The organism is Fodinibacter luteus, assembly GCF_039541575.1.
Lineage (GTDB): Bacteria > Actinomycetota > Actinomycetes > Actinomycetales > Dermatophilaceae > Fodinibacter > Fodinibacter luteus.
On record NZ_BAABGM010000025.1, the window covers coordinates 1 to 57,200 of the forward strand.

The 57,200-nt window shown below is 73.2% G+C and carries 52 protein-coding genes and 1 pseudogene (1 of these 53 running past the window's edge); 12 read left to right on the top strand and 41 right to left on the bottom strand.

Annotated features, from left to right (window positions below; all coding sequences use genetic code 11):
- Nucleotides 1-482 precede the first annotated feature (482 nt).
- From ABD899_RS16965 to rarD, 3 genes are read left to right on the top strand one after another with little or no spacing between them, the layout of a single operon-like run.
- Nucleotides 483-2,348, top strand: a complete 1,866-nt coding sequence (locus ABD899_RS16965; protein ID WP_345208184.1) for a 2-oxoacid:acceptor oxidoreductase subunit alpha — start codon at nt 483-485, stop codon at nt 2,346-2,348.
- A 17-nt stretch (nt 2,349-2,365) separates the two neighbouring features.
- On the top strand, nt 2,366-3,442 hold the full coding sequence (locus tag ABD899_RS16970; protein WP_345208452.1) for a 2-oxoacid:ferredoxin oxidoreductase subunit beta: 1,077 nt from the start codon (nt 2,366-2,368) through the stop codon (nt 3,440-3,442).
- Nucleotides 3,439-4,431 (top strand): EamA family transporter RarD, encoded by a 993-nt coding sequence (rarD, locus tag ABD899_RS16975; protein ID WP_345208186.1) that lies wholly within the window; start codon nt 3,439-3,441, stop codon nt 4,429-4,431. The genes ABD899_RS16970 and rarD overlap by 4 nt, the downstream gene beginning before the upstream one ends.
- 118 nt (nt 4,432-4,549) lie before the next feature.
- Here rarD and ABD899_RS16980 read toward each other — a convergent pair whose 3' ends face one another.
- The 22 genes and pseudogenes from ABD899_RS16980 to ABD899_RS17085 form a co-directional block, all read right to left on the bottom strand.
- Nucleotides 4,550-5,344 carry a potassium channel family protein gene (locus tag ABD899_RS16980; RefSeq protein ID WP_345208188.1) on the bottom strand — a complete coding sequence of 265 codons (795 nt, stop codon included), beginning with the start codon at nt 5,342-5,344 and terminating at the stop codon, nt 4,550-4,552.
- 229 nt (nt 5,345-5,573) lie between these two features.
- Nucleotides 5,574-7,790: a catalase/peroxidase HPI gene (gene katG / locus ABD899_RS16985; RefSeq protein ID WP_425474989.1), complete on the bottom strand. Its 2,217-nt coding sequence runs from the start codon at nt 7,788-7,790 to the stop codon at nt 5,574-5,576.
- A 67-nt stretch (nt 7,791-7,857) separates the two neighbouring features.
- Nucleotides 7,858-8,289 carry a Fur family transcriptional regulator gene (locus tag ABD899_RS16990; RefSeq protein WP_345208190.1) on the bottom strand — a complete coding sequence of 144 codons (432 nt, stop codon included), beginning with the start codon at nt 8,287-8,289 and terminating at the stop codon, nt 7,858-7,860.
- A 38-nt stretch (nt 8,290-8,327) separates the two neighbouring features.
- On the bottom strand, nt 8,328-8,804 hold the full coding sequence (locus tag ABD899_RS16995; protein ID WP_345208192.1) for a nitroreductase/quinone reductase family protein: 477 nt from the start codon (nt 8,802-8,804) through the stop codon (nt 8,328-8,330).
- 74 nt (nt 8,805-8,878) lie between these two features.
- The gene (locus tag ABD899_RS17000; RefSeq protein WP_345208193.1) at nt 8,879-10,180 is read right to left on the bottom strand and encodes a D-arabinono-1,4-lactone oxidase; all 1,302 of its coding nucleotides are present in this window, start codon (nt 10,178-10,180) and stop codon (nt 8,879-8,881) included.
- The gene (locus ABD899_RS17005) at nt 10,177-11,322 is read right to left on the bottom strand and encodes an alanine racemase (RefSeq protein ID WP_345208195.1); all 1,146 of its coding nucleotides are present in this window, start codon (nt 11,320-11,322) and stop codon (nt 10,177-10,179) included. Before ABD899_RS17005 ends, ABD899_RS17000 begins: the two co-directional genes overlap by 4 nt.
- 143 nt (nt 11,323-11,465) lie before the next feature.
- Nucleotides 11,466-12,485: a polyprenyl synthetase family protein gene (locus ABD899_RS17010; protein WP_345208197.1), complete on the bottom strand. Its 1,020-nt coding sequence runs from the start codon at nt 12,483-12,485 to the stop codon at nt 11,466-11,468.
- A 5-nt stretch (nt 12,486-12,490) separates the two neighbouring features.
- Nucleotides 12,491-14,041 carry an NADH-quinone oxidoreductase subunit NuoN gene (nuoN, locus tag ABD899_RS17015; protein ID WP_345208199.1) on the bottom strand — a complete coding sequence of 517 codons (1,551 nt, stop codon included), beginning with the start codon at nt 14,039-14,041 and terminating at the stop codon, nt 12,491-12,493.
- Nucleotides 14,038-15,576, bottom strand: a complete 1,539-nt coding sequence (locus tag ABD899_RS17020; RefSeq protein ID WP_345208201.1) for an NADH-quinone oxidoreductase subunit M — start codon at nt 15,574-15,576, stop codon at nt 14,038-14,040. The genes nuoN and ABD899_RS17020 overlap by 4 nt, the downstream gene beginning before the upstream one ends.
- Nucleotides 15,573-17,504: an NADH-quinone oxidoreductase subunit L gene (nuoL, locus tag ABD899_RS17025; protein ID WP_345208203.1), complete on the bottom strand. Its 1,932-nt coding sequence runs from the start codon at nt 17,502-17,504 to the stop codon at nt 15,573-15,575. Before nuoL ends, ABD899_RS17020 begins: the two co-directional genes overlap by 4 nt.
- Nucleotides 17,505-17,513: 9 nt before the next feature.
- A complete protein-coding gene (gene nuoK / locus ABD899_RS17030; protein ID WP_345208205.1) occupies nt 17,514-17,813 on the bottom strand; it encodes an NADH-quinone oxidoreductase subunit NuoK in 300 nt (99 codons plus the stop codon).
- The gene (locus ABD899_RS17035) at nt 17,810-18,580 is read right to left on the bottom strand and encodes an NADH-quinone oxidoreductase subunit J (RefSeq protein ID WP_345208207.1); all 771 of its coding nucleotides are present in this window, start codon (nt 18,578-18,580) and stop codon (nt 17,810-17,812) included. Before ABD899_RS17035 ends, nuoK begins: the two co-directional genes overlap by 4 nt.
- Entirely contained in the window at nt 18,577-19,194 is a 618-nt protein-coding gene (nuoI, locus tag ABD899_RS17040) for an NADH-quinone oxidoreductase subunit NuoI (protein WP_345208209.1), read from the bottom strand. Before nuoI ends, ABD899_RS17035 begins: the two co-directional genes overlap by 4 nt.
- Nucleotides 19,187-20,557 (bottom strand): NADH-quinone oxidoreductase subunit NuoH, encoded by a 1,371-nt coding sequence (gene nuoH, locus ABD899_RS17045; RefSeq protein WP_425474992.1) that lies wholly within the window; start codon nt 20,555-20,557, stop codon nt 19,187-19,189. Before nuoH ends, nuoI begins: the two co-directional genes overlap by 8 nt.
- 5 nt (nt 20,558-20,562) lie before the next feature.
- Nucleotides 20,563-23,089, bottom strand: a pseudogene (locus ABD899_RS17050) (NADH-quinone oxidoreductase subunit G).
- Nucleotides 23,086-24,408: an NADH-quinone oxidoreductase subunit NuoF gene (nuoF, locus tag ABD899_RS17055; protein ID WP_345208213.1), complete on the bottom strand. Its 1,323-nt coding sequence runs from the start codon at nt 24,406-24,408 to the stop codon at nt 23,086-23,088. The pseudogene ABD899_RS17050 and the gene nuoF overlap by 4 nt, the downstream one beginning before the upstream one ends.
- A complete protein-coding gene (gene nuoE, locus ABD899_RS17060; protein ID WP_345208215.1) occupies nt 24,408-25,421 on the bottom strand; it encodes an NADH-quinone oxidoreductase subunit NuoE in 1,014 nt (337 codons plus the stop codon). Before nuoE ends, nuoF begins: the two co-directional genes overlap by 1 nt.
- Nucleotides 25,421-26,842, bottom strand: a complete 1,422-nt coding sequence (locus ABD899_RS17065) for an NADH-quinone oxidoreductase subunit D (protein ID WP_345208217.1) — start codon at nt 26,840-26,842, stop codon at nt 25,421-25,423. Before ABD899_RS17065 ends, nuoE begins: the two co-directional genes overlap by 1 nt.
- Nucleotides 26,842-27,669, bottom strand: coding sequence for an NADH-quinone oxidoreductase subunit C (locus tag ABD899_RS17070; protein ID WP_345208219.1), 828 nt, complete (start codon nt 27,667-27,669; stop codon nt 26,842-26,844). The genes ABD899_RS17065 and ABD899_RS17070 overlap by 1 nt, the downstream gene beginning before the upstream one ends.
- Nucleotides 27,666-28,265 (bottom strand): NuoB/complex I 20 kDa subunit family protein, encoded by a 600-nt coding sequence (locus ABD899_RS17075; RefSeq protein ID WP_345208220.1) that lies wholly within the window; start codon nt 28,263-28,265, stop codon nt 27,666-27,668. The genes ABD899_RS17070 and ABD899_RS17075 overlap by 4 nt, the downstream gene beginning before the upstream one ends.
- A gap of 43 nt (nt 28,266-28,308) precedes the next feature.
- The gene (locus tag ABD899_RS17080) at nt 28,309-28,671 is read right to left on the bottom strand and encodes an NADH-quinone oxidoreductase subunit A (RefSeq protein WP_345208222.1); all 363 of its coding nucleotides are present in this window, start codon (nt 28,669-28,671) and stop codon (nt 28,309-28,311) included.
- 206 nt (nt 28,672-28,877) lie between these two features.
- A complete protein-coding gene (locus ABD899_RS17085; protein WP_345208224.1) occupies nt 28,878-29,627 on the bottom strand; it encodes a demethylmenaquinone methyltransferase in 750 nt (249 codons plus the stop codon).
- A 59-nt stretch (nt 29,628-29,686) separates the two neighbouring features.
- On the opposite strand from ABD899_RS17085, the gene ABD899_RS17090 reads away from it, so the two are divergent.
- Nucleotides 29,687-31,024: an isochorismate synthase gene (locus ABD899_RS17090; RefSeq protein WP_345208226.1), complete on the top strand. Its 1,338-nt coding sequence runs from the start codon at nt 29,687-29,689 to the stop codon at nt 31,022-31,024.
- A 65-nt stretch (nt 31,025-31,089) separates the two neighbouring features.
- On the opposite strand, the gene ABD899_RS17095 is transcribed toward ABD899_RS17090, so the two are convergent.
- From ABD899_RS17095 to ABD899_RS17120, 6 genes are all read right to left on the bottom strand, one after another.
- Nucleotides 31,090-32,322, bottom strand: coding sequence for a geranylgeranyl reductase family protein (locus ABD899_RS17095; RefSeq protein WP_345208228.1), 1,233 nt, complete (start codon nt 32,320-32,322; stop codon nt 31,090-31,092).
- Between the two features lie 132 nt (nt 32,323-32,454).
- Nucleotides 32,455-34,233: a 2-succinyl-5-enolpyruvyl-6-hydroxy-3-cyclohexene-1-carboxylic-acid synthase gene (gene menD / locus ABD899_RS17100; RefSeq protein WP_345208230.1), complete on the bottom strand. Its 1,779-nt coding sequence runs from the start codon at nt 34,231-34,233 to the stop codon at nt 32,455-32,457.
- Nucleotides 34,230-35,522 carry an alpha/beta hydrolase family protein gene (locus tag ABD899_RS17105; RefSeq protein ID WP_345208232.1) on the bottom strand — a complete coding sequence of 431 codons (1,293 nt, stop codon included), beginning with the start codon at nt 35,520-35,522 and terminating at the stop codon, nt 34,230-34,232. Before ABD899_RS17105 ends, menD begins: the two co-directional genes overlap by 4 nt.
- Nucleotides 35,519-35,773, bottom strand: a complete 255-nt coding sequence (locus ABD899_RS17110; RefSeq protein WP_345208234.1) for a hypothetical protein — start codon at nt 35,771-35,773, stop codon at nt 35,519-35,521. Before ABD899_RS17110 ends, ABD899_RS17105 begins: the two co-directional genes overlap by 4 nt.
- Before the next feature lie 238 nt (nt 35,774-36,011).
- Nucleotides 36,012-36,860 carry a heliorhodopsin HeR gene (gene heR, locus ABD899_RS17115; protein ID WP_345208236.1) on the bottom strand — a complete coding sequence of 283 codons (849 nt, stop codon included), beginning with the start codon at nt 36,858-36,860 and terminating at the stop codon, nt 36,012-36,014.
- Between the two features lie 138 nt (nt 36,861-36,998).
- Nucleotides 36,999-37,997, bottom strand: coding sequence for an o-succinylbenzoate synthase (locus ABD899_RS17120; RefSeq protein WP_345208238.1), 999 nt, complete (start codon nt 37,995-37,997; stop codon nt 36,999-37,001).
- A 187-nt stretch (nt 37,998-38,184) separates the two neighbouring features.
- Here ABD899_RS17120 and ABD899_RS17125 point away from each other — a divergent pair, with 187 nt between their 5' ends.
- Together ABD899_RS17125 and ABD899_RS17130 are read left to right on the top strand one after the other, a co-directional pair.
- The gene (locus ABD899_RS17125; RefSeq protein WP_345208240.1) at nt 38,185-39,126 is read left to right on the top strand and encodes a 1,4-dihydroxy-2-naphthoyl-CoA synthase; all 942 of its coding nucleotides are present in this window, start codon (nt 38,185-38,187) and stop codon (nt 39,124-39,126) included.
- 233 nt (nt 39,127-39,359) lie between these two features.
- Nucleotides 39,360-40,085, top strand: coding sequence for a YwiC-like family protein (locus ABD899_RS17130; RefSeq protein ID WP_345208242.1), 726 nt, complete (start codon nt 39,360-39,362; stop codon nt 40,083-40,085).
- Between the two features lie 110 nt (nt 40,086-40,195).
- On the opposite strand, the gene ABD899_RS17135 is transcribed toward ABD899_RS17130, so the two are convergent.
- On the bottom strand, nt 40,196-40,651 hold the full coding sequence (locus ABD899_RS17135; protein ID WP_345208244.1) for a hypothetical protein: 456 nt from the start codon (nt 40,649-40,651) through the stop codon (nt 40,196-40,198).
- A gap of 153 nt (nt 40,652-40,804) precedes the next feature.
- On the opposite strand from ABD899_RS17135, the gene ABD899_RS17140 reads away from it, so the two are divergent.
- Genes ABD899_RS17140 through ABD899_RS17160 form a run of 5 tightly spaced genes read left to right on the top strand, consistent with a single transcriptional unit; the run spans nt 40,805 to nt 46,240 of the window.
- Entirely contained in the window at nt 40,805-42,472 is a 1,668-nt protein-coding gene (locus tag ABD899_RS17140; protein WP_345208246.1) for an FAD-dependent oxidoreductase, read from the top strand.
- The gene (locus ABD899_RS17145; RefSeq protein ID WP_345208248.1) at nt 42,472-43,869 is read left to right on the top strand and encodes a sensor histidine kinase; all 1,398 of its coding nucleotides are present in this window, start codon (nt 42,472-42,474) and stop codon (nt 43,867-43,869) included. The genes ABD899_RS17140 and ABD899_RS17145 overlap by 1 nt, the downstream gene beginning before the upstream one ends.
- Before the next feature lie 28 nt (nt 43,870-43,897).
- Nucleotides 43,898-45,082, top strand: coding sequence for an o-succinylbenzoate--CoA ligase (menE, locus tag ABD899_RS17150; RefSeq protein WP_345208249.1), 1,185 nt, complete (start codon nt 43,898-43,900; stop codon nt 45,080-45,082).
- A gap of 7 nt (nt 45,083-45,089) precedes the next feature.
- Nucleotides 45,090-45,347, top strand: a complete 258-nt coding sequence (locus tag ABD899_RS17155) for a PLD nuclease N-terminal domain-containing protein (protein WP_345208251.1) — start codon at nt 45,090-45,092, stop codon at nt 45,345-45,347.
- A gap of 8 nt (nt 45,348-45,355) precedes the next feature.
- Nucleotides 45,356-46,240, top strand: coding sequence for a 1,4-dihydroxy-2-naphthoate polyprenyltransferase (locus ABD899_RS17160; RefSeq protein WP_345208253.1), 885 nt, complete (start codon nt 45,356-45,358; stop codon nt 46,238-46,240).
- 21 nt (nt 46,241-46,261) lie between these two features.
- Here ABD899_RS17160 and ABD899_RS17165 read toward each other — a convergent pair whose 3' ends face one another.
- The 10 genes from ABD899_RS17165 to ABD899_RS17210 all read right to left on the bottom strand — a co-directional run bounded on the left by ABD899_RS17165 (nt 46,262) and on the right by ABD899_RS17210 (nt 55,156).
- Nucleotides 46,262-46,555 (bottom strand): DUF4229 domain-containing protein, encoded by a 294-nt coding sequence (locus ABD899_RS17165; protein ID WP_345208255.1) that lies wholly within the window; start codon nt 46,553-46,555, stop codon nt 46,262-46,264.
- 8 nt (nt 46,556-46,563) lie between these two features.
- Nucleotides 46,564-47,613: a c-type cytochrome biogenesis protein CcsB gene (gene ccsB / locus ABD899_RS17170; RefSeq protein WP_345208257.1), complete on the bottom strand. Its 1,050-nt coding sequence runs from the start codon at nt 47,611-47,613 to the stop codon at nt 46,564-46,566.
- Nucleotides 47,610-49,181, bottom strand: coding sequence for a cytochrome c biogenesis protein ResB (resB, locus tag ABD899_RS17175; protein ID WP_345208259.1), 1,572 nt, complete (start codon nt 49,179-49,181; stop codon nt 47,610-47,612). Before resB ends, ccsB begins: the two co-directional genes overlap by 4 nt.
- Nucleotides 49,178-49,954 carry a cytochrome c biogenesis CcdA family protein gene (locus ABD899_RS17180; protein WP_345208261.1) on the bottom strand — a complete coding sequence of 259 codons (777 nt, stop codon included), beginning with the start codon at nt 49,952-49,954 and terminating at the stop codon, nt 49,178-49,180. Before ABD899_RS17180 ends, resB begins: the two co-directional genes overlap by 4 nt.
- Nucleotides 49,951-50,553 carry a TlpA family protein disulfide reductase gene (locus ABD899_RS17185; protein ID WP_345208263.1) on the bottom strand — a complete coding sequence of 201 codons (603 nt, stop codon included), beginning with the start codon at nt 50,551-50,553 and terminating at the stop codon, nt 49,951-49,953. The genes ABD899_RS17180 and ABD899_RS17185 overlap by 4 nt, the downstream gene beginning before the upstream one ends.
- Nucleotides 50,550-51,230: a histidine phosphatase family protein gene (locus tag ABD899_RS17190; protein WP_345208265.1), complete on the bottom strand. Its 681-nt coding sequence runs from the start codon at nt 51,228-51,230 to the stop codon at nt 50,550-50,552. The genes ABD899_RS17185 and ABD899_RS17190 overlap by 4 nt, the downstream gene beginning before the upstream one ends.
- 273 nt (nt 51,231-51,503) lie before the next feature.
- Complete coding sequence (locus ABD899_RS17195; protein ID WP_345208267.1) at nt 51,504-51,638, bottom strand: methionine/alanine import family NSS transporter small subunit; 135 nt, start codon at nt 51,636-51,638, stop codon at nt 51,504-51,506.
- Nucleotides 51,638-53,206, bottom strand: a complete 1,569-nt coding sequence (locus ABD899_RS17200; protein ID WP_345208269.1) for a sodium-dependent transporter — start codon at nt 53,204-53,206, stop codon at nt 51,638-51,640. Before ABD899_RS17200 ends, ABD899_RS17195 begins: the two co-directional genes overlap by 1 nt.
- 101 nt (nt 53,207-53,307) lie before the next feature.
- Nucleotides 53,308-54,645, bottom strand: a complete 1,338-nt coding sequence (hemL, locus tag ABD899_RS17205) for a glutamate-1-semialdehyde 2,1-aminomutase (protein ID WP_345208271.1) — start codon at nt 54,643-54,645, stop codon at nt 53,308-53,310.
- A 25-nt stretch (nt 54,646-54,670) separates the two neighbouring features.
- Nucleotides 54,671-55,156: a MarR family winged helix-turn-helix transcriptional regulator gene (locus ABD899_RS17210; protein WP_345208273.1), complete on the bottom strand. Its 486-nt coding sequence runs from the start codon at nt 55,154-55,156 to the stop codon at nt 54,671-54,673.
- A 169-nt stretch (nt 55,157-55,325) separates the two neighbouring features.
- Here ABD899_RS17210 and ABD899_RS17215 point away from each other — a divergent pair, with 169 nt between their 5' ends.
- Nucleotides 55,326-55,871 (top strand): YceI family protein, encoded by a 546-nt coding sequence (locus ABD899_RS17215; RefSeq protein WP_345208274.1) that lies wholly within the window; start codon nt 55,326-55,328, stop codon nt 55,869-55,871.
- 243 nt (nt 55,872-56,114) lie between these two features.
- Here ABD899_RS17215 and hemB read toward each other — a convergent pair whose 3' ends face one another.
- Nucleotides 56,115-57,086, bottom strand: coding sequence for a porphobilinogen synthase (hemB, locus tag ABD899_RS17220; RefSeq protein WP_345208275.1), 972 nt, complete (start codon nt 57,084-57,086; stop codon nt 56,115-56,117).
- A protein-coding gene (locus ABD899_RS17225; protein ID WP_345208276.1) for a bifunctional uroporphyrinogen-III C-methyltransferase/uroporphyrinogen-III synthase crosses the window boundary here: on the bottom strand, nt 57,086-57,200 show its final stretch. Its footprint extends 1,505 nt past the window's final position; 115 of the gene's 1,620 nt are visible here — the last part of the coding sequence; the start codon falls outside the window, past its right edge; its stop codon occupies nt 57,086-57,088. Before ABD899_RS17225 ends, hemB begins: the two co-directional genes overlap by 1 nt.

The following is a 57,200-nucleotide window of genomic DNA, read 5'->3' on the forward strand; positions in this document are numbered from 1 at the left end:
ACCCCCGCCAGCCACCCCTGGAACGCCACCACCGGCCCCACCACACCACCAGACGCGGCGGCGTCCCCGCCGGACGGCACGGCATCCGTCACCGGCCGCGGCACACCACTCCCCGGGCTGCCGCCCGGACCCTCACACCCCAGTTCCCCCGCCATGAGAAAACCGTACAGGTGTCCACCGACACCACACCTGAACCCGCCACCCCAGCTGTAGACGACGACAACCAACCGCCCGCCCTGTGGACGAACCAGCGAGAAGTTCGCGCGCCAGCCGCCCGATCCGCACCCGGCGAACACCCCGGGGACGCCACCAGGACGCCCCGAGGACGGCGCGAGGACACCCGGTGGACACCCGCGACCCACCCCCTCCAGCGACGTACGATGGAGAACGCTGCGCCCGCGGCACCGCGACCGCACTCGGCGGCCCCACCTCGGCACAGCACGACAACCCTCCTCCGCCGACCGACCAGGGTGACCAGACCAGTGAGCAGCAAGTCCGTCCGCACGCTCGACCGCGTGGTGATCCGCTTCGCCGGCGACTCCGGTGACGGCATGCAGCTCACCGGCGACCGGTTCACGAGCGACACCGCGACGATGGGCAACGACCTGTCGACGCTGCCCAACTTCCCCGCCGAGATCCGCGCCCCCCAGGGCACCCTGCCCGGCGTCTCGAGCTTCCAGCTGCACTTCGCCGACCACGACGTCCTCACCCCCGGCGACGCCCCCGACGTCCTCGTCGCGATGAACCCCGCCGCCCTCAAGGCCAACCTCTCCGACCTCCCCCGGGGCGCGACGGTCATCGTCAACACCGACGAGTTCACGACGCGCAACCTGGCCAAGGTCGGCTACGCCCAAAGCCCCCTGGACGACGGCACCCTCGACTCCTTCCACGTCCACCCGCTGGCCCTGACGAGCATCACCGTCGAGGCCCTCGCCGCGTTCGACAGCCTGAGCCGCAAGGAGAAGGAGCGCGCGAAGAACATGTTCGCGCTCGGCCTCCTGTCGTGGATGTACACCCGCCCCACGACGGGCACCGAGGCCTTCCTCACGAAGAAGTTCGGGGCCCGACCCGAGATCCTCGCGGCCAACCTCGCCGCCCTGCGCGCCGGCTGGAACTACGGCGAGACCACCGAGGACTTCGCCTCCTCGTACGTCGTCGCGCCCGCGAAGATGCCCCCCGGCACCTACCGCAACGTCACCGGCAACACCGCCCTCGCGCTCGGCCTCGTCGCGGCCGCGCACCGAGCGGGGCTCCCGCTCGTGCTCGGCTCGTACCCCATCACCCCTGCATCCGACGTCCTCCACGCGCTGGCCGCCCTGAAGCGCCACGGCGTGACGACCCTTCAGGCCGAGGACGAGATCGCCGGCATCGGCATCGCCCTCGGCGCGAGCTTCGGCGGCGCGATCGGAGTCACGACGACGTCCGGCCCCGGCGTGGCCCTCAAGTCGGAGACGATCGGCCTGGCCGTCTCCCTCGAGCTGCCGCTCGTCATCGTCGACGTGCAGCGCGGCGGCCCGTCCACCGGCCTGCCGACCAAGACCGAACAGGCCGACCTCCTCCAGGCGATGTTCGGCCGCAACGGCGAGTCCCCGGTGCCGATCGTCGCCCCGCGCACCCCTGCCGACTGCTTCGACGCCGCGATGGATGCCGTGCGCATCGCCACGACGTACCGCACCCCCGTCTTCCTCCTGTCCGACGGCTACCTCGCGAACGGCTCCGAGCCGTGGAGCGTGCCGGGCGTCGAGGACCTCCCCGACCTCCACGTCGCGTTCGCGAACGCGCCCAACGGCACCGACCCCAAGGGCGAGCCGACGTTCCACCCGTTCCTGCGCGACGAGCAGACCCTCGCCCGGCCGTGGGCGGTGCCCGGCACCCCGGGCCTCGAGCACCGCATCGGCGGTATCGAGAAGGCCGACGTCACCGGCAACATCTCCTACGACCCCGACAACCACGACCGGATGACCCGGTTGCGCCAGGCCAAGGTCGACGGCATCACGGTGCCCGACCTCGAGGTCGACGACCCGACGGGTGACGCCCGCGTGCTCGTGCTCGGCTGGGGCTCGACCTACGGCCCGATCGCGGCCGCGACGCGCGTCGTGCGCAACGCCGGCCAGGCCGTCGCCCGCGCCCACCTGGGCCACCTCAACCCCTTCCCGAGGAACCTCGCGAAGGTCATCCACGACTACGACCGGGTCGTCGTGCCCGAGATGAACCTCGGACAGCTCGCGCTGCTGCTGCGGGCCGAGTTCCTCGTCGACGTCCGGTCGCACACCTCGGTGCGCGGCCTGCCGTTCTCCACGGTCGAGCTCGCCGACGTCATCTCCACCACCCTCGAGGAGCTCTCGTGACCAGCGTGGACATCGGGATGCCGGTCAGCGGCCTCCAGTCCGTCCCCCACCTCCCCGACGAGGCCGGGAAGCAGACCAAGCGCGACTTCACCTCCGACCAGGAGGTGCGCTGGTGCCCGGGCTGCGGCGACTACGTCATCCTCGCGGCGGTGCAGTCCTTCCTGCCCGAGCTGGGCCTGAGGCGCGAGAACATCGTCTTCGTCTCCGGCATCGGCTGCTCGTCGCGCTTCCCGTACTACCTCGACACCTACGGCATGCACTCGATCCACGGCCGCGCGCCGGCCATCGCCACCGGCCTCGCGACGAGCCGCGCCGACCTGTCGGTGTGGGTCGTCACCGGCGACGGCGACGCCCTCTCGATCGGCGGCAACCACCTCATCCACGCCCTGCGGCGCAACGTCAACATGACGATCCTGCTCTTCAACAACCAGATCTACGGGTTGACCAAGGGGCAGTACTCCCCCACGTCGCGGGTCGGGCAGGTCACGAAGTCGACCCCGGCCGGCTCGGTCGACACCCCGTTCAACCCGGTGTCCCTGGCGCTCGGCGCCGAGGCGACCTTCGTCGCGCGGGCGATGGAGTCCGACCGCGCCGAGCTGACCGGCATCCTCAGGGCCGCCGCCGAGCACCGCGGTACCGCGCTCGTCGAGATCTACCAGAACTGCCCGATCTTCAACGACGGCGCGTTCGAGGTGCTCAAGGACCGCACCCAGCAGGAGGCCCGCATCGTGCGCCTGCGCTCCGGCGAGGCGGTGACCGTCGGGGCCGAAGGCGACCGCCGGGTGCTCGTCCGCAAGGGCTCGGGCACCATGAAGTTCGTCGCCGAGGCCGAGGCCGCCACCGGTGAGTCGGGCGCCGTCGTCGTCCACGACCCCACCCTCGACGACCCGTCCCAGGCGTTCCAGCTCTCGCGGCTCGACACCCCCGAGATGACGCACGTCCCCATGGGGATCTTCCGCCAGGTCTCCCGCCCGACGTACGACGACCTCGTCCGCGACCAGGTCGAGGCGGCGGTGAGCACCGCGGGCGGGCCCGCCACCGACGCCGACCTCGCCGAGCTGCTGCGCGGACGCGACACCTGGACCGTCGGGTGAGCCCGCCCCCGTCGGGCTCGACCACGGCGGGCGGCGACGAGGCGGAGGTCAGGCGAGGTACGGCATACGGCTTCCTCGCCTACGGCATCTGGGGTGCCTTCCCGATCTACTTCGCCGCGCTCGCGCCGTCGGGGGCGTGGGAGATCCTCGCCCACCGCATCGTGTGGACGCTCGTCGTGTGCGCCCTCGCCCTCGCCGTATTGCGCGACGTCGCCTGGGTGCGGCCCTTCGCACGCAACCGCCGGCTCGTCCTCGGCATCACCGCGGCCGCACTCGTGCTCTCGCTCAACTGGGTCGTCTACGTCTACGCCGTGCTCACGGAGCGCACCTACGAGGCGGCGCTCGGGTACTTCCTCAACCCGCTCATCACCATCGCCCTCGGGGTGCTCGTGCTCCGCGAGCGGCTGCGGCCCCTGCAGTGGGCGGCGGTCGGCATCGGCCTCCTCGCGGTCGTCGTCATGGCCGTCGGTGGCGGCGCGTTCCCGTGGATCGCCGTCGTGCTCGCCCTGTCGTTCGGCACGTACGGCCTCGTGAAGAAGAAGGTCGGCAGGTCGCTCGACGCGCTGCACTCCCTCGTCGCGGAGACCGCGGTCATGACCCCGTTCGCGGTGGCGATCCTCACGGTCCTCCTCGTCACCGGGGGGACGACCTTCCTCGGGCACGGTGGCGCGCACACCGCGCTGCTCGTCGCCTCGGGGGTGGTGACCGCGGTGCCGTTGCTCTTCTTCGCGGCCGCGGCCCGGCGCATCCCCCTCGTGACGATCGGCCTCCTGCAGTTCATCACCCCGGTCCTCCAGCTCGTCGTGGGGGTCGTCGTCCTCGACGAGACCGTCTCCACGCCGCACTGGGTCGGCTTCGGCATCGTCTGGGTCGCCCTCGTCGTGCTCACCGTCGACTCGCTGCGCGCGGCACGCACGACACGGAGCGAGCGCCGCGCCCTCGAGCCGGACGAGCCGAACGTCCCGGAGGTGGCCGAACCCTGCCCATGAGCGCCGAACCTGCCCTTCGGCACTCAACGGGCACACCCCCACTCAACCCGACACGTGTTGTCCTGCAAGGCTGGGGCTCATCGGGTGACCCGAAACACCCCGGGTGCCGCGCGGCGGCTCAGCCGGAGTCCGGGTCCGAGGGTCGGCGGCGCAGGATGCCGTCGAGCTCGTCGATGGCGGCCTGTTGTTCCACGAGCAGCGCACGCAGGTGCTCGACCCGCTGGCGGGTGTCGTCGCCCGGCTCGACCCGACGCGGCGGCTTGGGGGCGAGGAAGAGGTTGGCGAGGTAGCCCGTGAAGGTGCCGAAGATGCCGACCCCGATGACGATGACGAGGGCGCCGAGGAAGCGGCCACCGGTGGTCACGGGGAACTGGTCGCCGTAGCCCACGGTCGAGATCGTCACCATGACGTACCAGATGGCGTCGGACGCCGTCGTGATGTTCGCGTCCGGTGCGCCCTGCTCGAGGGCGAGCATCCACAGGCTGCCGAACTCGAGCACGAGGATGCCCATGAGGAGCAGGGTGAGCAGGGCGCTGCCGGCCCGGTTGCGCATCAGCCGGTTGCCGATGACCCGGATGCCGTTCGCCCGCAGCAGCCGGAACACCCGCACGAGGCGGAAGATGCGCAGGATCTTCAGCTGCTGGACCGGCAGGCTCGCGAGCAGGTCGGCCCAGCCGTGCTGCCGCACGAGGTAGTCCGACCGGGACGGCGCCGAGAGGAGCCGGTAGAGGAAGTCGACGAAGAGGATGACGGTCAGCACGACGTTCATGACGAGCAGGACCGTGTCCAGGCTCGGGTCCCGCACGGCGTAGATGAGCACGAGGTTGAGGATCGACAGCACGGAGACGGCGCCCACGAAGATCTCGTAGCCGATGTCCTTGAGCTCGTTCGCGCCCGCCTTCGGTGGGGTCATTCTCGCCGCCCTCGCCTGTGCTCGCGGGCCGCCGCTCGTCGGCACCCGCCGGGACGATCGTCCCCGCGGTGGCGGCCCGTCGGCATCACCCGGGAGGGGTGGACGTCCCGTCGCAGCCGTGACGGCGGTCCCCCCGGCGGCCTGGCGGTCCCGGCGTCCGAGCGGTCCCGGCAGGGCGACCGGGCCCGGGCGCTCGACGGCGCCCGGGCCCAGCCTCTCCCCGCCGGGGTCAGGGGTGCAGGTCGAAGCGGTCGAGCTCCATGACCTTGGCCCACGCGGCGACGAAGTCGCGGACGAACTTCTCCCCGGCGTCCTCGCTCGCGTAGACCTCGGCGATCGCGCGCAGCTGCGAGTGCGAGCCGAAGACGAGGTCGACCGCCGTCGCCTGCCACCTCACCTCGCCCGTCGCGACGTCACGGCCGTCGTAGACGTTCTCGGTGGACTTCGAGACCGACCACTCGGTGCCCGGCGCGAGGAGAGTGCGGAAGAAGTCGTTCGTCAGCTGGCCCCTGCGCTCGGTGAGCACGCCGAGGTCGGAGTCGCCCGTGTTCGCCCCCATCGCCCGCATGCCGCCGACGAGCACGGTCATCTGCGGGGCCGACAGGTTGAGCAGGTTCGCCCGGTCGAGCAGGAGCGTCTCGGGGGAGAGCTTCTCGCCGGGGCGCAGGTAGTTGCGGAACCCGTCGGCCCGCGGCTCGAGCACCCGGAAGGACTCGGTGTCGGTCAGCTCCTGGGTGGCGTCGGTGCGCCCGGGGCGGAACGGCACGGTCACCTCGTGGCCCGCGTCGCGGGCCGCCTGCTCGACCGCGGCCGAGCCGGCGAGCACGATGAGGTCGGCGAGCGAGATCTTCGCCCCGCCCTGCGCGTCGAAGTCCGCCTTGACCCGCTCGAGCGCACCGAGCACGGTGTCGAGCTCGGCGGCGTCGTTGGACTCCCAGCCACGCTGCGGCTCGAGCCGGATCCGGGCGCCGTTCGCGCCGCCGCGCTTGTCGGTGCCGCGGAAGCTGGCCGCCGAGGCCCACGCCGTGCGCACGAGCTGCTGCACGCTCAGGCCGGCGCCGAGGACGGCCTCCTTGAGGGCGGCGACGTCGGCGTCCGAGACGAGCTCGTGGTCGACGGGCGGCACGGGGTCCTGCCAGAGCTGCGGCTCCGGCACCCACGGGCCGAGGTAGCGCTCGATCGGGCCCATGTCGCGGTGGAGGAGCTTGTACCAGGCCTTGGCGAAGGCGAGCCGGAACTCCTCGGGGTTCTCGTGGAAGCGGCGGGAGATCTTCTCGTACTCGGGGTCGAAGCGCAGGGCGAGGTCCGAGGTGAGCATCCGCGGCTCGCGCCGGCGAGTGGCGTCGTGCGCGCCGGGCACCATGTCCGAGCCGGCGCCGTTCCTCGGGCTCCACTGGTGGGCACCGGCCGGGGACTTCGTGAGCTCCCAGTCGTAGGCGAACAGGATGTGGAAGAACTCGTTGTCCCACCGGGTCGGGTGGTAGGTCCACGTGACCTCGAGGCCCGAGGTCATCGTGTCGTCGCCCTTGCCGGTGCCGTACGACGACTTCCAGCCCAGGCCCTGGTGCTCGACCGGGCAGCCCTCGGGCTCGGGCCCGACGAGGTCGGGGTCGCCCGCGCCGTGCGTCTTGCCGAAGGTGTGGCCGCCGGCGATGAGCGCGACGGTCTCCTCGTCGTTCATGGCCATCCGGGCGAAGGTCTCGCGGATGTCGCGCGCCGACTTCACCGGGTCGGGCTCGCCGTTGGGACCCTCGGGGTTGACGTAGATGAGCCCCATCTGCACGGCGCCGAACGGGCTCGCCAGCTCGCGGTCGCCGCTGTAGCGGGCGTCGCCGAGCCACGCGTCCTCGGAGCCCCAGAACACCTCCTCCGGCTCCCAGACGTCGCGCCGGCCGAAGGCGAACCCGAAGGTCTCGAAGCCCATGTCCTCGAGGGCGACGTTGCCGGCCAGGACGAGGAGGTCGGCCCACGAGACCTTCTGGCCGTACTTCTGCTTGACCGGCCACAGGAGACGGCGGGCCTTGTCGAGGTTGGCGTTGTCGGGCCAGCTGTTGAGGGGCGCGAAGCGCTGCTGCCCGTCACCGGCCCCGCCGCGCCCGTCCCAGATGCGGTAGGTGCCGGCGGCGTGCCAGCTCATCCGGATGAAGAGCGGGCCGTAGTGCCCGAAGTCGGCCGGCCACCAGTCCTGCGAGGTCGTCATGACCTCGACGATGTCGCGCTTGAGGGCCTCGACGTCGAGCTCGGCGACCTGCGCCGCGTAGTCGAAGTCGGCGTCGAGCGGGTTGGTGGCGGGCGAGTGCCGGTGCAGCACCGACAGGTCGATCTGGTTCGGCCACCAGTCCTGGTTCGTCCTGGGCCGGTGGGGGTTCGGGGTGGGGGCGTCGATCGCCGGGTTCTCGCTCTCGCTCCCCTGGTCCGTCACGCCGTTGGTGGTCACGTCGCTCACGTCGCTCTCTCCTGTTCGTTGTGCGTCGGTCGGTGGGTTCGTCGGGTCTCGGGTGGTGGGATGCCGGTCAGCTCGTCGGGTGGCCCCCGCACCGGGCGCACAGGCCCCAGTAGACGACCTCGGCCTCGTCGATGCGAAAGCCCACGTCGTCGGATGCCGTGAGGCAGGGGGTGTGCCCCACCGCGCAGTCGACGTCGGCGATCGCGCCGCACGAGCGGCAGACCGCGTGGTGGTGGTTGTCACCGACCCTGCTCTCGTACCGGGCAACGGACCCCGCCGGCTGGATCCGCCGGAGCAGTCCCGCGCTCGTGAGCGCCCGGAGCACGTCGTAGACGGCCTGGTGCGACACCTCGCCGAGGTCGCTGCGGACGAGGTCGATGACGACGTCGGTCGTCGCGTGCGGGTGCTCGCGGACGGCGGAGAGCACGGCCACCCGGGGCCGGGTCACCCGCAGCGACGCGTCGCGCAGCACCTGCTCGACGTCGGGGGTGTGAGGCACGCCTGCAGTCTGGCGGCAGATCTGGAACGAGTCAAGAGTTAACGCGGCACGGCATCCCGCGGCTCGAGGACGACGACGGCCGTCTCGGACGACCGCCTCGCGGCCAGCGCGTCGAGGCCCTCGTCGATCTCGCGCCACCGCGCCCAGAGGCGCTCGCGCTCGGCGCCGTGCGCCGCACGGCCGGTGACCTGCCGGACCTCGCCCCTGAGGACGACCTCGGCGTCGGGATGGGCCCGCAGGTTGAGCCACCACGCGGGCTCCCCCTCGGCCCACCCGTTCATGGCGAGGGTGACCAGGTCGGGGCCGTCCTCGTAGTACCCGAGGATGACGCTGCGTGGCTGCCCGGAGCGCCGGCCGGTCGTCGTGAGGCGCAGGGTGCCCCAGCGGCCGGGCCGAGGCCGCCACAGGCCGAGCCGCCCGCGGGTGCCGCGGTAGATCGCACGGTGCACGTACCAGGCCGTGACGACGAACCAGCGCGGCGGCATCCGGGGTGCTCGAGCTCGCTCGTCCGACATGGGCCGCCACCTCCGATCGGCCCGACCCTAGACCGTCGGGCCTGCCGGGGGAAGCCGCACAGGCCCCGGGCCGCTCAGTCGCCGAGGAGGTGGCGCACGTGCGCGTTCGTGAACACGCGGCCCGGGTCGAGGCGCTCGCGCACGGCCCGGAAGGGCTCGAACCGCGGGTAGAGGTCGCGCAGCCGCTGGGCCCCGAGGGTGTGCACCTTGCCCCAGTGCGGCCGCCCCGCGTGCTCGGCGACGATCGCCTCGAACGCGGCGAAGAGCGGGGCCGGGTCCATCCGGTGGTACTGGTGCACGGCGACGTAGCCGCTGTCCCGCTCGAACGCCGTCGAGAGCCACACGTCGTCGGCGCCGACGAAGCGCAGCTCGACCGGGAACGGCACGGGGGCCCGGGTGCGCTCGAACCACGACCGCAGCTCGCCGATGACGGCCCCGACCGACGCCCGTGGCACGGCGTACTCGCTCTCGACGAACCGCACCCGCCGCGACGAGCAGAACACCCGCCACGAGTCGTCGGCGAACTCACGTGCGCCGAGCAGGCGCGCGGCGACCTCGTTGACCACCGGCACGGATGCCGGCAGCGCGGCGGCCAGCCGGTTGGTCGCCTCGAACACCCCGTTCGCGAGCAGCTCGTCGTCGAGCCGGGCCCGCCACGGGGTGAGGGGCCCGGGCCCCTCGTGCGCCCCGACGACGTCGTTGCGCTTGACGCTGACGCGGTCGGTGTGCGGGAACCAGAGCACGTCGACGTGGTCGTGCCCGTCGACCTCGGCCTGCAGGCGCGGCAGGAGCCTCGAGAGGGCCTGCGCCGACTCCTTGGCGTGGAGGCGGAACGCGGGGACGCACTGCAGCTCGACCTCGACGACGACGCCGAGCGCGCCGAGCCCCACCCGGGCGGCCGCGAACACCTCCGGGTCCACCTCGACCGAGCAGGTCAGCGTCGAGCCGTCGGCGAGCACGAGGGTCAGCCCGCACACCGCGGACGCGATGCCCTGCCGCCGCATCCCCGTGCCGTGCGTCCCGGTGGCGATCGCGCCGCTGATCGTCTGGCGGTCGATGTCGCCGAGGTTGGGCAGCGCCAGGCCGAGCCGCTGGAGCGCCGGGTTGAGCACGTGGAGGGGGGTCCCGCCGAGGACCCGCACCCGGCCCCTTTCGCGGTCGACGGCGGTGACCCCGCTCAGCTCGTCGACGTGCAGCAGCAGCCCGTCCGTGGCGACGAGCGGGGTGAAGGAGTGGCCCGAGCCGGCGACCCGCACGGTGAGCCCGGCGGATGCCGCCCGCGTGACCGCCGCCGCGACGGCATCCACCGTTCCCGCGTGCACGACCTCGCGAGGAGACGCGGTCACGGTGCCGGCCCAGTTGCGCCAGAGCGTCATCCGAAGTTGCGCCCCTCCCCCCGGTACGAGGGCACCGAGGCGACGAGGGCCCCGCCGCGCACGAGCCGCACCGTGTCGAAGCGCTCGAGCAGCTCCCCCGCCTTGGCCCCACGCAGCCAGACCCGGTCGCCGAGCCGCAGCGCGTCTGCGTCGTCCCCGCGCAGCGGCGTCTGCACCTCGCCGGCCGCCTCGGTGCGCAGCAGCGCCAGGCCGCGGCGCACCGGCGACGGCACCCGTGACCAGCCCGGCTCCCCGCTCGCGACGTACCCGCCGCCGAAGGCGGTGACGACGCCGCGTGCGGGGCGGCGCACGACGGGCAGGGCGAACGCCATCGCCGGCCTCGGGGAGAACCCGTCGTAGCCGTCGAAGAGCGTCGGGGCGTACAGGCCCGAGCCCGCGGCCAGCTCGGTGACGACGGGGTCGTCGCGGAACAGGTGGAGGCTGCCGGTGCCGCCCGCGTTGACGAACCGCAGGTCGACCTCGCCGCGGACGGCCTCGACGACGTCGCGGCGTCGGTGCGCCAGCTCGCCCACTGACCGCCGCTTGAGGGCGCGGACGTGCGGGCCGGCATCCGGCAGGCCCGCGACCTGCGCGTCGTAGGTCATCACCCCCCGCACGTCGAGCCCCACACCGAGGGCGGCGCGCACGACGGCGAGCGCCTGCGCCGGCGTGCGGGTCGGCGACCGCCGGACCCCGAGGTGGAGCCGCCCGACGCGCACCGAGGCGTCGACGTCGAGGGCGACCCCGAGCCCCGCGACCTGCGCACCGAGCGTGTCGCGCAGCCAGCGCACGTGCTCGACCGAGTCGACCGTCAGCGTGACCTCGGCCCGCAGCCGGTCGTCGGCCGCGACCGCGCGGATCGCCTCGACGTCGACCGACGGGTACGCGACGAACACGTCACGCACCCCCGAGGAGGCCAGCCACACCGCCTCGGCCACGGCGTACGCCATGACACCGGCGAACCCGGGGCGCGCGAGCACGCGTTCGAGCAGGGCGCGGCAGCGCACCGACTTCGAGGCGACCCGGACGGGAAGGCCCGCGGCGCGGGCGAGCAGGTCGTCGGCGTTCGCGTCGAAGGCGTCGAGGTCGACGGCGACGAGGGGGGCCGGCAGCCCGGACGTCGCGCGCTCCCAGGGGTCCACGGACCGACCCTACCCACCGCAACGTCCGGCGCCCCGGGGGTCCTGACCCCCAACCTGCCGGACGCAGCGCAGCAGTCTGGCGCAACGTCCGGCACCTTGGGGGACCTGGCCCCCAAGGTGCCGGACGCAAGGAGCAGTGCGGATCAGCCGACGCGCGTGACGACACCGGTGGCGAGGGCGTGGAGGGCGTCGCGGGCGTCGCTGTCGGGCAGGGTGGCGAGCACGTCCTGCGCCTCGCGCGCCACGGCGTAGGTGTGCTCGCGGGCCCGGTCCATCGCGGGGTGGACACGCAGCAGGCGCAGGGCCTCGTCGAGCCGGGCGTCATCGGTGAGGTCCCCGGTGAGCAGGTCGCGCAGGCGTGCGTCGGCGGGGTCGGGCGACCCGAGGACGTAGAGCACGGGCAGGGTCCGCTTGCCCTCGCGCAGGTCGGTGCCCGGGGTCTTGCCGGTCTCGTCGGCCTCGGACTCGATGTCGATGAGGTCGTCGGCGAGCTGGAAGGCCACGCCGAGCCGCTCCCCGAAGTCACGCATCGTCTCGACCGTGGCGGCGTCGCAACCCGAGAACATCGCGCCGTAGCGGGCGGCCGTGGCGATGAGCACGCCGGTCTTGTCGGCGAGCACCCCGAGGTAGTAGTCGACCGGGTCGGTGCCCGCGGGGCACGGCCGGTCGTCGCGGATCTGGCCGGAGCACAGCCGCACGAAGGTCTGGGCCTGGATCTTGACGGCCTCGGGACCGAGGTCGGCCACGATGTCGGAGGCCGTGCCGAAGAGCAGGTCACCGACGAGGATCGCCGTGGAGTTGCCGTAGGCCGCGTTGGCGCTCGGGGCACCGCGGCGCACGTCGGCCTCGTCCATGACGTCGTCGTGGTAGAGCGAGGCGAGGTGGGTGAGCTCGACCCCCGCGGCCGCCGCGACGACCCGCTCGTCGATGCCGGCGCCGAGCTCGGCCGCGAGCAGCGTGAGCAGGGGCCGGAACCGCTTGCCGCCGGCCGCCGTGAGGTGCGAGCCCGCCTCGGCGATGAACGGGTCGTCGTGGTCGACGCGCGCCGTGATGAGCGCGTTGACGGCGGTGAGCCCGTCGGCGAGGCGGCTTCGCAGCCGCTCGGAGGCCCCGGGCAGCTCGAGCACCGAGGGGGTGCCGCGTTGCGTCGGTTCCGCCGTCACCGGGGTCACAGGAGGAACTCGGAGGCCGAGCTCGCGAGGTCGAGGGCGAACCCGGGGACGATGCCGAGGACGACGGTCGCGAGGACGCCGACCGTGATGCCGATCGTCGACGGCACCGACGGGGTGAGGGCGACGACCTCGTCCCCGGTGGCGTCGGTGAAGTACATGAGGACGATGAGGCGGACGTAGACGAACGCGGTGACGGCCGACGCGAGCACGGCGATGAGGACGAGGACGGCCCCGCCCGGCCCTGCCTCGACGGCGGGCGCGAACGCCGCGAACTTCGCCGTGAACCCCGACGTCAGTGGGATGCCCGCGAACGCGAGGAGGAGGAAGCTGAAGGCGCCCGCGACGACCGGGTGCCGCCGGCCGAGGCCGGCCCACTGCGACAGGTGCGAGGCCTCCGAGCCGCCCTGGCGCACCATGGCGATGATGCCGAACGCCGCGATCGTGGCGAAGCCGTAGGCGACGAGGTAGAACATGACGCCGCCGATCGCCGCCTGCGAGAAGGCGAGGACACCGACGAGGATGAAGCCCGCGTGGGCGATCGAGGAGTAGGCGAGGAGGCGCTTGACGTCGGTCTGGGTCACCGAGAGCACGGCACCGACGACCATCGTGAGGACGGCGATGACGTAGACGCCGTCCTGCCAGTCCCACCGGTTGGCGCCGACCGCGACGAAGGTGACCCGCAGGATGACGCCGAAGGCGGCGAGCTTCGTGCAGGCGGCCATGAACCCGGTGACCGGCGTCGGGGCGCCCTGGTAGGCGTCGGGGGTCCACGAGTGGAACGGCACGGCGCCGACCTTGAAGAGCAGCCCGACGAGCACGAGCACGACGCCGGGGACGAGCAGCCCCTCGAGGTCGCCGGATGCCGTCGAGATGGCCCGGGAGATCGCGCTCAGGTCGGACGAGCCGGCGTAGCCGAAGAGCAGGGCCGACCCGAAGAGGAAGAACGCGCTCGAGAAGGCGCCGAGGAGGAAGTACTTGAGCGCGGCCTCCTGCGAGAGCAGGCGGCGACGGCGGGCGAGCCCGGTCATGACGTACAGCGGCAGGGAGAGCACCTCGAGGCCGACGAACATCGTGATGAGGTCGTTCGCGGTGAGGAAGACCATCATCCCGAGCACCGCGAAGAGGGTGAGCGGGAAGACCTCGGAGGTCGCGTACCCGGCGCGGGTCGCGGCATCCTCCTGGCTCGAGCCCGGCGTCGAGGCCCCCATCGGGGTGAAGGCGTCGGCGCCGACGCCGCCGAAGCGCTCGGCCATGATGAGCACGCTGATGACCGACAGGAGCAGCAGCGCGCCCATGAGGAAGACCGAGACACCGTCGATGACGACCGACCCGCCGAGGGTCACCGTGTGCGACTGGCTCGACCAGGCGACGAGCGCTGCGAAGGCCCCGGCGAGGGTGAGCGTCGTGAGCCACACCTGGATGCCGTGGCGGTGCCGGCGCGGTGCGAAGGCCTCGACGACGACCCCGACGAGGGCACCCGCCGCGACGACGAGGATCGGCGCGATCGCGGCGTAGTCGACGTCGACGGCCTGGAACTCGGGGTTCACTTCTCACTCCCGGAGGCGTTGGCGGGCGCCGGGTCCGAGACGCCGACGATCTGCAGCGTGCGGTCCACGGCGGGGTTGAGGAGGTCGAGCACCGGCTTCGGGAAGAAGCCGAGGAGCAGGAAGGAGGCGATGATCGGTACGACGACGACCCGCTCGCGCACCGACAGGTCGGGCGGGGCCTCGCCCTCCGCGAAGGCCGGCTTCGGCCCGGTCATGACGCGCTGGTACATGAGCAGGATGTAGAGCGCCGCGAGCACGATGCCGAGCGCCGCGATGACGGCGGCCCACTGGTAGCGCATGAACGTGCCCTGCAGGACGAGGAACTCCGACACGAACGACGACAGGCCGGGCAGCGCCAGGCTGGACAGGCCGACGACGAGGAAGGTGCCGGCGAGCACGGGGGTGACCCGCTGCCAGCCGCCGTAGTCGGGGATCCGCTTGCTCCCGCGCCGGGCGACGAGGAAGCCGGCGAGGAGGAACAGGCCGGCCGTGGAGAAGCCATGGTTGACCATGTAGAGCGTCGACCCCGCGCCCCCGACGCTCGTCAGGGCGAAGATGCCGAGCACGATGAAGCCGAAGTGGCTGATCGAGGTGAACGCGATGAGCCGCATCATGTCGGTCTGGCCGATCGCAAGGAGCGCGCCGTAGACGACCGAGATGACCGCGAGCGTGATGACGACGGGGGTCGCCCACTGCGTGGCCTCGGGGAAGAGCTGGAGGCAGAAGCGGATCATCCCATAGGTGCCGACCTTGTCGAGCACGCCGACGAGGAGCACCGCGGTCGCGGGCCGCGCCTCGGTGGCGGCGTCGGGGAGCCACGTGTGCACCGGCCACATCGGGGCCTTGACGGCGAACGCGACGAAGAAGCCGACGAACATCCAGCGCAGTGCGGCCGTCGAGCCCTCGAGGTTGCCGGTGAGGTTCTCGACGAGGAAGCCGTCGGGCCCGCCGGGCCCGGCGACGTACACCGCGATGACGGCCACGAGCATGACGAGGCCGCCGGCGAGGGAGAACAGGAGGAACTTCATCGCGGCGTACTGGCGCCGCGGGCCGCCGAACATCCCGATGAGGAAGTACACCGGGATGAGCATCGCCTCGAAGAAGACGTAGAAGAGGAAGACGTCGGTGGCCGCGAAGACCCCGACCATGAACGCCTCGAGCACGAGCATGAGCGCGAAGTAGCGCTTCTCGCGCGACGAGCCCTCGTCGGTGACGTCGTTCCACGCCGCGAGGAGGCAGACCGGGGTGAGGATCGCCGCCATGACGATGAGCGACAGGGCGATGCCGTCGACGCCGACGGCGTACGAGACCCCGAACTGCGGGATCCACGGGTGGACCTCGGCGAGCTGGAACTGCTCGGTGGAGCCGGCGTCGAAGCGCACCCAGGCGAGCACCGCGAGGAGCAGCGTCACGAGCGAGAACCCGAGCGCCACCGGCTTCGCGTGGCGGGCCGACTCCCCCGGGAGCGCGGCGACGACGAGCGCGCCGACGAGCGGCACGACCATCATCAGGGTGAGCAGGGGCAGGGAGTTCACTGGATCACCCACAGAGCGCCGAGGACGGTGACGACACCGGTGAGCATCGTCAGGGCATACGACCGGGCGTAGCCGGTCTGGAGGCGACGCAGCCTCGAGGACAGCCCGCCGACGAAGGCGGCCAGACCGCCCGCGGCACCGTCGACACCGCGCGCGTCGGCGAAGACGAGCCCACGGGTCAGGTGGATGCCGGGGCGCATGAACAGGCCCTCGTTGATGGCGTCCTGGTACAGGTCCTGGCGGGCCGCGCGGGTGAGCACCGAGCCCCGCGGCGCGACCTCCGGCACGACGTCCTTCGCGTAGCGCGTCCACGCGAGGTAGGCGCCGGCGGCGACGAGGACGAGGGTGAGGCCCATGATGACGGGGACCGGCAGCACCGGGTGCTCCTCGCCGTGCTCGCCGACGACGGGCGCGAGCCATTCGTTGAGAAGGTTCGTCGGCCCGAGGACGAGGCCGAGGAACGCCGACCCGACGGCGAGCACGATCATCGGCACCGTCATCGTGCGGGGCGACTCGTGCGGGTGGGCGTCGTCGGCCCAGCGTCGCTCGCCGTGGAAGGTCATGAAGAACAGGCGGGACATGTAGAACGCCGTGATGCCGGCACCGACGAGCGCGGCACCGCCGAGCACCCACGGCTGCCAGCCCTCGCCGACGAACGCGGCCTCGATGACCTTGTCCTTGGACCAGAAGCCGGAGAACGGCGGCACACCGAGGATCGCGAGCCAGCCCAGCCCGAAGGTGACCCAGGTGATCTTCATGACCGTCGACAGCCCGCCGTAGCGGCGCATGTTGACCTCGTCGTTCATCCCGTGCATGACCGACCCGGCGCCGAGGAACATCCCGGCCTTGAAGAAGCCGTGGGTCAGCAGGTGGAAGATCGCGAAGGCGTACCCGACGGGGCCGAGGCCGGCCGCGAGCATCATGTAGCCGATCTGGCTCATCGTCGACGCGGCGAGGGCCTTCTTGATGTCGTCCTTGGCGCAGCCGACGACCGCCCCGAAGATGAGGGTGATCGCCCCGACGAGGGCGACGGCGAGGCGGGCGTCGGGGGTCGCGTCGTAGATGACGTTCGAGCGCACGACGAGGTAGACGCCGGCGGTGACCATCGTCGCCGCGTGGATGAGCGCGGACACCGGCGTCGGGCCGGCCATCGCGTCACCGAGCCACGACTGGAGCGGGAACTGCGCCGACTTGCCTGCGGCGCCGACGAGGAGGAGCAGGCCGATCGCGGTGAGCGCGCCCTGGTTGGCGGCGGCGACACCCTCGTTGACCGTCGCGTAGTCGACGCCGCCGAAGGTGACGAACATGACCATGATCGCGATCGACAGGCCGAGGTCGCCGACCCGGTTGACGAAGAACGCCTTGTTCGCGGCGGTCGCGTAGGCCGGGTTCCAGTTCCAGAAGCCGATGAGGAGGTACGAGGCGAGGCCGACGCCCTCCCAGCCGACGAAGAGCAGCAGGTAGGAGTCGGCGAGCACGAGCAGGAGCATCGACGCGATGAACAGGTTGAGGTACGCGAAGAAGCGCCGCTTGTCGGGGTCGTGCTCCATGTACCCGATCGAGTACACGTGGATGAGCGACCCGACGAAGGTGATGAGCATGACGAAGCTCATCGACAGCGGGTCGACGAGCAGCCCGATGTCGAGCTGGAAGGCGCCGGCGGGCACCCAGTTCCACAGGGTGAGGTGCTGGGCCCGCTCCTCCGCGGCGAGGCCGACGAGCTGGAGGAGCACGACGACGCCGACGACGAAGGACCCCCACGACAGCGCGGTCGCGAGCAGCGGCCCGACCCGGTCGGTGCGTCGCCCCCCGAGCAGGAGCACGGCGGCACCGAGCAGGGGCAGGGCGATGAGCAGCCACGCGAACGCGGATGCTCCGCTCGCGTCGACCGCGGCCAGCCCGCTGCCCTCGGTGATGAGTGAGGTCACTGGTGCTCCTTACAGCTTCAGCAGGTTCGCGTCGTCGACCGAGGCCGACCGGCGGGAACGGAAGATCGCCATGATGATGGCGAGCCCGACGACGACCTCCGCCGCCGCCACCACCATGACGAAGAGGGCGATGGCCTGGCCGTCGAGCACGCCGTGCATCCGGGCGAACGTGACGAAGACGAGGTTCGCGGCGTTGAGCATGAGCTCGACGCCCATGAAGACGATGATCGCGTTGCGGCGGGTCAGCACCGTGGCCCCGCCGATGACGAACAGGATCGTCGCCAGGTAGATGTAGTTGACCAGGCTCATCGCTCGCTCTCCTCCTGCATCTCGCGCTCGATGCGGGCGCCGGCCTCGCGGTGCACCTCGGGTGAGCGGTCCTGGTCGCGCGCGACGAGCACCCGCGAGATCGACAGGTCCGACGGCGTGCCGTCGGGCAGCAGCGCCGGGGTGTCGACGGCGTTGTGCCGCGCGTAGACACCCGGGGCGGGCAGGCCGGCCAGGTGCTCACCGCCCTGGAACCGCCGCTTGCTCCACTCGCGCTGGTTGGGGCCCCTGCCGAGCCGCTCGCGGTGGGCGAGCACCATCGCGCCGACCGCGGCGGTGATGAGCAGCGCGCTCGTCATCTCGAAGACCCACACGTACCGGCCGAAGATGAGCTGAGCGACACCGGAGACGTTCCCGACCTCGGCGTTGACGGTGGCCACGCCGACGGGGTCGTCGAACGAGACCCGGCCGATCGCCGAGACGAGGATGCCGCCGAGCCCGAGGCTGAGCAGCACGGTGACCCACCGCTGGCCGGGCAGGGTCTCGACGAGGCTGTCGGAGGAGTCGACGCCGATGAGCATGAGGACGAAGAGGAAGAGCATCATGACCGCGCCGGTGTAGACGAAGATCTGGATGATGCCGAGGAAGTCGGCCCCCTGGGCGATGTAGAAGACGCCGAGGATGATCATCGTCATCGCCATGCCGAGGGCCGCGTGGACGGCCTTCTTGGCGAAGACCAGGCCGAGGGCCCCGACGACCGCGAGCGGCCCGAGCACCCAGAACAGGACCTGCTCACCGGTGCCGGTCACGAGGTCACCTCCGCGTCGTCGCTGTGGCGGGAGTGCTCCGCGACGTACTCGCGCTGCGAGTCGGTGGGCGCGGTGACCTTCCCGAGGTAGTAGTCGCGCTCCTCCATGCCGTCGGCCATGGGGAAGGGCGGGGTGAGCATCCCCTGCTGGAGCGGCGCGAGCAGCTGCTCCTTGGTGAAGATGAGGTCGGCGCGGTTGTCGTCGGCGAGCTCGTACTCGTTCGTCATCGTGAGCGCCCGGGTCGGGCACGCCTCGATGCACAGGCCGCAGAAGATGCACCGCAGGTAGTTGATCTGGTAGACGCGGCCGTACCGCTCGCCGGGGCTGAACCGGCCGGCACCGCCCTCGGTGTCGTCGTTGTCGGCGCCCTCGACGAGGATCGCGTCGGCGGGGCAGGCCCAGGCGCACAGCTCGCAGCCGACGCACTTCTCGAGGCCGTCGGGGTGCCGGTTCAGCTGGTGGCGCCCGTGGAAGCGGGGCTGGGTCGGTCGCTTCTCCTCGGGGTACTCCTCGGTGATGACCTTGCGGAACATCGTCGAGAAGGTGACCCCGAAGCCCCCGACGGGGGCGAACAGGTCGGAGAAGAAGCCGGACTTCCTCTGCTCGTCAGCCACGGACGGCCTCCTTGGTCTCGCTGCCCGGCGTGAGGGCGGGTACGTCGAGCGAGGGCTCGCGCAGCCGCTGCCCGGGCAGGGGCGGCACCGGGTAGCCGCCCGCGTACGGGTCGACCTCGTCGGGCACCGTCGGGTGCGCCGCGGCCTCCTGGGCCTCGGCCCGGCGGTCCCACAGCCAGCCGCCGACGAGGGCGAGCACCGCGATGACCCCGACGAGGAAGAGCGAGGTCACCGGGAAGCGCCGGCCGGCGACGTCGACGCTGCCACCGAGCCAGCCGTTCTGGCCGGCGCGGAAGAAGGCGACGAGGACGACCCAGGCGAGGGTGGCGGGGATGAGGAACTTCCACCCGAAGCGCATGAACTGGTCGTACCGGACGCGCGGCAGCGAGCCGCGCAGCCAGACGAAGACGAACATGAACATCCACAGCTTGGCGGTGAACCACAGCAGGCCCCACCAGCCCTCGTTGAACATGCCGTCGTTGATCGCCGCGACACCGGGAGGGGCGGCCGGGCCGCCGAGGAACATCGTCGTCGCGAGCGCCGCGACGGTGAACATGTTGATGTACTCGCCGAGGAAGAACATCGCGAAGCGCATCGAGCCGTACTCGGTGTGGAAGCCGCCGGTGAGCTCGCCCTCGCCCTCGGCGAGGTCGAAGGGCAGTCGGTTCGTCTCGCCGACCATCGTGATGAGGTAGACGAAGAAGCTGAAGAAGGCCGGGATGATGAACCACAGGTCCTGTTGCGCACCGACGATCTGCGAGGTCGACATCGAGCCGGCGTAGAGGAACACCGCGACGAGCGAGAGCCCCATCGCGATCTCGTAGGAGATCATCTGGGCCGTCGCGCGCAGCCCTCCCATGAGGGGGTAGGTCGACCCGGAGGACCAGCCCGCGAGCACGACGCCGTAGATGCCGACGCCGGCGACGGCGAGGACGAGCAGGACCGCGACCGAGGTGTCGGTGAGCTGGAAGGGCGTGCGGTGGCCGAACATCCACACGTCGCCCGCGAGCGGGATGATCGAGAAGGACACGAAGCACATCGTCGCCGTGATGAGCGGCGCGAGGGTGAAGACGAAGGCGTCGGCGGCCTTGGGCCGCACGTCCTCCTTGAGCATCGACTTCATGCCGTCGGCGAGGGTCTGGAGCAGCCCGAACGGACCGTTGCGGTTCGGCCCGGGGCGCTGCTGCATCCGACCGATGACCCGGCGCTCGAACCAGATGACGAGCAGGGTCGACAGGAGGAGGTAGACGAAGATGAGCAACGCCTTGACGAGGCTGAGCCACAGCGGGGTGTCGCTGAAGTCGGCCCTCGGGTTGTCGGTCGTCTCGGCGACGAGCGAGACGACCTCCGGCAGTGCGAGCATCGTGCTCATGCCTGCCCCTCCTTCGTGACGGAGACGAGGGCCCCGGGGGCACCCTCCAGCGCGGCCCGCAGGTCGCAGCCCGCGGAGTTGGTCGGGAGCCAGACGACGTGGTCGGCCATCTCGGACACGAGGACCGGCGCGGTGACCGTGGTCTCGCCGGCGCGCACCGTGAGGGCGTCGCCGTCGGTGACGCCGAGCGCGTCCGCTGTGCTCGCCGAGACCCGCGCGACGGGCCGCGGCGCGGTGCCCGCGAGGAACGGCTCGCCGTCCTGGAGCGACCCGCGGTCGAGCAGGTGTCGCCACGTCGCGAGGACGAGGGTGCCCGCCTCGACGCTCGGGACCTCGCCGGCCTCGACGGTCGGTGCGGACGGTCGGGCGCCGCTCCACCGGCCGAACGAGTCCATCTCGGCGCGCACCTCGCGCAGCGTGCGGGTGCCGAGGAACTCGCCCATCTCGTTCGCGAGCATGTCGAGCGCGCGGTAGTCGCTGACGTACCCGGTGTCGAGGGCGGCCTCGAACGGCCGTTCGCGGCCCTCCCAGTCGAGGAAGGTGCCACCCTTCTCGGCGTGCGCCGCGACCGGGAGCACGACGTCGGCGACGGCGGTGACGGCGGAGGGGCGGATCTCGAGCGAGACGACGAAGGGTCGGGCCAGCGCCTCGGCGGCCCCGGCGAGGCCGAGGTCGGCAGGGTCGACGCCGCCGACGACGAGGGCGCCGAGCTCGCCGGCGGCCGCGGCCGCGACGATGGCGGCGGTGTCGCGACCGGCACCCGCCGGCAGCGCCGGCACGCCCCAGGCCGAGGCGACCTCGGACCGGGCGGTGGCGTCGGATGCCGGGCGGCCGCCGGGCAGCAGGGTGGGCAGGGCGCCGGCCTCGAGCGCGCCGCGCTCACCGGCCCGGCGCGGCACCCACGCGAGGCGGGGCGCCGGTGGCCTCGGCGAGGGCGGCGGCCGCGCTGAGCGCGCCCGGCACCATCGCGAGGCGCTCGCCGACGAGGACGACGGCGCCCTCGCGAAGCGCCGCACCCGCCGCCGAGACGACGTCGCTGCCCGAGCCCTCGGCGAGGGCTCGCAGGACCTCCGGCTCGGTGCCCGGTGCGGTCGGGATGAGGGTGCCACCGGTCTTCGCCAGGCCGCGGGTCGCGACCGGCGCCACGGCGTACACGGTCGTGTGGTGCTTGCGGAACGCCTTGCGCAGGCGGAGGAAGAGGATCGGGCTCTCGTCCTCGGGCTCGAGGCCGACGAGCAGGACGGTCGTGGCCTGCTCGAGGTCGGCGTAGGTGACCGCGCCGCCCTGCGTCCCGTCGGGCCCCGGCCCGGTGCCGACGACGGCAGAGGCGAGGAAGTCGGCCTCCTCGGCGGAGTGAGGTCGGGCCCGGAAGTCGACGTCGTTCGTGCCCAGGACGGTGCGTGCGAACTTGCCGTAGGCGTAGGCGTCCTCGGCACTGACCCGCCCGCCGACGAGCACGGCGGCCGACGACGCGGCTCGCAGCCCCGCGGCCGCGGTCTCGAGGGCCTCGCGCCACGACGCGACGCGCAGCTCGCCGTCGTCACCGCGCACGAGCGGCAGCTCGAGCCGGTCGCCGACCGAGGTGTACGCGAAGGCCCAGCGGCCCTTGTCGCAGTTCCACTCCTCGTTGACGGTCGGGTCGTTCTGCGCCAGGCGACGCAGCACCGTGCCACGGCGGTGGTCGGTGCGCTGGGCGCACCCGCTCGCGCAGTGCTCGCACACGCTCGGCGTCGAGACGAGGTCGAACGGCCGCGCCCGGAAGCGGTAGGCCGCGCCGGTGAGCGCCCCGACCGGGCAGATCTGGACGGTGTTGCCCGAGAAGTAGGACTCGAACGGCTTCTCCTCGTAGATGCCGACCTGCTGGAGGGCCCCGCGCTCGACGAGGGCGATGAACGGGTCACCGGCGACCTGGTCGGAGAACCGGGTGCACCGCGCGCACAGGACGCAGCGCTCGCGGTCGAGGAGCACCTGGGAGGAGATGTTGATCGGCTTCGGATAGGTGCGCTTGACGTCCTCGAAGCGGGAGGTGGAGCGGCCGTTGCTCATCGCCTGGTTCTGGAGGGGGCACTCGCCGCCCTTGTCGCAGACCGGGCAGTCGAGCGGGTGGTTGATGAGGAGGAACTCCATGATCCCGTGCTGCGCCTTGTCGGCGCCCGGGGAGGTGTACTGCGTCTTGACGACCATCCCGGGAGCGACGGTCATCGTGCACGAGGCCTGCGGCTTCATCCGCCCGGGCGGGCCCTGCATCTGGGTGGGCTCTCCCGGCTCCCCGTCCGGACCGGGACGGCCCGGCATCCAGACCTCGACGAGGCACTGGCGGCAGGCGCCGACCGGGTCGAGGAGGGGGTGGTCGCAGAACCGTGGGATCTCGATGCCCGCCGTCTCGGCGGCCCGGATGATGAGGGTCCCCTTGGGGACCGACACCTCGCGGTCGTCGATGGTGAGCGTCACCAGGTCGGTCGCGGCGGGCGCCGCAGGCGCGGCGGGCGCGGCCGACGCGGTCTTGTCGGGCGTGGTCGTCATGCGGTCACGCTGTCCTTCTCGTCCGTGGCGAACAACGTCGAGGCGTGCCGGTCGAAGGGGCAGCCGCGGGGCGTGAGGTGGGCGATGTACTCGTCGCGGAAGTACTGGATGGAGCTCATGATCGGGCTCGTCGCTCCGTCGGCCAGGGCGCAGAAGCTGCGGCCGAGGATGTTGTCGCACAGGTCGAGGAGCTTGTCGATGTCCTCCTCGGTGCCCTCGCCGCGCTCGAGGCGGCCGGTGATCTGCTTGAGCCACCACGTGCCCTCGCGGCACGGGGTGCACTTGCCGCACGACTCGTGCTTGTAGAACTCGGTCCACCGGTCGACGGCGCGCACGACGCAGACCGTCTCGTCGAAGATCTGGAGTGCGCGGGTTCCGAGCATCGAGCCGGCCGCGCCGACCGACTCGAAGTCGAGCGGCACGTCGAGGTGCTCGGCGGTGAACAGCGGGGTCGAGCTGCCGCCGGGGGTCCAGAACTTCAGGGCCTTGTCGGGGTCGCGCATCCCGCCGGCCATGTCGAGCAGCTCGCGCAGCGTGATGCCGAGCGGCGCCTCGAACTGGCCGGGGTTCTTCACGTGGCCGGAGAGGCTGAACAGCCCGAAGCCCGTCGACTTCTCGGTGCCCATGCCGGTGAACCAGTCGACGCCCTCGAGGATGATGCCGGGGACCGACGCGATCGACTCGACGTTGTTGACCGAGCTCGGGCGGGCGTACAGACCGGCGACGCCCGGGAACGGCGGCTTGCTGCGGGGCTGGCCGCGGCGGCCCTCGAGGCTGTCGAGGAGCGCGGTCTCCTCACCGCAGATGTAGGCGCCGGCGCCGGCGTGCACGGTGATGTCGAGGGTGACGCCGGTGCCGTGGACGTTCTTCCCGAGGTGACCCGCGGCGTAGGCCTCCTCGACCGCCCGGAGCAGCCGGCGGTAGACGTGGACGACCTCGCCGCGCAGGTAGATGAACGCGTGCTCGCAGCCGATGGCGAACGAGCTGATCGCGACGCCCTCGATGAGCACGTGCGGGTTGGCCATCATGAGCGGGACGTCCTTGCACGTGCCCGGCTCCGACTCGTCGGCGTTGACGACGAGGTAGCGGGGGCCGCCGTCCGGGGGCGCCATGAACGACCACTTCATGCCGGTCGGGAAGCCGGCGCCGCCGCGACCGCGCAGCGAGGAGTCCTTGACGGCCTGGATGATCGCCGCCGGCTCCATGCCGAGCGCCTTGTCGAGGGCGCGGTAGCCGCCGTGGCGGGTGTAGGTGTCGAGGGTCCACGACGCCGGGTCGTCCCAGAAGGCGCTGAGGATGGGGGTGAGCGTCGTCGCCATCAGGAACCCTTCTCCGTCGTCGAGGAACCGGTCGTGCGTGCCGGGGCCTCGTCCTCGCCGGGCGCGTCGTCGCCGGCGTCCCGGGTGGCGGCGGGCTCGGCCTTCATGGCGCTCGCCTCGTCGCTCGAGGGGGTGACCTCGGTGCGGCCCGGGGTGCCCGTTGCCGCGGAGTCGGTGCCGGTGCCGGTGGCTGTGGCGGCGGGGCCGGTGCCGGTGGTGGTGGTGGTGGTGGTGGTGGTGCTGGTGGCGGCAGTCCCGGAGGCGGTGGTGGCCGGCGCCGGGGCGGTCGAGGACGCGCCCTCGGGGGCGGTCCAGCCCTGCTCGTGCGCGAGGCGCAGCCCGACGAGGGATGCCGGGCCGGCGCCCACGCCCTCGTCGGCGAGGCCGTCGTGGAAGCCGGCGAGCACCCGGCTGACCTCCTTGAAGGTGCACACCCGGCTCGGCCCGCGGGTCGGGGCGACGGGTCTGCCGGCCCGCAGGTCGTCGACGAGGTCGACGGTCGACGCCGGGGTCTGGTTGTCGAAGAACTCCCAGTTCGTCATGACGACCGGCGCGTAGTCGCACGCGGCGTTGCACTCGACCCGCTCGAGGGTGATCTTGCCGTCGTCGGTCGTCTCGTCGTGCCCGACGCCGAGGTGCGCCGAGACGGCATCCCAGATCTCGTCGCCGCCCATGACGGCGCACAGGGTGTTCGTGCAGACGCCGACGGTGTACTCGCCGTTGGGGTGGCGCTTGAACTGGGTGTAGAACGTCGCGACGCCCGAGACCTCCGCGGTCGTGAGGTCGAGCAGCTCGGCGCACAGGTCGATGCCGCGGCCGGTGACGTAGCCGTCGACCGACTGCACGAGGTGGAGCAGCGGCAGCAGGGCGGACCGCGGGTGCGGGTAGCGGGCGATGACCTCGGCGGCGTCGGCGCGGAAGCGCGCCTCGACGTCGGCGGGGTAGGGCTCCTTGGACGCCTCACTGACGGTGAGGTGGCCGGATGCGGTCTGGAGGCCGAATTCGTGGGCCATCAGCGGTCGACACCTCCCATGACGGGGTCGATGGAGGCCACCGCGACGATGACGTCGGCGACCTGGCCGCCCTCGCACATCGCGGCCACGGCCTGGAGGTTGTTGAAGCTCGGGTCGCGGAAGTGCGCCCGGTAGGGACGGGTGCCGCCGTCGGAGACGGTGTGGCAGCCGAGCTCACCCTTGGCCGACTCGACCGCGACGTAGGCCTGGCCGGGCGGCACTCGGAAGCCCTCGGTGACGAGCTTGAAGTGGTGGATGAGCGACTCCATCGAGGTGCCCATGATCTCGCGGATGTGGTCGAGGCTGTTGCCCTGGCCGTCGCCGCCGATCGCGAGCTGGGCCGGCCAGGCGATCTTCCGGTCCTGGACCATGACGGGCTGGCCCTCGGTGCGCTGGAGCCGGTCGAGGGTCTGCTCGACGATCTTGAGCGACTCGTACATCTCGTCGATGCGGATGCGCAGCCGGTCGTAGGCGTCGCAGCCGGTGCGGGTGATGACCTCGAAGTCGTAGCTCTCGTAGCCGCAGTAGGGCGCCGACTTGCGCAGGTCGTGCGGGAGGCCGGTCGAGCGCAGCACCGGCCCCGTGATGCCGAGCGCCATGCAGCCGGTGAGGTCGAGGTAGCCGATGCCGACGGTGCGCCCCTTGAGGAGCGGGTTCTCGTTGAGCAGCAGCTCGAGCTCGTGCAGGCCCTGCCGCAGCTCGGCGACGACCTCGCGGACCATGTCGACGGCGCCGTGCGGGATGTCCTGTGCGACGCCGCCCGGACGGATGTAGGCGTTGTTCATCCGCAGTCCGGTGACGGCTTCGAAGACCCGCAGGATGCGCTCGCGCTCGCGGAACCCGACGGTCATGACGGTCGTCGCGCCCATCTCCATGCCGCCGGTGCCCAGGCAGACGAGGTGGGAGCTGATCCGGGTGAGCTCCATCATGAGGACGCGGATGACGCTGGCGCGCTCGGGGACCTGGTCGGTGATGCCGAGCAGCTTCTCGATGGACAGGCAGTACGCGGCCTCCTGGAACATCGGCGTGAGGTAGTCCATCCGGGTGCAGAACGTGACGCCCTGCACCCAGGTGCGGAACTCCATGTTCTTCTCGATGCCGGTGTGGAGGTAGCCGATGCCGGCGCGCGCCTCGGTGACCGTCTCGCCGTCGAGCTCGAGGATGAGCCGGAGCACGCCGTGCGTCGAGGGGTGCTGCGGGCCCATGTTGACGACGATGCGCTCCTCGTGGAGGGCAGTCGCCTCGTCGACGAGGTCGTTCCAGTCGCCGCCGGAGACGGTGAAGACCGGGACCCCCTCGACGTCCTCGTGGACCGACGCGCCGTAGGCGTCGGCGCCGGGCAGGCCGGGGTCGAGCCCGGGGCTGGCGTCGTCGGACACGTCGCGGTTCTCGAAGATCGTCGTGTCGTCGTGGGTCGTCATCAGGTGTACGCCCTCCGCTGGTCCGGCGGCGGGACGGTGCCGCCCTTGTACTCGACGGGGATGCCGCCGAGGGGGTAGTCCTTGCGCTGGGGGTGGCCCGGCCAGTCGTCGGGCATGAGGACGCGGGTCAGGGCGGGGTGGCCGTCGAAGACGATGCCGAACATGTCCCAGGTCTCGCGCTCGTGCCAGTCGTTGCCCGGGTAGACCGAGACGACCGAGGGGATGTGCGGGTCGGCGTCGGGGGCGGTCACCTCGAGGCGCACCCGGCGGCTGCCGTGCGTGATCGAGAGCAGCGGGTAGACGGCGTGCAGCTCGCGGCCCTCCTCGGCCGGGTAGTGCACGCCGGAGACTCCCATGCACATCTCGAAGCGCAGCTCGGGCACGTCGCGCATCGCGCGCGCGACCTCGACGAGGTGCTCACGGGCCACGAAGAAGGTCAGCTCGCCGCGGTCGACGACGACCTTCTCGATCGCCTCGTGGTAGCCCGGCCCGTCGGTCTCGGTGAGCGCGGTGCCGAGCCGGTCGGCGACGTCGTCGAACCACGAGCCGTAGGGGCGGGGGGTGGCACCGGGGAGCAGGGTCGGGGTGACGAGGCCGCCGTAGCCGGAGGTGTCCTGGCCGGCGGTCGCGCCGAACATGCCGCGGCGCTCACCGATGCTGACGGGCTCGCGCTCCTCGTCGGAGATCTCCTGCCACGACGCGATGTTCGCGGTGTGTGCGGCCTCGAGGCTGTCCGGGTCGTCGTCGGTGCGGGTCTGCTCCGAGTCGACCACCTGGTCGGGGACCGGCTGGAGGGGGCTGTCGTCGGCGGTCTTCTCGTCGCTCATGCGAGGAGGTTCTTCCCGGTCGGCGCCGCGAGGTGGGCGAGGTGGTCGTGGGTGGGGGCCATGAGCGAGGTCGGGGTCGCGGCGAGCGCGGCCTCCTCGGCGGCCCGGGCGGCGGCGACGCGGTTGACGCCGAGCTTGCTGCCCTGGATCTGGCCGTGCAGCTCGATGATCGCGTTGAGGAGCATCTCGGGCCGCGGCGGGCAGCCGGGCAGGTAGATGTCGACCGGGACGATGTGGTCGACGCCCTGGACGATCGCGTAGTTGTTGAACATCCCGCCCGAGCTCGCGCACACGCCCATCGAGATGACCCACTTGGGGTTGGGCATCTGGTCGTAGACCTGGCGCAAGACCGGCGCCATCTTCTGCGACACCCGGCCGGCGACGATCATGAGGTCGGCCTGGCGGGGCGTGGCGGAGAACCGCTCCATGCCGAACCGGGCGAGGTCGTAGTCGGGGGTGCCGACGGCCATCATCTCGATGGCGCAGCAGGCCAGCCCGAACGTCGCGGGCCAGATCGAGGCCTTGCGCATGTAGCCCACGACGTTCTCGAGCGTCGTGAGCACGAACCCTGCGGGCAGCTTCTCCTCGAGTCCCATCAGGCCTCCTTGGCGGTCGGGTCGGGTGCGGCGAGGTCGGTCATCAGTCCCACTCCAGCCCGCCGCGCTTCCACACGTAGGCGTAGGCGACGAAGACGGTGGCGATGAACAGGACCATCTCGACGAGGGCGAACAGGCCGAGCTGGTCGAAGGCGACGGCGAACGGGTAGAGGAACACCGACTCGATGTCGAAGATGATGAAGAGCATCGCCGTGAGGAAGTACTTGACCGGGACGCGCCCGCCCCCCTGCGCGCGGGGCGTCGGCTGGATGCCGCACTCGTAGGCCTCGAGCTTGGCGCGGTTGTACCGCTTCGGGCCGACGACCAGGCTCGTCCCGACCGACAGCGCGGCGAAGCCGAAGCCCAGCCCGAGCAGGATGAGAAGCGGGACGTAGGGGTTGCTCATCGCAGGACAACTCCCCTTTCGGTGCTCATGTGCGTCGGGCGGGCACGGCCGGGTCGACAGACGGCGTCCCGGTCATCCTAGGGGGATCGACCCACGCCCCACCCGACGAGGCCCGGGAGGCGGTCCGGGCGCGCCGCACGCAGCGTCCCGGCCCGCCCGCGAGGGTCGCGGGGGTGCTTGTGAATGTCTTCACGAACGGCGGCAGTCTAGGCCGGGTCGCCACGTCCGTGAAGCACGGGGTCCTGACCTTCGGCACCGTCCGCGAGCGGGCGGGTGGCCCGGTGCAGGGCGACGACGCCGCCGGACAGGTTGCGCCACTGCACGCGGTCCCAGCCCGCCTGCGCGATCCGCTGCGCCATGGGGCGCTGGGCCGGCCACGCCTGGATCGACTCGGCGAGGTAGACGTAGGACTCCGGGTTGCTGCTGACCCGTCGGGCGACCGCCGGCAGCGAGCGCATGAGGTAGTTGGTGTAGACGGCCCGGAAGGCCCTGCTCGTCGGCTGGCTGAACTCGCAGAGCACGAACCGGCCGCCCGGCTTCGTGACGCGCAGGAACTCGCGCAGCGCGGCATCCGGGTCGGCGACGTTGCGCAGCCCGAAGCTCATCGTCACGACGTCGAACGACGCGTCCGCGAACGGCAGCCGCATCGCGTCGGCGGCGGTGAACCCGAGGTCGGAGCGCCGGCGGTGGCCGACGCGCAGCATCCCGAGCGAGAAGTCGGCCGGCACGACGTCGACCCCGGAGTCGGCGAAGGGCTCGCTGCTCGTGCCGGTGCCGGCGGCGATGTCGAGCACGACCTGCCCGGGCACCGCCTCGCACGCCTGGACGACGGCCCGCCTCCAGAGCCGGTCCTGCCCGAGCGAGAGCACGTCGTTCGTCACGTCGTACCTGCTCGCGACGTCGTCGAACATCGCGGCGACGTCGCGGGGGTCCTTGTCGAGGGAGGCGCGGCTCATGGCCGCCATCCTCCCACCCACCGTCGGGCGGTCCGCCGCGGGTCGTATCCTCCTGCGTGATGACCTCGCTGCCCGCGGGTGACCGGCCGACCGACGCGATCGCCTCCGCCGCCCCCCTCGTCTCGCGCACCGTGCCGCTCGACCCCGAGCTCGGCGCGGCCCTGCTCTCGCTCGTCCCCCACCGCCCGGCCCGTGACCTGTGCTCGTGGGTGCGGCGCGGTGAGGGCCTCGTCGGGTGGGGGCGTGCGGCGAGCCGCACGGCGACCGGCCCCGACCGGATGGACGAGCTCGATGCCTGGTGGGCCGAGCGCTCGCGCACCGCGGTCGTGCGCGACGAGGTCTACCGGCCCGGCACCGGGCCGATCGCGTTCGGCTCGGTGTCCTACGCGGCGGGCTCACGGGCCGGGGCGACCCTCGTCGTGCCGGAGGTCGTCGTCGGGGTGCGCGGCGGTGTGGCGTGGCTGACGACGGTCGGCGTCGAGTCGTCCCCGGCGGTCGCCGCCGTGCCCGTGACCCCCGAGCTCGGGGTGCAGCAACCACCCTCCGGGCCGCACGACGTCGCCTTCGCCGACGGGGCGCTGTCCCCCGCGCGGTGGGCCGGGGCGGTCGCCGAGGCGGTCTCGCGGATCACCTCCGGCCGGCTCGACAAGGTCGTGCTCGCCCGCGACCTCGACGTCACGACCTCCGCCGAGATCGACGTGCGCTGGCTGCTCCACCGCCTCGCGGAGGCGTACGACACGACGTGGGTCTTCGCGGTCGACGGGCTCGTCGGCGCGACGCCCGAGCTGCTCGTGCGCCGCGAGAAGGGGCTCGTCACCTCGCGGGTGCTCGCCGGCACGATCCGGCGCACCGGCGACGACGAGCACGACCTCGCGCTCGCGGCATCCCTCGCCCGCTCGAGCAAGGACCTCGAGGAGCACGAGTACGCCGTGCGCTCGGTCGCGGAGGCGCTCGCCCCGCACTGCTCGTCGATGAACGTCCCCGAGGTGCCCTTCGTGCTGCACCTGTCCAACGTCATGCACCTCGCCACCGACGTCGCCGGCGTGCTCGTCGACGACGCGTCGGCCCTGGCGCTCGCCGCCTCGCTCCACCCGTCGGCGGCGGTGTGCGGCACGCCCCGCCCCGTCGCGGATGCCGTCATCGCCGAGCTCGAGCACATGGATCGCGGCCGCTACGCCGGCCCGGTGGGCTGGATCGACGCCGCGGGCGACGGCGAGTTCGGCATCGCCCTGCGCTGCGGGGCGGTCTCGGCCGAGGACCCGTCGAGGATCCGGCTCTTCGCCGGGTGCGGCATCGTCGCGGGCTCGGTGCCGGACGACGAGGTCGCCGAGTCGTCGGCGAAGTTCGTGCCGATGCGCGACGCCCTCACCGCGCCGGGCCCGCGGTCCTCGCGGTGAGTGGGGACGTGGTGGCCCGGGCCGCGCCTCCGCGCCCACGACCGGTGGTGGGGTGACGGGGCCGGTCAGGTGAAGGGCGGGCGGGCGTCGAGGGAGATGGACCGGCGCCCCGCCCAGCGCCACACCCGGGCCGACCGGTCGCGGTCCTCGTCGGTGACGAGGTTGCCCATCCAGCGCAGCGCGAGGGTCATGAGCCAGTCGCTGCGCATGCCGACCGGGCCGAGCGCGGCGAGGGTGCGCGGCACCGTGAAGATGCCGGCCAGGCGGCGGGCGATCGAGAACGCCTCGCCGTAGTGCTGCTGGAGCAGGGCGGGCCAGGCGGTGGCGAGGTCGTCGTCGAGGTGCTCGACGAGCAGGCGCCCGGTCTCGAGCCCGTAGTCGATGCCCTCGCCGTTCAGCGGGTTGACGCACGCCGCGGCGTCGCCGACGAGGGCCCAGTTCGCCCCGGCGACGTTGCTCACGGCACCCCCCATCGGCAGCAGGGCGCTCGTCGGCATCCGCTGCTCGCCCGTGAGGCCGAAGTCGGCCCGGCGCAGGTCGGTGTAGTGCTTCATCAGCGGCTTGATCGCGACGTCGGCGGGGCGCTTCGTCGTGGCCAGGGTGCCGACGCCCACGTTGACCCGCCCCCCGCCGAGCGGGAAGATCCAGCCGTACCCGGGCAGCGCCTCCCCTGACGGCGAACGCAGCTCGAGGTGGCTGCTGATCCACGGGTCGTCGGACCGCTCGGAGTCGACGTAGCAGCGGCCCGCGACGGCGTACACGGTGTCCTGGTGCCACTCGCGGCCGAGCACCTTGCCGAGCCCGGAGCGCACCCCGTCGGCGACGACGAGCCGCTCGCACTCGACGTCGAAGGTCTCCTCGCCGCGGCGGAAGGTCACGGCGCGCACGCGTCCGCCCTCGAGCCGGGCGTCGACGGCCTTGGCCCCCTCGAGCCCCGTCGCCCCGGAATCGAGCGCCTCGGTGCGGATGCGGTCGTCGAGGGCCGTGCGGGGGACGGCGCTGCCGTGGTCGGGAAGGGAGCCGCCGGGCCACGGCAGGTGGAGCGTCTGCCCGAACCCGTGGGCGCGCAGGCCCCGGTTGACGGCGTGCCCGCGCACCCAGCCGCCGAGGCCGAGCAGGTCGAGCTCGGCCACCGCGCGCGGCGTCAGACCGTCGCCGCAGGTCTTGTCGCGCGGGAAGACCGCGGCGTCGGCGAGCACGACGTCGCGCCCGGCGCGTGCCGCCCACGCGGCGGCCGAGGCCCCGGCGGGGCCGGCTCCGACGACGAGGACCTCGGTGCGCTGGGGGGTCTGGGACACGTGCGCATTCTCGCAAGGCGCCGGGGACGGACCGAAATCGGGTCGCCCGTCCCTCGACACGTTCAGCGACTCATTGCGGATCACCCACCTCCCGAGGCCGGATCCGGCCCCTCGACGGTGGGTGATGTGCAATCAGTCGAGCAGCGTGCGCGCGGCGAGGGCGCGCAGCTCGGCGTGCGCCCGCCGGTGGGAGGCGCGGTCGACGCGCACCTCGACGACCCGGATGCCGGCAGGGCGCGCGGCGAGCGCCGCGGCGAACTCGTCGCGGTCGTCGGCCCGGTCGTGCCGGATGCCGTGCGCGCGGCAGAGCGCGGCGAGGTCGGTCCCCGTCGGCGTACCGAAGACGCGCTCGAAGTCGGCCGCCCGTTCGGGTGCGCCGGGCTCGAGGGTCGTGAAGATCCCACCCCCGTCGTCGTTGACGACGACGACCGTGAGGTCGGGCGTCGGCTCGTCGGGACCGACGAGCAGCCCGTTGGCGTCGTGGAGGAAGGTCAGGTCGCCGACGAGGGCGTACGCCGGCCGGCCGGGGGCGGCGAGCGCCGCCCCGACCGCGGTCGAGACCATGCCGTCGATGCCGGCGAGGCCTCGGTTGGCGAGGGCGTCGCCGGCCACGGGACCCGGGGCAGCGAGGTCCAGGTCACGCACGGGGTTCGACGACCCGAGCACGAGAAGCGCGTCGGGGGGCAGGGATGCCGCGACCGCGCCCCCGACCGCGAGTCCACTCGGCCACGGGAACGGCTCAGCCGCAACGGCATCCGCGAGGGCCTGCCCAGCCCGGCGCCAGCCCTGGGCCCACGCCCCGAGGTGTGAGGCGCTGCCCCGTGGGTCGGCGGCGGTCGAGGAGGGGACCGCGGGGCCGTGGTCTGCCACGCCGCCGGAGGCCGAGGCGAGAACGGACGGTGGGTGCACGGCGGCGGCGACGTGCGAGGGGTCCGGCCACGGCCCACCCTCGGACACGACCTCGACGCGCACGCCGGGGCGACGCAGGAGGGCCGCGACCGCACGGGACAGGGTGACCCGCCCGACGACGAGCACCCGGTCGGGCAGGTGCCGCTCGACCCAGTCGGTGGCGGTGAGCACGAGGGGGCCGTGGGGCAGGGCGGCCGAACGGACCGACCGGGGCCCGAACGGCTCCGCGACGACGGGGTGGCCGCGCTCGGCGGCCCAGGCCACCGCGCGCTCCGCCACGCGGGGGTCGCGCGTGCGGCCGACGACGACGAGCGTGCGCTCGAGCGCGGGCAGGTCGGGCCCGGCGGGCTGGGCCGCCCGGGCGGTGACGCTCACCCAGGGCGCGTCGTCGGGGCGGCCGTCGAGGCTGTCGGGCCACCGGGACGCGACGGCGTCGGGCACGAGCGGCTCGCGCAGCGACACGTTGAGGTGGACCGGGCCCGGCAGCGCACCGGGCGACCCCGCCGTCCCCACCGTCCCTAACGCTGCCGCGACGGCCCGGCAGACCGTGCTGCGCCAGAACGGTGGCAGCCCGGGCCGGATGACGGGCGCCGGGAGGTCGGCCGACCAGCGCACGGCCGAACCGAACAGCCCGGGTTGGGCCGTCGTCTGGTTGGCCCCGGTGCCGCGCAGCTCGTGGGGCCGGTCGGCGCTCACGACGAGGAGGGGGACACCTGCGTGGTGGGCCTCGAGCACGGCCGGGTGGAGGTTCGCGACCGCCGTTCCCGAGGTCGTGACGACCGCGACGGGTGACCCGGAAGCCAGGGCCAGCCCGAGGGCGAGGAAGCCGGCGCTGCGCTCGTCGACCCGTACGTGGAGGCGGATCCGCCGTGACCGCTCCGCGTCGAGCACGGCGTACGCCAACGGGGCCGATCGCGACCCCGGGCACAGCACGACGTCGCGGACGCCGTTGCGGACCAGCTCGTCGACGAGCACCACGGCGAGCGCACTGGAGGGGGTCACGAGGCCGGATTCTGCCACTGCCGGTCGATGCGGAACTCCGACACCGACCGCACCGGCCGGCCGAGGATGCCCCCGGCCGACGCCTGCCAGGCGTCGAGCCCGGGCACCGTCCCGCGTGGTGCGTCCTCGGCGACCGCGATCGTCTCGACGTGGGCGTCGAGCCGGTGGTCGGCCACGTCGAGCACCGCGCCCGTGGCCGGAGTGCGCACCGTGACCCAGGACGCGTGGGACGGGTTGGGCGTGAGGTCGAGGCGCGGCACCGGGTCGGCGCCGTGCTCGACCGCGAGCACCCGGACCTGCCGAGGCACCGGGAAGAGCCCCACCGGTGCGCCGGTCGTGAGCACGTGGGTCACCCGGTGGTGCCGCGCGAACGCCACGTCGCCGGCCAGGGCCGCCGCGAGGATGCCGCCCTGGCTGTGGCCGACGAGGAGGACGGGGTCGGTCGTCGACGACCGACCTGAGCTCGACCGTGCCGCCGACAGCGCGGCGGTGACGCCGGCTGCGGCCACCGTCGGGTACCCGGTCATGGCCCGGAGGTCGGTCGTGAGGTCGAACGGGTTGGACCCCGCTCGGGGTGACCACTCCTGCGTGCCCGGCACGACGACGACCCACGCCGACCCGCCGTCCCCCCGCGAGACCTCCACGACGCGCACCCGGCCCCCGTCGAGCCCGCGGCCCGCCGCGACGAGGGCGGCCGCCCCGTCGAACCCGACCGCCTTGTCGAACCCGAGCGACCCCTCGTGCCCGACCGCCTTCTCGAGCCCTACCGCCCCCCCAGACCCGAGCGACCCCTCGAGACCGACCGCCCCCTCGGCCCCGGCCGCACCGTCGACCCTCGCAGCACCGTCGACGTCGGGGCCACCGCCGACAGCCCCGAGCTCGAGCGTCGGCTCGACAGCCGTCACCCGGGCGACGCCCCCGACCTCGGTGAGCCAGCCGCCGTGCGCGGCGAGGTGCACCCCCCGGCCGACGCCGGCGAGCACCGCCGACACGGCCGCCTCCACCTCCTCGTACGCGGCGGCAGCGACACGCAGCCTCAGGGCGAGGGCGTCGAGCGCCAGCGCGTGCCCCCACGTCCCCGCCGGCCCGACGACGGCGAGGGCGCCCGCCTCGGCTCGACCCCAGGCGAGGACGACGGCCCACCGCGTCCCTTCCCGCAAGGGCGGCACGCCCGCCCGCCCCAGCGCGACGGCCAGCCGGCTGGACTCGGCGCGCAGCTCGTCGGCCAGCTCCGCCACCCGCGCCGCCGCGGCGTGCAACGACGCGGACCGCACGCCCACCCCCGTCATGGGTCCAGAACGCCCCCCTGCTCGGCCAGGGCCACCACCTCCTCGGCGAGAACGGCCGCCTCGTCCAGCTCGCGGGCGAGGGTCGCCAGGGCGGTGACCCTGTGCGCCACCTGCTGCTGGTACGCCTCGGCCGCGGTGCCCTCCCACCAGACGAGCGCGTACCGACCGAGGGCCGCCCGGCGAGCCTCGACCCGTCGCGCCGCCCCCCGCAGCGCGGCGGCGAGGTCACGCAGCTCGCCCGTGCCCGGCATCCGAGTCCCCCTTCCCGGGCCGACCCCCGGCCCGCCTCCCACCCCACCCCCTCCGGGCCCGTGGGCACAGTCCGTGGCCGGACCTGTGGACCGGGCGCCCGCGACGCCCCGGCTGTGGACGAGCACACCCGCGCCGGCGGCCGTACCGCGCCACGACCTCGTCGTCATCGGCAGCGGTGTGCCGGCCGCAGCCGCCGCGCAGTCGGCGTTGGGGCGTCCCGGTGGGGACGGCGGCCGGTCAGGTGGGGATGAGCGTGTTGGCGAAGACCTGCCAGGCGAGCACCGACTTGGCGACGAGGCTGAGGATGACGTACTGCCACTCCCCGAACAGGTAGTCCCGCCACCGCCCCACCTGGCGGTACTGGAGCCACTGGTTGAGCGCGAAGGTGTTGAAGAGCACGAACAGGCTGATGAGGATGCCCCAGACGAACCCGGGAGGCCCCTGCCCGTCGAGCACGACGATGGCCCCCCACAGGTAGGCCGCGATCGCGACCCACGGGCCGATCCCGGCGACGCAACCGAACCAGAACGGCGTCCACCAGGCCCGCTCTCCGCGTGAGGGCGCCTGGTCCCGGCCGTGCATGAGGCCGTTGTTCGAGACCTCCATGAGCCAGCCGAAGAGGATCATCGCGATGTTCGCGAAGGCGAGCCCGATGAGCGCCGCGAGGTCGGTGATGCCGGTGACGAGCGCGATGAGGACGATCATGAGCGTCGACGACAGCGAGTACTCCACCCACCGGAACCGGTTCCGGCCGCGCTCGAGCTCGCGCACGTAGCGCGGGAACCCCCACGGCGAGGCGATGACGAGGTGGAAGAGCGCGGACAGGAACAGGAAGCTCGCCGTCGCCCAGGCGAGGGGGACGTCGAGGATGCCGGAGAGCGTCCCGTTCTCGAGTGGTGTGCCGGGCGGTCCACCGAGGGCGAAGACCGAGACGGGGAGGGTGAAGTCCGTGCTCAGGGCGACCATGGCGGCGCCCGAGGCGAGATGCAGCAGCCCCATGACGAGGTTGAACACCCGCAGCGAGCGGGCCCGTTCGGCCGGCACTGCGACGGAGGGTGTGGAGATCTGCAGCGGGAGGACGGTCATGCCTCATCTTCGGCCTCGCGGCCCCTCGCGGATGCGGCGGCGTGGGTCCGATCACCTCCGGTCAGGTCACGGGGAGCGGCTGCGGCCGCGATCCGTGGGGCACGAGACCCGCCCGGATCCGGTGCGAAGGACCCTGCTTCAGTCCCGACCCCCGGTCATGAGCGCGTGGCACGCGACGACACGGTCGCGCCACCACGCGACCCGGTCGGGTGGCGCGGTGTGGCGCGCGAGCAGCTCCGGGGCGGCCGCCACCCGGCCGACGGGGAGGGCACCGTGGAGCGGGACGAGTGGTGGGTCCACGACGTCGCCCTCGAGGAGGGCGGCCGTGCCGAGCCCGCATGCGTGCTCGAGGGCGGGCAGGGCCGCGGCGAGCGCCACCCCGGCCGCGATGCCGACGCTCGTGTCGAGGGCCGACGACACGACGGCGGGAAGGCCGCAGGCGTCGACGACCTCGAGGGCCCGTCGCACCCCGCCGAGGGGTGCCACCTTGACGACGACGACGTCGGCCGCGCCGAGGTCGCGCACCCGCAGCGGGTCATCGGCCTTGCGGATCGACTCGTCGGCGGCGATCGGGACGTCGATTCCGTTGCGGGCCAGTGCCAGGCGGAGGTCGCGCAGCTCCTCCACGGTGGCGCACGGCTGCTCCGCGTACTCCAGGTCGTAGCGGGCGAGCCGGGCGAGGGCGGACTGGGCGTCGACGACGGACCAGGCGCCGTTGGCGTCGATGCGGATCCGCCCCGAGGGCCCGAGCACCTCGCGGACCGCCGCGACCCGCGCGGCGTCGCTATCGGGCCCCTGCCCTCGCTCGGCGACCTTGACCTTGGCCGTCGTGCACCCGGGGAAGCGCGCGAGCACCTCGCCCACCCGCTCCGGTGCGACGGCGGGCACGGTGGCGTTGACGGGCACGGTGTCCCGCCGCGCGGCCGGCCACGCCTGCCACGCCGACTCGACGGCGGACTCGAGCCAGCGAGAGGCCTCCGCCGGACCGTACTCGAGGAAGGGGCCGAACTCCCCCCAGCCGGCGGGCCCCTCGAGCAGCGCGACCTCACGGGTCGTCACCCCACGGAAGGGCACGCGCATGGGGATCGCGACGACGCGCAGGGCGGCGAGGAGGTCGCCGACAGGAGCAAGGGGCACGCCGCCAACCGTAGGCCGCCTCGGCCAGCGCCGTCCCCCCGCCTGGCTCGCGGCCGTCGTGTCCACCGCACGCGCCACCCTCGTGACGTTCGACCGTGGGTTCGGCCGCTTCCCCGGGCTCGACGTCCGGCTCCTCGGAACCTGACCCGACGACGGCACGAGGAAGCACGCGGCTAGCCTTGCCGCCGTGAGCGCGATCCGCGGTGTCAGCGAGACCTTCGACCCGAGCGCCTGGGAGGAGGTGCCGGGCTTCGACGACCTCACCGACGTCACGTACCACCGGGCCGTCGGGCTGGGCTGCGTCCGGGTGGCCTTCGACCGGCCGGAGGTGATGAACGCCTTCCGGCCACACACCGTCGACGAGCTCCACCGGGTGCTCGACCACGCCCGCCGCACCGCCGACGTCGGGGTCGTCCTCCTCACCGGCAACGGACCCGGCCCCGAGGGCACCGGCAGCGCGGGGAAGTGGTCGTTCTGCACGGGCGGCGACCAGCGCATCCGCGGCCGTTCCGGCTACCAGTACGCGGCCGGCGAGACCGCGGACACGGTCGACGAGCGTCGGGTCAGGGCGGAGGGCGGCCGCCTGCACATCCTCGAGGTGCAGCGCCTCATCCGCACGATGCCCAAGGTCGTCGTCGCCGTCGTCAACGGGTGGGCGGCCGGCGGGGGCCACAGCCTCCACGTCGTGTGCGACCTCACCCTCGCCTCGCGCGAGCACGCACGGTTCAAGCAGACGGATGCCGACGTCGGCAGCTTCGACGGCGGCTACGGCAGCGCCTACCTCGCGAAGATGGTCGGCCAGAAGTTCGCCCGCGAGATCTTCTTCCTCGGGCGCACGTACTCCGCCGACGACATGCACCGGATGGGCGCGGTCAACGTCGTCGCCGACCACGCCGACCTCGAGAGCGAGGCCCTGCAGGTGGCTCGCGAGGTCATGGGCAAGAGCCCCCAGGCGCAACGGATGCTCAAGTTCGCGTTCAACCTCCTCGACGACGGGCTCGTGGGCCAGCAGGTCTTCGCCGGCGAGGCGACCCGGCTCGCCTACATGACCGACGAAGCCGTCGAGGGGCGCGACCAGTTCCTCGAGAAGCGCGACCCCGACTGGTCGCCGTTCCCCTGGTACTTCTGATACGCCGCATCATCGCAGGTCATCCCTGGTCTACCTCCCTGTAGTCCGCCGGGAGTCCGCAGGAGTGCCCATCGCTTCGCATCAGACCGGCCGCGGCCATGTCCACCGACGCGGCAGCACCCGCTCGCCCAACCCGGGAGGGCCGCGCGACGGCCGCCCGCTGACACTCCGTCCGGCCCGCCGGCTGGCCCCTCCGTCCGGCCCGCCCGCTCATCCCTCCTAGGCTCGACCGCGTGAACCGCAGGCGTGGGCCGGGATGGGTGCCCAACCAGCACGGGGCGTGGGCCATGCTCGCCACTCCGCTCGCCGTCGGCATCCTCGCGTCGGGGCCGGCGTGGGTGCACGTGCCGCTCACCGGCTTCTGGTTCGCCGGCTACTTCGCGTTCTTCGCGACCGGGCTGTGGCTCAAGGCGCGCCGGCGACCCCGGTACCTGCCACCGGTGCGTGCGTATGCCGTGCTGGCGGCTGTGCTCGGAGCCCTCACCCTCGCGCTCGACCCGGGGCTGCTGCGGTGGGCTCCGCTGTTCGTCGTCCCGCTCGGCGTCGGGCTCGTGGCGAGCGCGCGGCGCGACGACAGAAGCCTGTGGAGCGGGCTGGCCACGAGTGCCGGTTCCTCGCTCATGGTGCTCGTCGCCTACGACGCCGGCGGCGGCACCGACTGGGCCCGGGCCTGGACGCTCACGGCCGTCGTGGCCGCGTACTTCGCCGGCACGGTGCTCTACGTCAAGACGATGATCCGCGAGCGCGGCGACGAGCGCTTCCACTGGCTCTCGGCGATCGCCCACGGGGCGGCCACCGTCGCGATGACGTGGGTCGACCCGTGGCTCGTCGTGGTGTTCGCGCTGCTGACGGTCCGGGCCGCCGTGCTGCCGGCCTACCGCCTGTCGCCCAAGGTGGTCGGCATCGGCGAGGTCGTCGCCACGGTCGTCGTCGCGACGACGGCCCTCGTCGTGGTCTGACCGGGCGTCGCCACGTCCCACCCCGCCTGCTCGGTCGAGTGAGCACGACACGCCCGGGATCCGCCTCCGGGACCGGCGTGTCCTGCTCACTCGATCCGGGACGGAAGGGTTCAGCCCATCCCGCCGAGGTCGACCGCGTAGGCCTCGTAGGTCAGGTCCGACCCGCGCTGGCGGTGCCGCACGAGCTGGCCGAGCAGCCGGGTCGCGGCCTCGCGGTGGGCCGCGACGGCATCCTCCCCCGGCATCCCCTCGTCCCGCTCGTCGAGGAGCCGCTCCACCTCGGCGAGCAGCGCCGCGTGCTCGGCCTTCTGCTCGTCGACCCGGTGGCTGAGGCGCGGCGCCTTCGTGAGGATGTCGTCGTAGAAGCCGCCGGGAGCTTCCGTGAGCTCGACGTGGTCGCGCAGGTCGTGGGCCAGCTCGGTGAGCGCCGCCCGCACCCGGCCGCGCCACGTCGAGCCGAGGCCGGCGGGGTGGTCGAGGGCGCCCTGGAGGGCCGACATCGACTCCCCGAGCTCGGCCCGCTGCGTCTGGACCTTCCCGAGGTACGCCGCGTACGTCTCGTCCACGCTCCACCTCCTGCGCCGTCCCCATCATCCACCGCGCGGGCCACGCGCGCGAGGGCGCCGACGAGACGTGCGGCACTCCTCGAACGCGTCTCTGCGCCCGGTCGTCCGCCCTAGGGTGGCAGCACGTCCCACTCCGCGCTCGAAGGAGCATGCATGGCCAGGGCCACGATCCTCGCGGTCGACGACGACCCGCAGGTCTCGCGGGCGATCGTGCGCGACCTGCGGGCCCGTTACGGGTCCGGGTACCGCGTCGTCCGCGCGACCTCGGGCGACGAGGCGCTCGCGATGCTGGCCGAGCTCACCCTGCGCGGCCGGCCGGTCGCCCTCCTCGTCTCCGACCAGCGGATGCCGGGCATGACCGGCATCGAGCTCATGGCGGCGGTCCGTGAGAGCTCACCGGAGACCCGCCTTCTCCTCCTCACCGCGTACGCCGACACCGAGGTCGCGATCCGGGCCATCAACGACATCGGGCTCGACTACTACATGTTCAAGCCGTGGGAGCCTCCCGAGGCCACGCTCTACCCCGTCGTCGACGACCTGCTCGCGGCGTGGACCCGGGACCACCCCGACGGCGACGGCACCGTGCGCGTCGTCGGCCACCTGTGGTCCGACCGCAGCTACGACGTCAAGATGTTCCTGGCCCGCAACCACATCCCGTACGCGTGGCTCGACCTCGAGCGTGACGAGGAGGCCCGCCGGCTCGTCGACCTCGCGGACGCCGACCCGACCTCCCTCCCACTCGTGCTCCTGCCCGAGGGTGAGCCCCTGCGCAACCCCACGAGCGTCGAGCTCGCCGAGGCGCTCGGGCTGCGGACCCGGGCCGAGCAGCCGCTCTACGACCTGTGCATCGTCGGCGGCGGGCCGGCCGGGCTGGCCGCCGCGGTCTACGCCGCGTCCGAGGGCCTGCGGACCGTCGTCGTCGAGCGGGACGCCCCGGGCGGCCAGGCCGGCCAGAGCGCCGCGATCGAGAACTACCTCGGCTTTCCCAAGGGCGTGTCCGGGGCCGACCTCACCCACCGTGCGGTCGCCCAGGCAGCCCGGTTCGGCGCCGAGACCGTGCTGGCCCAGGAGGTCGTCGGGCTGGAGCAACGGGGCCCGGTGCACGCGGTGCGACTCGCCGACGGGGGCGAGGTGGAGAGCCGGGCCGTGCTCGTCGCGACCGGGGTGGCCTACCGCCGGCTCGAGGCCCGCGGGGTCGACGAGCTCGGGTCGCGCGGGGTCTACTACGGTGCCTCGGCGAGCGAGGCGGCGCAGACCGCGGGCCAGGTCGTCCACGTCGTCGGCGCCGCCAACTCGGCGGGGCAGGCCGTCCTCAACTTCGCCCGGGTGGCGAGCCGCGTCGTCATGCTCGTGCGCGGGGACGGGCTCGGGGCCTCGATGTCGGAGTACCTCGTGGCGCGCATCCTCGCCGCCGACAACGTCGAGGTGCGCTACCGCACCGAGGTCGTCGCGACGCACGGCACCGACCACCTCGAGGGCGTGACCCTCGTCGACCGCGACACCGGCCGCACGCACGAGGAGGAGACGAACTGGCTCTTCGTCTTCATCGGGGCCCTGCCCCGCACCGACTGGCTCGGCGAGGGCGTCGTCCGCGACGCCAAGGGCTTCCTCGTCACCGGGCCAGACCTCCAGCACCCCGACCACGCCGAGCACGCCGGCCGGTGGCCGCTCACCCGCCCGCCCTACGCCCTCGAGACGAGCGTGCCGGGCGTGTTCGCGGCCGGTGACGTGCGGCTCGACTCGATGAAGCGGGTCGCGTCAGCCGTCGGCGAGGGCGCGATGTCGGTCTACCTCGTCCACCGCTACCTCGAGACCGTCTGATGGACCTCACCGAGCTGCGGACCCTCAGCCTCTTCGACGGGCTCACCGACCCCCAGCTCGAGCAGCTCCTCGCGGCCGCCGACGAGTACACCGTCGCCCCCGACGAGGTGCTCTTCCACGAGGGGACCCCGTCCGACACGTGGTGGGTCCTGCTCGAGGGCGAGGTCGAGCTGTTCCGCCGGGTCGGCAGCGAGGAGGCCCCGATGGGCCGGCTGGCTCGTCCGGGCCAGTGGGCCGGGGGGTTCGCCGCGTGGGACGAGCACGGCTCCTACCTGGCCACCGCCCGCGCCGCGGGGGCCGGCCGCGTGCTCCGGCTGCCCTCGACCGAGCTGCGCCGGCTCGCCGAGCAGTGGTTCCCGTTCGGCCTGCACTTCATCAACGGTCTCGTCACCACCGTACGACGGATCGAGTCGACCGCCCGCCAGCGCGAGGCCCTCGTCGCGCTGGGCACCCTCTCCGCGGGCCTGGCCCACGAGCTCAACAACCCGGCATCCGCCGCGACCCGCGCCGTCGACAGCCTCCAGGGCACGTCCGCCCTCCTGCTCGCGGCGCTGTCCCGGCTCGCGGGGGCCGGCATCTCGGCCGAGGACTTCACCGTGCTCGACGAGCTGCGCCGGCGGGTGAGCGGCACCGAGTCCGGGCTCAGCGCCCTCGCCCTCGCCGACCGCGAGGACGAGCTGTCCGACTGGCTCGTCGCTCACGACGTCGACCGCGACTGGGAGATCGCGCCCGTCCTCGCCGCGGCCGGCGCCGACACCACGTGGTGCGACGAGCTGGCCCGCGCCCTCCCCGCGGCCTCCCTCGGCCCGGGACTGGAGTGGGTGTCGGCGTCCCTGTCGACGGCCGCGCTGCTCGGTGAGGTCAAGGAGGCCACCGGGCGCATCTCCACCCTCGTCGCCGCCGTGCGCGCGTACTCGCAGATGGACCGCGCCTCGCTGCGGGTGACCGACCTCCTCGAGGGCCTCGACAGCACCCTCGTCATGATGGGCCACAAGCTCGGGCCCGGCATCCACGTCGAACGGGACTACGCGCCGGGGCTGCCGCCGATCGAGGCGATGGCCGGCGAGCTCAACCAGGTGTGGACCAACCTCGTCGACAACGCAGTCGACGCCATGGGGGGCGAGGGCACCCTGCGCGTCTCCGCCCGCTCGGATGCCGTGGGCTGGGTCGTCGTCGAGGTCGCCGACACCGGCCCGGGGATGCCCCCCGAGGTCCAGGCGCACGCGTTCGAGCCGTTCTTCACGACGAAGGAGGTCGGCAAGGGCACCGGGCTCGGCCTCGACATCTCGCGCCGGATCGTCGTCGAACGTCACTCCGGGGAGATCACCATCGAGGCCGGGCCGAGTGGCACGCTGGTGCGTGTGCGCCTTCCCATCCACCACCGGGGCAGGTCCTGAGTCGCGGCCGCCGGTCGACGGGCCACCGGTGACCGGTTCCCCGCCGGACGGCCTGCGGATGCTCGCGGTCCCCACCGGACCGGCCGCCCTCGACGTGCTGCCCGACCTCGAGCAGGCCCTGTCCGGGGGGCACCCGGTGCTGCCGTACGCCGCGTCGGCGCCGGCGCCGGCCGTCCCCGACCACGACCCCGCCACCCTCCCCGACGGCCTCGCCGTCGTCGTCGGCACGTCCGGGTCGACCGGCACCCCGAAGCGGGCCCTGCTCACCGCCGCGGCCCTGCGGGCGAGCGCCCGGGCCACGCACGCCCGGTTGGGCGGCGCGGGCCAGTGGCTCCTCGCGCTGCCCGCCCACCACGTCGCCGGGCTCCAGGTGCTGCTGCGCTCCCTCGACGCCGGCACCGCGCCCCTGGCGATGGACCTCACCGACGGGTTCCGGCCCCAGGCGTTCGTCGCGGCGACGACCGGGTTCGTCCCGGGCGCCCGGCGGTACACGAGCCTCGTGCCGACCCAGCTGCTGCGGGTGCTCGACCACCCCGGCGGCACCGAGGCGCTGTGCGGGTTCGACGCCGTGCTCGTCGGCGGCGCCGCGATGCCGCCGAGGTTGCGGGTGCGGGCCGAACGCGCAGGTGTCCCGGTCGTCTCGACCTACGGCATGAGCGAGTCCGCGGGCGGCTGCGTCTACGACGGGGTCGCGCTGGCGTGCACCGAGGTCGCCTTCGACGAGGACTGGCGTATCCACCTCGGCGGTGCCACCATCGCCCACGGCTACCTCGCCCGGCCCGACCTCAGCGCGCAGGCCTTCGGCACCGACGACGACGGCGTGCGCTGGTTCCGCACCGACGACGTCGGCCACACCGATCCCCGCGGCCGGCTGCGGGTCGACGGGCGGGTCGACGACCTCGTCACCACGGGCGGGCTCAAGGTCGCCCCGCGGCTCGTCGAGGAGGCGATCCTCGAGCACGTGCCCGGCGTCCGCGACGTCGTCGTCGTCGGCAGCCCCGACCCCGAGTGGGGCGAGGCCGTGTGCGCCCTGCTCGTCCTCGAGCCCGGTGCCGTGCACGACGTCACCGCCGCGGACCTGCGGGCCCGGCTGCGCGACGTGCTGCCCGACCACGCCCTCCCCCGCCGGTCGCTCACGGTGCCCGAGGTGCCGACCCGCGGCCCCGGCAAGCCCGACCGGCGCGCCGTGGCCGCCCTGTTCACCGTGGGATGATGGTCGCGTGCTCCGCTACCTGCCCGCCGTGCTCAGTCTCGCGCTGACGGTCTACTGCGTGGTGGACGCCATCCAGACCGAGGACACCGCCGTGCGCAACCTGCCGAAGATCGCCTGGCTCATCCTCGTCCTGCTCTTCCCGCTCGTCGGGCCCGCCGCGTGGCTCATCGCCGGCCGGCCGCGCAAGGGTCCGCGCGGCATCCGGCAGCAGCCGCGCCGCCCCCTCGGCCCGGACGACGACCCCGACTTCCTCAAGGACCTCTGACCCCACCCATGGCCTCCCTCTCCCAGTGGGTGGCGGGCGCCCGTCCGCGCACCCTGCCCGCCGCGCTCGCGCCGGTCGTCCTCGGCACCGCCGCGGCCCACCTCGTCGGGGGCGCGGACCTCGCCCTCGCCATCCTGGCCCTCGTCGTCGCCCTGGCCCTCCAGGTCGGGGTCAACTACGCCAACGACTACTCCGACGGCGTCCGGGGCACCGACGAGGCCCGGGTCGGCCCGGTCCGCCTCGTCGGCCAGCGCCTCGCCGCCCCGGCGAACGTCAGGCTCGCGGCGCTGCTGTGCTTCGCGGCGGCCGCCGTGGTCGGCCTGGCCCTCGTCGCGCTGAGCGGCGCCTGGCTCATGCTGCCGCTCGGGGGGCTCGCGGTGCTCGCCGCCTGGCGCTACACCGGCGGCGACAACCCGTACGGCTACCGCGGCCTGGGCGAGGTGTACGTCTTCGTCTTCTTCGGGCTCATGGCGACCCTCGGCACCGAGTACACCCAGTCGGATGCCGTCTCGTGGTTCGGCCTGCTCGCCGCCGTCGGCGTGGGGGCCGTCGCGTCGGCCATCCTCGTCGCGAACAACCTGCGCGACATCCCGACCGACACCGAGCACGGCAAGCGCACCCTCGCGGTGCGCCTCGGGGACGCACGCACGCGCGACCTCTACACCGCGCTGCTCACGGCATCCGTCGTCGCGCTCGGCCTCATGGCCGTCGTCGAGCCGTGGGCGCTGCTCGGCCTGGTCGCCGCGCCGCTCGGGTGGCGCGCGGTGCGCACGGTGCGAGCCGGGACCACCGGCGGGGGGCTCGTTCCGGTGCTGGCCGCCACCGGCCTGTACGAGGTGGCGTACGCCGCACTCACGGCGCTCGGCGTCGTCGTCGGCGTCGCCACGGGCTGACGGCCCCGCCGGCGGCGCCCGTCAGCGGAAGGTGCCCTCGTCGCCCGAGGTCTCGGCGTCCTCGGCCTCCTCGTCGGTGGGCCGCCCGGCCGCCGCGGCACGCTTGGCCGCGGTGCGGCGGTCGATCCGCTCGGCGAGCTGCGCGGAGTAGTCCTCGCGGAAGCGGCGCAGGGCGAAGTAGGAGATGACCGCCGACAGCAGGGCCGCCCCGGCGACGAGGAGGAGCATGTCCTCGCGGTCGCGCAGGCCGGCGAGCCAGAGCGCCGCGAGGCAGCCGAGGAAGACGAGGAGGCGGAGCACGGTGTAGCGGAGCATGGGTGCGATCAGAGTCCCGAGTAGGAGTGCTGGCCGACGAAGAACACGTTGACGACCGCGAAGTTGACGATGATGCAGGCGTAGCCGGCGAGGGCGATCCAGACGGCGTTCTGGCGCTTCCACCCGGTCGTCGCGCGGGCGTGCAGGTAGGCCGCGTAGACGACCCAGATGACGAAGCTCCACACCTCCTTGGGGTCCCAGTTCCAGTACGAGCCCCAGGCCTGGCGGGCCCAGATCGCCCCGGCGATGACGGTGAAGGTCCAGAGCGGGAACGCGACGACGTGCGTGGCGTAGGTGAGCCGCTCGAGCGCGCGCGCGTCGGGCAGCCGGTCCATGAAGCTGCGGCGGTGCGCCGGGTCGGCCTCGAGCCGGGCCTGGACGAGGTAGAGGATGCCGAGCGAGAAGCCGATGGTGAAGACCGCGACCGACAGCGTCGCGACGGCGACGTGGATGGCGAGCCACACCGAGCGCAGCGACGGCATGAGCTCGGAGGCGTCGGTGTACCAGACGGTGATCGCGAGCCCGAGGTTGAGCAGCACCGGGGCGACGACGAACAGGCCGAGCCAGCGCAGGTCGCGGCGCACCGCCCAGGCGCAGTACGCGACGAGCACGAACATCGCCCCGACGATCGCGAACTCGTACATGTTCCCCAGCGGCCAGCGGTGCACCTCGGCGGCCCGCAGCACGACACCGGCGACGACGAGGGCGGTGGCGAGCAGGGTGAGCATCCAGCCGATGCCGGCGGCCTTTCGGGCGCCGAGCGGCTCCTCCTCACGGGTGCCCGGCGGCGTGGATGCCGTGCCGGTCGCCTCCCCCTCCGCCGGCTCACCGTCCACCGCCTCACCGGCGACCGTCTCACCGGCCACCGCCTCACCGGTGGCCGTCTCGCCCACGCCGGCGCCGACGAGTGCGCGGTCGCGCGTGGCGACGTCGACGGCATCCCGCGTGGGGGCGAGCCGGGCGAGGTGCACGGCGTACGCGAGCATCGCAAGGGTGAGCACCACCATCGCGGAGTAGATCGCCGTGTTGGACAGCTGGGCGAGGGTCTGGTCGGTCATCGCGTTCCTTCGAGTGCGGTGAGGAGCCCGTCGAGCTCGTCGGGCATCCCCTCGTCGTCGTCCTTGGCCAGGCCTCCGACGGAGACCACAGTACGACCCGGTCGCTCCCCCGGCCCAACCCGCACGAAGACCCTTCGACGCCGCACGACGAGGGAGGCGACGAGGCCGGCGAGGCTCAGCAGGGCGGCGACGAGGGTGAGGGACTTGCCCGGGTCGGTGCGCACCGACAGGCCGGCGAAGCGCTCCACGCCGTCGAACGTGATCGAGCCGCGCCCCCCGGGCAGCTCGTACGTCTCCCCGGGTCGCAGCAGGATGCGCAGCTGGTCGGCCCCGTCGGCGCCCGGCACGGCCGTCATCGCCTCGGTGTCGAGGGAGTACACGGACTGCGGGCGTCCGCTCGGGAAGAGCTCGCCCTCGAACGCCGTGAGCGCCAGCTGGGGGTCGAGCAGGTCGGGGAAGACCGAGTGGGGACCCCGCTCGTCGTCGATGACCCCGGTCGGCAGGAAGAAGCCGGCGAACCCGAGCTGTTGGGGCGAGGCGCCCGGAACCTTGACCGCGCCGACCGAGGTGTAGGTGTCGTCCTGCGGCAGGAACGGCGTCGCGTCGGAGTACACGACGGTGCCCTCGGCGTCGCGGACGGTGATCGTCGGGGCGTAGCCGTTGCCGAGGAGGAAGACGGTGCCGTCGCCGGTCTCGAGGGGGTGGTTGACGCGGATCGAGCGCTGCTCCGCCGGCCCGTCGGGCGGGGTGAACGTCGTCGACGCCTCGAAGTCGCGCGGGGCCCCGAACTGGCCGGCCCCCTGGGTCTGCGTCTCGAACTCGACGTCGAGGCGGTCCAGGCCGATCGTGAACGGGGCGAGGTCGTTGACGTCGACCCATGGCCCGGGGCTGAAGGTGTCGTAGCGCGAGAGGGTGTTGGCGAAGGTCTTGCCCACGGGCAGGATGACGTCTCCCTTCCACCCGAGCAGGTGGCCCCAGGCCACCCCGACGAGGATGCCGATGAGTGCGACGTGGAAGACGAGGTTGCCCGTTTCGCGCAGGTAGCCCTTCTCGGCCGACAGCGTCTGGCCGTCATGGGCGTGCACGCGGTAGCGGCGGCGGCGCAGGACACCGCGCAGGGCCTCGCGCACCTGCTCGGGGTCACCCTCGACCTCGAGCATCCGGTGGGCCGCGAGCCGCTCGAGCCGCCGCGGTGCCCGGGGCGGGGCCGAGCGCACCTGGTGCCAGAGGATCCTCGTGCGCGGCAGGACGCAGCCGATGAGCGAGACGAAGAGCAGGAGGTAGATCGCGGCGAACCACGGTGACGCGTAGACCTCGAAGAAGCCGAGGCGGTCGAGCACCGGCCCGGCCGTGGGATGGTCGGCGATCCACTGGGCGGTGCGCGCCGGGTCGATCGAGCGCTGCGGGAACGTCGAGCCCGGCACCGCACCGATCGCGAGGAGCAGGAGGAGGAAGAGCGCGGTCCGCATGCTCGTCAGCTGACGCCACGTCCACCGCAGCCACCCGAGGGGGCCGAGGCGCGGCTGGGCGACGTCCGGGCGGGTGCGCGGTGCGGTCCCGGTGCTCACAGCGACACCTCGAAGCCACTCACGAGCTCGGCCTGGATCCACCGGTTGAGCTCCTCCCACACGCCGGTGAGGAGCAGCACGCCGACGACGACGAGCATGACGCCACCGACGACCTGGATCGCCCGCTGGTGGCGCCGCACCCAGTCCGAGGCGCGGCCGGCCCGGTCCAGGCCCGCCGCGATGAGGAGGAACGGCAGGCCGAGCCCGATCCCGTACGCCGTCGCGAGCACGACGCTGCGCCCGAGCTGCGGGTCCGCCGTGGCCGTCGCCATGACGAGGACGGCGGCCAGGGTCGGCCCAGTGCACGGCGCCCACCCGAGCGCGAACACCGCGCCGAGCACGGGGGCACCGGCCAGTCCGGCGCGGGGCCGCCAGCGGATCCGCGCCTCGCGCTGGGCACCGACCCCGAGGAAGACCAGCCCCATGACGATGACGACGACCCCACCGGCTCGCATGAGCAGGGTGCGGTGCTCGACGAGCGCCCGGCCCGCCGTCGTCACGAAGATCGAGCCGAGCACGAAGACGAGGGTGAAGCCGAGGACGAAGAGGAGTGCGCCGGTCACCATCCGGCCTCGGGACCGCTCGGCGAGGGGTTCGCCGGTGAGGCCGCTGACGTAGCCGAGGAACCCGGGCACGAGGGGCAGCACGCACGGGCTGGCGAACGAGACGAGGCCGGCCAGGGCCGCGACCGCCACGGCGAGCGGCAGGGCGCCCGAGGTGACCGTGTCACCGCTGGCCGCGAGCACGGCCGCGGGGGCGGCGACCGGCGTCACGACTCGGCGACGACGTCGTCGACGAGCCCACGCAGGGTGCTCGCCGAGACGGGACCGTTGACCCGCGCGGCGATCCGCCCCTCGGTGTCGAGCACGAGGGTCGTCGGCACGGTCGGGGCCTTGCCCTGGAGCGCGAGGATGAGGACCCCGGACTCGTCGCTGAGGCTCGGGTAGGTGATGCCGGCCTTCTTCGCGAACGCGGCGCCACGCGCGGGGTCCTCGCGGAAGTCGATGCCCATGAACTGCACGGGGGCGCGCTCGGCCTCCAGGTCGGACCAGACCCGCTGCAGGTCGGGCGCCTCGGCGACGCACGGCGCGCACCACGACCCCCAGACGTTGACGACGAGCACCTCGCCGCGGGCGGAGGCGCTGTCCCAGGCGGTGCCGTCGAGCAGCTCGCCGCTCAGCTCGACCGGCTCGGCGCGGTCGGCCTCGGGGATGGTCTCGACGGCGCCGTCGCCGGAGACGTAGCCCTTCTGGTCGCCCGCCTTGGCCTGGGCCGCGACGGAGTTCGGGTCCTGCGAGCAGGCCGCGGCTCCGAGGACGAGGGCGAGGGCGGCCAGCCACCCGGCGAGCCGGGCGGGGGGTCGTGCGCTCATGCGCCCGCCCCGGGCTGGGCCTGGTCGAGCAGCGCGGCGGCGGGCTCGCTGTAGGACAGCGACAGCAGCTCGTCGTCGAGGAAGGTGAACGAGGTGAGCGAGGCGAGGGCGCACTCACGGCGGGCCGGGTTGTGCCAGAGCGGCCTGCCCTCGGTGGCGAGCCGGATCATCCAGATCGGCGCCTGGTGGCTCACGATGACCGCCTCGTGGCCCCGGGCGGCGGCCCGCGCGTCGACGATCGCGAGGCGCATCCGCTCGACGATCTCGACATAGGGTTCGCCCCACGAGGGCCGGAACGGGTTGAGCATCTTCGGGTACAGGCGGGGGTGGCGCAGCAGCCCGGCGCCTCCGGCGACGGGCAGGCCCTCGAACTCGTTGTCCGCCTCGATGACCCGCTCGTCGAGGGTCACCTCGAGCCCGTGCTCCTGCGCGACCGGGGCGGCCGTCTCGCGGGCGCGCTCGAGCGGGCTCGACACGACGTGCGTGATGTCGTGGTCGCCGAGGTGGTCTGCTGCGAGCTCGGCCATGTCGCGGCCGAGCGCCGAGAGGTGGTAGCCGGGCAGGCGACCGTAGAGGAGGCGGTGCGGGTTGTGGACCTCGCCGTGGCGCAGCAGGTGCACGACGGTGCGTTTCGGGTCGTCGGCACCCGGTCCGCCGGCCGTCGGGGAGGTCGTCATGCGCCCGATTGTCGCAAACGAGTCTGGGTGCGACGGCACCCCTCCCCGCCGGCGGACGGTGGCCCGGACCGACGCCCGGTGGACGAGGGGCGGGCCGGGCGCACGACCCGACAAGCCTCGGGGAAACCGGGGTCAGGACCCCGGTTTCCCTCGGCTCTGCCGATGACCGGGAAGACGCTCGCGCGCCACGGCTCGATCATCATGACCTCGCCGTCCCTGAGCTCTGCCGTCACAGGTCCCGGGGTCTGGCGTCACAGGTCCCGGGGCCTCCTGTCAGAGGTCTCGGTGCATCTCCTGCTCGATGGCGTCCTCGCGGTCCGCGCGGCGCAGGTGGAGGAGCGCCGCGACGAGGCCGCCCCACACGACGACGATGGCGAGGAGCATCATGACGATGGCTTCGGTCGACATCACAGGTCCCTTCCCGGGGTGGTCGTGGCGACGGGTTCGTCGTCGTCATAGCCGTCGATGCGGGTCTGCGAGCGCCACGGCACCCGGGCGATGACGAAGCCGCCCACCGCGACGAGCAGGGCGGCGAGCCAGCCGAAGACGAGGAGCATCCACTGCGGGTAGCCCTCGTAGGGCTCCTGGAGCACCGCCCAGAGCTCGCGGACGAGGACGAAGCCGAGCACGAGCGGCGTCACCACGGACATGAGGACGATCCACCAGCCACGCACCGGCACCGAGCCGTCGCGGTTGAGGTGGTCCCTCAGGCGGGGCAGGGCGCGCACGCCCCAGGCGAGGACGACCATGCTGACGACCGCGACGAGGAGGATGCCGAACCGGTTGATGAAGTGGTCGAGGATGTCGAGGACGTAGATGCCGCTCGTCGTGCTGAAGCCGATGAGGCTGAGCAGCGCGCACGGCACCGTGACGACGAGGGTGGAGCGCAGCCGGCTCAGCTCGAACTTGTCGCGGACCGCGGAGATGACGACCTCGAGCACGCTGACGAGCGAGGTGAAGCCGGCCATGACGAGCGAGGCGAAGAAGAGCACCCCGATGACCGCACCCGCCGGGGCCTCGTTGACGATCGTCGGGAAGGCGATGAAGGCCAGGCCGATGCCCGAGGTCGCCACCTCGCCGACGGCGACCCCGGACGCCTGGGCCATGAAGCCGAGGGCGGCGAACACGCCGATGCCGGCGAGCAGCTCGAAGCCCGAGTTCGAGAAGCCGACGACCATGGCCGAGCCCGTCATGTCGGTACGCCGGTGCACGTAGGACGAGTACGTGATCATGATGCCGAAGCCGATGGACAGCGAGAAGAAGATCTGGCCGTAGGCCGCCGCCCAGACGGCCGGCTCGGCCAGGGCCGACCAGTCCGGCGCGAAGAGGGCGTCCAGGCCCGCGCCCGCCCCCGGGAGCCGCAGGGCCTGCACGACGAGCACGGCGAAGGCGATGACGAGCACGGGGATGAAGATGACCGACGTGGCACCGACGCCGCGCTGCACCCCGAGGGCGAGCACGGCGATGAGCGCGACCCAGACGACGGCCAGCGGGAGGAGCACCCGGGGCACGAAGTCGAGGGTCACGCCGGGGTCCCCCGCCTGGAGGAGGTCGCCGAAGAAGTAGGCGTTCGGGTCCTCGCCCCAGGCCCGGGTGAACGAGAGGACGGTGTAGCTCAGGGCCCAGGCGATGACCGCGGCGTAGTAGACGGCGATCATGAAGCAGATGCCGACCTGCCACCAGCCCAGGCCCTCGGTGCGCCGTGACAGGCGGGCGAACGACAGGGGGGCCGACCCCCGGTAGCGGTGCCCGAGCGCGTACTCGAGGAAGAGGAACGGGATCCCCGCCGTGAGCAGGGCCACGAGGTACGGGAGGATGAACGCCCCGCCCCCGTTGTCGTAGGCGACGTACGGGAACCGCCAGATGTTGCCCAGGCCAACGGCGGAGCCGATCGCCGCGAGGATGAAGACCCGCCGGCCGGAGAACGACCCCCGCCTGGCCTCGGCCGCCTCGTCCTGGCTCGCTGTCGTGCTCATGGAACCTCCCTGCCCGGGGTCGCGTCGTCAGGTGCTCCCCGCCAGCATCCCGCGATCGGGCCGGAGGCGCCAGACGGCGCGGCGGACCGGAGCCGAGCGCGTCAGCTCCCCGAGGCCGCGGCCCGCGCCGCCGCGGGCAGGGCAGCGACGACCCGCTCGACCGCGGCGTCGTCGTGCGCACCCGAGACGAACCACGACTCGAACGCACTCGGCGGCAGGTACACCCCCGCGTCGAGCATCGCGTGGAAGAAGCGGCCGAACGCCGCGGCATCCTGCGCGCGCGCGTCGTCGTAGGTGCGCACCTCGCCCTCACGGAAGAACACGGAGAACATCGAGCCGGCCCACTGCACGCGGTGCGGCACCCCGGCATCCGAGAGGGCGGCGGATGCCGCGTCGGCGATCGCGCGCGCGACCTCGCCGAGCCGGGCGTAGAGGGCGTCGTCGCAGGCGCGCAGCGTCGCCAGCCCGGCGGCGGTGGCGACCGGGTTCCCGGACAGGGTGCCGGCCTGGTAGACGGGCCCGTCCGGCGCGAGGAGGGCCATGACGTCGGCGCGGCCGCCGAAGGCCGCCGCGGGGAAGCCGCCACCCATGACCTTGCCGAAGGTCATGAGGTCGGGGGCGACGTCGACGCCTTCGTGGCCCCACCACCCGGCCCGGCCGACGCGGAACCCCGTCATGACCTCGTCGGAGACGAGCAGCGCCCCGTGCTCCGCGGTGACCCGGCGCAGCGCCTGCGTGAACCCCGGCTGCGGGGGGACGACGCCCATGTTCCCCGCCGCCGCCTCGGTGATGACGCAGGCGATCTCGCCCCCACGGGCGGCGAAGACCGCCTCGAGCGCGGGCACGTCGTTGTACGGCACGACGATCGTCTCGGCGGCCATCTCCGCCGGCACGCCGGCCGAGTCGGGCAGCGCGAACGTCGCGAGGCCGGAGCCGGCGCTGACGAGGAGGGAGTCGACGTGCCCGTGGTAGTGCCCGGCGAACTTGACGACGAGCGACCGCCCGGTGAAGCCACGCGCGAGGCGGATGGCGCTCATCGTCGCCTCCGTGCCGCTCGAGACGAGGCGCACCCGGTCGACCGGCCCCACGCGGTCGACGATCTCCTCGGCGAGGAGCACCTCGTTCTCGCTCGGCGTCCCGAACGAGAAGCCCCGCCCCGCCGCGTCGCGCACGGCCTCGAGCACCGCCGGGTGGGCGTGCCCGAGGATCATCGGCCCCCAGCTGCACACGAGGTCGACGTACTCGCGCCCGTCGACGTCCGTGAGCCACGGTCCCCGCCCGCTCGCCATGAACCGCGGGGTGCCGCCGACGGCCCGGAAGGCGCGCACCGGCGAGTTGACCCCGCCGGGCGTCACGGCGCGGGCGCGCTCGAGCAGGGCGGCGGATGCCGGGGCGTCGCCCGGCTGGGACAGGGGGCTCGTGGGGTCGGCGGGCGTCACCGCCCCATCCTCGCAGCCGACCGGCTCAGGAATGGGCGCCGGCCGCTCGGCACTCGGCCGCGTAGGCCTCGCGGACCGCCGTCATGGCGTCGCCGAGCGCCGCGAACTGCTCGGGGGTGAGCACGTCGACGAGGTGCCGGCGCACGCTCTCGACGTGGACGACGGCGAACTCGGTGATCGCCCGTCGCCCGTCCTCGGTGAGGCGGAGCAGCACGCCCCGGCCGTCGTCGGGAGCGGGCGTGCGACGCACCCAGCCGCGCCGCTCGAGGCGCACCGCCGTGTGGGTGACCCGGCTGCGCGACTGGACGATGAGCGCAGCGAGCGCCGACATCCGCAGCTGGCCCGTCGGGGCCTCGGACAGCATCGAGAGCAGCTCGTACTCCGGCAGGCTGACGCCGACGGCGTGCAGGTCGCGGTCGAGGGCGACGTCGAGCTCGCGGTTGCCCCGCAGGTAGGCGCGCCACGAGCGCTGCTCGGCCTCGGTCAGCCACCGCGGTTCCTCGCTCGCCATGGGCTCATCGTTCCACGTCGGGGTCACCGCCCGCCGCCGGTTCGGGCATCCGGCGCCGGCCACGGGACGGGAGCGCTTGTCCCACATCGTGAGACGGCGGAATGCCAGCGGCCTCGCGGTTGGTTGAACAGTCAACTACCGTGGCACCACCGACATCAAGGAGCACGACATGACGATCACCGACACCACCCTGAAGGGCCTCGGCACCGGCACCTGGGCCATCGACCCCACCCACACCGAGGTCGGCTTCGTGGCCCGCCACCTCATGGTGAGCAAGGTCCGTGGCTCGTTCGACGACGTGTCCGGCACCGTCGTCGTCGCCGACGACGTCACCCAGTCCGTCGCCGACGTCACGATCAAGACCGCCTCGGTCTCCACCGGCACGGCCGACCGCGACGCCCACCTGCGCGGCGAGGACTTCTTCGACGTCGAGAAGTTCCCCGAGATGAGCTTCCGCAGCACCTCCTTCGACGGTGAGACCCTCATCGGCGAGCTCACGATCAAGGGCGTCACCAAGCCGGTCACCCTCGACGTCGAGTTCAACGGTGTCGCCACCGACCCGTGGGGCAACGAGAAGGCCGCATTCGAGGCCGAGGGCGAGCTCAACCGCACCGACTGGGGCCTGACCTGGAACGCGGCCCTCGAGAAGGGCGGCGTCCTCGTCTCCGAGAAGATCAAGCTCGTCCTCGACGTGCAGCTCGCCAAGCAGGCCTGAGCTCCGTCCCCCGCTCCGGATCCCTCCTCCGGAGCACCGCGGCCGCCGTCCTCCCCGACCGGGGCAGGGCGGCGGCCTGCCCGTCTCCCCGTACCGCTGCACCCCTGCACCCGCACCCCTCCCTCTCGCGGAGTCAGGAGCACTGCGCGGAGTCAGGGGCGTCTACGGCCCTGACTAGGCGGGGACCTCCTGAGCCCGCGAACTGCTCCTGACTCCGAGGATCCGGATGCCGGGTGGCCGGCCTCAGAGCCGGGTTGCCGCCTCGAGGGCGTAGTAGGTGAGCACGACCTGCGCCCCGGCCCGGCGGATGTTGACGAGGCTCTCGAGCATGACCCGGTCGCGGTCGACCCAGCCGCGCTCGGCCGCCGCCTCGACCTGCGCGTACTCCCCCGAGATCTGGTACGCCGCGACGGGGACCGGCGACATCGCCGCTGCCGCCGCGATGACGTCGAGGTGGGGGCCGGCGGGCTTGACCATGACGATGTCGGCGCCCTCGGCGATGTCGAGCTCGAGCTCGCGCAGCGCCTCGGTGCCGTTCGCGGGGTCCTGCTGGTACGTCGCCCGGTCCCCGACGAGCGAGGACTGCACCGCCTCGCGGAACGGGCCGTAGAGGCCGGAGGTGTACTTCGCGGCGTAGGCGAGGATCACCGTGTCGGGGTACCCCGCGGCATCCAGCGCAGAGCGCACGAACCCGACCTGACCGTCCATCATCCCGGAGAGCCCGAGCACGGCCGCCCCGGTGCCGGCCTGGGCGAGTGCCATCGACGCGTAGCGCTCGAGCGTCGCGTCGTTGTCGACCGAGCCGTCGGCGGCCAGGACCCCGCAGTGGCCGTGGTCGGTGAACTCGTCGAGGCACAGGTCGGCCATGACGACGAGGTCGTCGCCCACCTCCTCGACGAGCCGGGACAGGGCGACGTTGAGGATGCCGTCCGGCGCGTCCGCGCCCGAGCCGCGCGCGTCCTTGGCCTGGGGCACGCCGAAGACCATGATCCCGCCCAGGCCGGCGGCGACGCAGCGCCGGGCCTCGTCGACGAGCGAGTCGAGCGTGTGCTGCACGACCCCCGGCATCGCCGAGATCGCGACGGGGGTGTCGATGCCCTCACGGACGAAGACGGGCAGGACGAGGTCGGCCGGGTGCAGCCGCGTCTCGGCAACGAGCCGGCGTAGGGCCGGGGTGCGTCGCAGCCGGCGCGGTCGCGCGGACGGGAACCCCATCAGGTGGCCCGGCGGCGACCGCCGGGCCGGCGCTGGCTCGGGCGCAGCACGGCCTCGCCGGCCTCCTGCGCCGCGAGCGCGAGCGAGCGGCCGTGGTCGGCGAGCGCGTCGACG

Coding starts and splice junctions, on each gene's coding strand:
- ABD899_RS17145 (WP_345208248.1), top strand. CDS start 42,472: ATGGACCTCACCGAGCTGCGGACCCTCAGCCTCTTCGACGGGCTCACC.
- ABD899_RS17110 (WP_345208234.1), bottom strand. CDS start 35,773: ATGCCGGGCACGGGCGAGCTGCGTGACCTCGCCGCCGCGCTGCGGGGG.
- ABD899_RS17070 (WP_345208219.1), bottom strand. CDS start 27,669: ATGAGCGACGAGAAGACCGCCGACGACAGCCCCCTCCAGCCGGTCCCC.
- nuoH (WP_425474992.1), bottom strand. CDS start 20,557: ATGCTCGCACTGCCGGAGGTCGTCTCGCTCGTCGCCGAGACGACCGAC.
- nuoK (WP_345208205.1), bottom strand. CDS start 17,813: ATGAGCCTGGTCAACTACATCTACCTGGCGACGATCCTGTTCGTCATC.
- ABD899_RS17165 (WP_345208255.1), bottom strand. CDS start 46,555: ATGCTCCGCTACACCGTGCTCCGCCTCCTCGTCTTCCTCGGCTGCCTC.
- ABD899_RS17195 (WP_345208267.1), bottom strand. CDS start 51,638: ATGTCGACCGAAGCCATCGTCATGATGCTCCTCGCCATCGTCGTCGTG.
- nuoE (WP_345208215.1), bottom strand. CDS start 25,421: ATGGCCCACGAATTCGGCCTCCAGACCGCATCCGGCCACCTCACCGTC.
- hemB (WP_345208275.1), bottom strand. CDS start 57,086: ATGGGGTTCCCGTCCGCGCGACCGCGCCGGCTGCGACGCACCCCGGCC.
- heR (WP_345208236.1), bottom strand. CDS start 36,860: ATGACCGTCCTCCCGCTGCAGATCTCCACACCCTCCGTCGCAGTGCCG.
- ABD899_RS16980 (WP_345208188.1), bottom strand. CDS start 5,344: ATGACCCCACCGAAGGCGGGCGCGAACGAGCTCAAGGACATCGGCTAC.
- ABD899_RS16970 (WP_345208452.1), top strand. CDS start 2,366: ATGCCGGTCAGCGGCCTCCAGTCCGTCCCCCACCTCCCCGACGAGGCC.
- ABD899_RS16995 (WP_345208192.1), bottom strand. CDS start 8,804: ATGTCGGACGAGCGAGCTCGAGCACCCCGGATGCCGCCGCGCTGGTTC.
- ABD899_RS17090 (WP_345208226.1), top strand. CDS start 29,687: ATGACCTCGCTGCCCGCGGGTGACCGGCCGACCGACGCGATCGCCTCC.
- ABD899_RS17200 (WP_345208269.1), bottom strand. CDS start 53,206: ATGAGCACGACAGCGAGCCAGGACGAGGCGGCCGAGGCCAGGCGGGGG.
- ccsB (WP_345208257.1), bottom strand. CDS start 47,613: ATGACCGACCAGACCCTCGCCCAGCTGTCCAACACGGCGATCTACTCC.
- ABD899_RS17185 (WP_345208263.1), bottom strand. CDS start 50,553: ATGAGCGCACGACCCCCCGCCCGGCTCGCCGGGTGGCTGGCCGCCCTC.
- ABD899_RS17190 (WP_345208265.1), bottom strand. CDS start 51,230: ATGACGACCTCCCCGACGGCCGGCGGACCGGGTGCCGACGACCCGAAA.
- nuoF (WP_345208213.1), bottom strand. CDS start 24,408: ATGGCGACGACGCTCACCCCCATCCTCAGCGCCTTCTGGGACGACCCG.
- ABD899_RS17080 (WP_345208222.1), bottom strand. CDS start 28,671: ATGAGCAACCCCTACGTCCCGCTTCTCATCCTGCTCGGGCTGGGCTTC.
- ABD899_RS17210 (WP_345208273.1), bottom strand. CDS start 55,156: ATGGCGAGCGAGGAACCGCGGTGGCTGACCGAGGCCGAGCAGCGCTCG.
- ABD899_RS17085 (WP_345208224.1), bottom strand. CDS start 29,627: ATGAGCCGCGCCTCCCTCGACAAGGACCCCCGCGACGTCGCCGCGATG.
- ABD899_RS17215 (WP_345208274.1), top strand. CDS start 55,326: ATGACGATCACCGACACCACCCTGAAGGGCCTCGGCACCGGCACCTGG.
- ABD899_RS17160 (WP_345208253.1), top strand. CDS start 45,356: ATGGCCTCCCTCTCCCAGTGGGTGGCGGGCGCCCGTCCGCGCACCCTG.
- ABD899_RS17105 (WP_345208232.1), bottom strand. CDS start 35,522: ATGACGGGGGTGGGCGTGCGGTCCGCGTCGTTGCACGCCGCGGCGGCG.
- ABD899_RS17075 (WP_345208220.1), bottom strand. CDS start 28,265: ATGGGACTCGAGGAGAAGCTGCCCGCAGGGTTCGTGCTCACGACGCTC.
- ABD899_RS17065 (WP_345208217.1), bottom strand. CDS start 26,842: ATGACGACCCACGACGACACGACGATCTTCGAGAACCGCGACGTGTCC.
- ABD899_RS17000 (WP_345208193.1), bottom strand. CDS start 10,180: ATGACGCTCTGGCGCAACTGGGCCGGCACCGTGACCGCGTCTCCTCGC.
- ABD899_RS17140 (WP_345208246.1), top strand. CDS start 40,805: ATGGCCAGGGCCACGATCCTCGCGGTCGACGACGACCCGCAGGTCTCG.